The organism is Vibrio sp. 1288, from assembly GCF_033344475.1.
Genome location: NZ_JAWPOX010000013.1, coordinates 57,672 through 115,342, shown reverse-complemented (window position 1 = coordinate 115,342; position 57,671 = coordinate 57,672). Strand labels below are relative to the sequence as shown.

The following is a 57,671-nucleotide window of genomic DNA, read 5'->3' as shown; positions in this document are numbered from 1 at the left end:
ACGCCTTGCTCACGACCAACTTGAAGCTGGTAAGTATCCCAGTCTTGGTTGTTGAAGTTACGACCGCCGTCGCGACCACCTTCACGGCGCTCTTTACGACGTTGCTTGTCACGCTCAATTGCTTCAACCATTGGGTCTTCGCCAATGTAGAACAGAGGACGTTTGCCTTGCTGACGCTTAAGAAGCATAGCAGCAAGTGTTGCTGGGTCGATGTCTAGAGAAGTTTGTAGTTTCTCTACCAGCTCAGCAAATTTGTCTAGTGCTTTGTGCTCTTTCTCTGCTTCAAGCTCAGCGCCTAGCTTAGCTAGACGAGCTTCAGCAACTTGGTCACGTAGAGGAAGTTGGATTTCTTCCATAGATGACTTAGTTACACGCTCGATAGTGCGAAGCATACGAATTTGGTTAGTGCGAACTAGAAGGATCGCTTTACCCTTACGTCCAGCACGGCCAGTACGACCGATACGGTGGATGTATGACTCAACATCAAATGGGATGTCGTAGTTAAATACGTGCGTAATACGTGGAACGTCAAGACCACGAGCTACAACATCAGTTGCAACTAGGATGTCAATAACACCTTGTTTGATGTGATCAACAGTACGTTCACGTAGAGACTGAGGAATGTCACCGTGCAGTGCAGCTGCTTTGAAGCCACGTGCAGATAGCCAGTCAGCCAGACGCTCAGTATCTTGACGAGTACGTACGAATACGATTGACGCGTCAGTTTCTTCAGTTTCAAGAAGACGAGACATCGCTTCATCTTTCTCTACACCTTTCACTACCCAGAACTGTTGTTGAACTTTGTCTACAGTGTGGTTTTTACCAGCAACGTCAACCGTTACAGGGTCACGAAGGAAGCGTTCAACGATCTTCTTCAGCATTGGAGGCATAGTTGCAGAAAACAGAACGCGTTGTGCTGACTCTGGAGCGTGCTCCATGATCGCAGTTACGTCATCTACGAAACCCATGTTTAGCATTTCGTCTGCTTCATCAAGAACGAAAGTACTAACTTCGTCTAGGTGTAGACGTTCGCGATTGATAAGATCTTGAACACGGCCTGGAGTACCGACAACTACATGAGCGCCACTTTTAAGAGCACGCATTTGGTCGACAATAGATGCGCCACCGTAAATCTCTAGAACTTTCAAACCTTTGATATTTTTACCAAGGTTTTTCATTTCCGCTGCAACCTGAATTGCCAGCTCACGAGTCGGAGCAAGTACAATCGCTTGCGGTTTGCGTTGGTTTAGATCGAGTTTGTTGAGAAGAGGCAGAGAGAACGCTGCTGTTTTACCTGTACCTGTTTGAGCTTTACCCAGCGCGTCAGCACCTTCCAATAGGTGTGGGATTGCCGCAGCCTGAATTGGAGTTGGTGACACGAAACCCATTCCGTCTAGAGCAGAAAGGATAGAATCATTCAGAGATAAATCACTGAATTGAATAACAGAATCTTGCATTGGGATCCTACTTAATTAAACAAAAAAACAGTCCCATATGCTCTTCCAATTCGATACTGATCCATCCAGATACTGATTCCATTCAGACGGGAACACAGCACAGTACACAACCGCGATAAGCCATTAGGGACGACTAAGGGAGGCGGATTATTCCTTAAAAGCATAAAAAAATCCAGAAAAAATTGAATTACATCACAATTTATTCTCAACAATGGTATTTTTAGCATATTTTTCCACCAGCCCTACCATTCCCCGTAGATTCGCGTAGCTCACAGATGAGAATTTCATCAATATTTAAGCCAATTTCTCGTGGTTAAATTGGCAAAATTCACGGCGAAATTACGCTCCACAGGTAGTAATAATAGCTCGCAATGATTATAGTGTGCCCAACTCCATAGGTAATTTAAGAAAAGATGTTTCAAGATAACCCACTACTCGCTCAGCTTAAGCAGCAAATCCAAGAAAACCTGCCTAAAAAAGAAGGCTCAATAAAAGCCACAGATAAAGGCTTTGGCTTTTTGGAAGTGGACAGTAAGACTAGCTTCTTCATCCCGCCTGCGTACATGAAAAAGTGCATGCACGGTGACAAAGTCGTCGCCATTATCCGCACCGAAAATGAACGCGAAGTTGCAGAGCCACAAGAGCTGCTGGAACAAGCCGTGACTCGCTTTATTGGTCGCGTAAAACTGTTTAAAGGTAAGCTTAACGTAGCACCTGATCACCCACAGCTTAAAAAGCTATCTCTTAAAGCGAAACTAAAGAAAGGTCTAAAACCTGACGAGTTCGCCGAAGGTGATTGGGTTGTCGCACATCTTATTCGCCATCCTCTAAAAGGTGATAACTCTTTCTTCGTAGAAATTTCTGAAAAAATCACTGACGCGAATGATAAAATTGCGCCTTGGTGGGTAACGCTTGCTCAAAACGATCTACCAAACTCTGAGCCAGCAGGCATCGATAACTGGGAACTGAAAGACGACGCGGAGCTAGAACGCGTAGACATGACTCATGTTCCATTCGTCACTATCGACGGTGAATCGACTAAAGATATGGACGATGCGCTGTACGCGAAGAAAACCGTATCTGGCGATTTCGAACTCACCATCGCTATTGCGGACCCAACCGCCTACATCACACCTGAAGATGAAATGGATAAAGTAGCACGTGAGCGTGGCTATACTATTTATCTTCCAGGCCGCAACATCCCGATGTTACCTCGTGATTTAGCGGACAACCTATGCTCTCTGATTGAAGGTGAAACCCGCCCTGCTATTTGCTGTACCGTAACGGTAAGTAAAGATGGTGTAATTGGCGACGATATTAAATTCTTCGCAGCAAACATCAAATCACATGCACGCCTAGCATACGATCACGTGTCTGATTGGTTAGAAAACGGCAGCTCTGAAGCATGGACGCCATCTGAAGAGATCGCGACCATCGTTCGTGATCTTTATGAGTTCTCTCTTGCTCGCGCTGAATGGCGTGAGAAAAACGCAGTGGTCTTCCCTGATCGTCCTGACTACCGTTTTGAGCTCAGTGAAGATAACGATGTAATCGCTATCCACGCAGACATGCGCCGCAGTGCAAACCGTCTTGTTGAAGAATCCATGATTACCGCAAACATCTGTGCAGGTCGTACATTACGCGATAAATTTGAAACAGGTGTCTTCAATACGCATGCAGGTATCAAGAACGAGAAGATTGAAGAAGTGGTTCAACTTGTCAATCCAGAAGGCCAGTTGGAGTTCACAGCGGAGTCTATTGCTACGCTAGAAGGCTTTGCTGCGTTGCGCCGCTGGTTAGCTGCTCAAGAAACGTCTTATCTAGATAACCGTATTCGTAAGTTCCAAGCATACAGCGAAGTGGGTAATCAGCCTCTGCCTCATTATGCAATGGGTTTAGACATCTATGCAACTTGGACATCACCAATTCGTAAATACGGTGATATGATCAACCACCGTATGTTGAAGGCCGTCATCCTTGGTAAAGAACCTGTACAAAAACCAGATGACCAAGTAGGCGAAGAGCTAGCTCTACATCGTAAACATCATAAAATCGCTGAGCGAAATGTCTCAGATTGGCTATATGCACGCACGCTTGCTGATGAGCCGAGCAAGAAAACTTGTTTCACAGGTGAGATTTTCGATATTAATCGTGCAGGCGCACGTGTCCGACTTCTCGAAAATGGCGCAGCAGCCTTTATTCCTGGTGCACTAATTCTTGATAATAAAGAAAGAATTGAGTGCAATGGCGACAACGGTACCATCTCTATCGATAAAGAGGTCGTATACAAACTTGGGGATACATTGGAAATTGTCCTTACGGACGTAAACCAAGAAAACCGCAGTTTAGTTGCAAAGCCAACCCAGGTATTCGCTGAACAACCAGCAGCACAAACAGAACAGACTGTAAGTGAATAATACCGAATGAAGTTAAAAGGCGCTCTATTGAGCGCCTTTTTTATTTGTTATGTAAAACGATAAGAACGAGTATGCCGAACATTGAGATCATTCGCTTTAATCACTTCACTGCGCGCAAAAGTGAGCGTTACACTGCAACACATAATGGGTTATATATTGTTGAAGAAGGTGCCCTATTAGTTCATCAACCTAATGGTGAGCAATTTGAACTTAAAGCCGGAGATTTCACACTCTATAACTCCGCAGATCTGAGCAATGCAGAAGCCGTCTCTAGTGACGGAGGCTTTAAAGCACTGGCTTTAGTCTTCAATCCAAATATATTCTGTGACTTTAAGAAAGCGCACCCGATGCTACGTTCCAAAACGGAAGAAAGGCGCTTCTATCCTTTTTCAACGCAATCCAGTAGCGAAGTAGCACAATTGAAGGACATGTTGGTTAAGTTAGCGAGTCGCAATGCTCCAGACTACACACAAAGCCATATCGCAATGGCATTGCTGTCGTTGATGGTTGAGGTAGAGCCAAACATCCTATCTATCATAGATGATGCAAGTAGCCTGAGCGACTCTCAAAAAGCCATTAAGTACATTGAGGGTAATATTGAAAAAGACATCACGCTAGAAGGCTTAGCGGCTCATATGAGCATGTCCATCGCAACCTTAAAACGTCGCCTCGCCGCAGATGATCTTTCGTTTTCTCAGATATTAAAGGTGAAACGGATAAACTTCGCAGCAACCCAACTGCGCAAGTCAGAAAAATCAATAACAGAAATAGCGTTTGAGTCTGGTTTTAAAAGTGCAGCGCATTTCAGTACAGCATTTAAATCCGTTTACAACATGACCCCCAAAGACTTTAGAAACCAAGTTGTTAGGCCTAAAGTATAAATCATGTCGGCATTCGCATCCGTTGGGCTCACCCTATTCCCAAAAACACGCTTGAGGATCGCGCTCCAACTCGTTGAGTAAGTCCTCAAGCATTCGGCTAAATGGAAGTGGCTTATAAGGCACCCACCTTAACAGCTCGTTGTGATATGTGGGAACATAGAAATACCAAAGTTGGTTGTCCTCATCAAACATGATCTTCGCGACGGGAGAAGTATACTCGCTATGCTGGGAGTCGAGGAGAAAATGCGCCCGATGAAGCTCAACGCCATTTTCTACTAGCTCATAGAGGCACTTGCCCTGTTCGACAGGCAAGTTAGCATTACGCGCAGAGCAGAGCGATTGAACTGATTTGTATAAACGACTTGTCGCCATTTGGGACACTGACATCAACGTTCTCCCGATGGATGATAGTTAGAGCTGTCGATCCTAGTATATAGCCTTTACATCATCACCGATGGTAGTTATCTACCTAACTCAAGTATAAGATAGCTATATTATCATTTGCCCAGATTATCATCTCAATCCACTTGGAAACGCTAGCTCCATCACCTCTTGACTAGAAACAATTCCCCTGTTTAGCGCTAACAGTTCACAAAAGTGTAACCTGACCGCAATATCATAAACTCTGCTTTATCCCGTATATGGAGTTTAATATGTTACGTTTTACTGTGGCGACGTTATTGGCCATAGCAGTCTCCCTCCCTACCATTGCAAAAGAAATCAACATCTCGGGTTCAACTTCGGTTGCTCGTGTGATGGATGTACTTGCTGAGGAATACAACAAAACACACCCAGACGATTACGTTGCTGTTCAGGGCATTGGTTCGAGTGCTGGTATCACCATGGTCAATAAAGGAGTAGCCGAAATAGGCATGAGCTCTCGCTATCTGACTGAAAGCGAAAAAGGTGAAGATCTCAATGTATACCCTATCGCTTATGATGGCCTCGCTGTTGTTGTAAACCGTACCAACTCTGTAGAAAACCTTTCTCAGCAACAGCTGTTTGATATTTACAAAGGTAAGATTAAGAATTGGAAAGAGGTCGGGGGCACAGATCAGCCTATCGCGGTGGTTACTAGAGAAGCGTCTTCAGGTTCACGTTACAGCTTCGAAAGCTTGCTGGGACTGACCAAAATCGTTAATGATCGCCTTGTCTCGGATATCAGCCCAAACAACTTGGTTGTAAACAGCAACAGCATGGTAAAAACCATTGTTAACCATAACACTCGCGCCATTGGTTTTATCTCTGTAGGGTCAGTAGATCGCTCGATCAAGGCGATTCAGTTAGATGGTATTGACCCAACGTCGACAAACATTAGCAATCATAAGTACAAGTTGGCGCGACCATTCCTAGTGCTATACAAAGTAGATAAGATTAGCGATGCAGGTAAAGGTTTTATCGCTTTCCTTCGTTCAGAGCAGGGACAAAAAGCGATTGCAGATTACGGTTATACGCCAGTAAAAAACTTTAATCAGTAAAAATAAAAAAGAGAGCACCTTGATGCTCTCTTTTCCTATGTAGTGTTCTCTCCGGTTTCGGAATTAGAAATGCAGTTGAATTACAGAGACCACAACCGCACCAGGTCGACGAATACCTTCAATTTCCACTTTAATTTCGCGCTCAATCTCCAAACCTTTTTTGATTGGCGTTACTTTTGTTAACGTGCTGACTGCACGAACATTATTGCCTGCTTTGACAGGGTAAGGGAAACGAACTTGGTTTAAACCCAAATTAACTACCATTTTAGCTGTTGGGAACATTGGCTTTTCTGGATCGACTGAATCCGTCAGTTTAGGCAGCAATGCTAATGTTAAAAAGCCATGAGCGATAGTTGTCTTAAATGGAGATTCAGTTGAAGCACGCTCTGGATCAGTATGAATCCATTGCATGTCTTCCGTTACCGCACCAAATTGGTTAATACGTTCTTGAGACACATGAACCCAATCACCAGTGTGAATAACTTCGCCAATTTTTTCACTTAACTCGTCATAAAGCTTTTGAGCCTCAGGTGCCATTACGATCGGTGCAGGTTGAGGTGCAACTTCTTCGTTGACGGCTGGCTGCTGGTGATCACGAACTTTTGAGAAAAGAAAGCTATTTTGAGCTTTCCCCAAAAAGTCACTCCAATAATCGCGTAACGTTGGAGACATCCAATTCATAAACTCGGATTGATGAGCAGAAATCGCATCAACTTTGTCTTTAAATAGATTTGTGACCTTCATAAACACCCTTAAGAATTCTAAGCACAACTGGCTATACCAGTTAATTTTGAATTAGTTCACAAAGTCTTGCAAATACTTTCGGGCGAACACATGTACCCTAAAAGCATGTTATGTCTTATATATCAGCAAGATAACAATAAAACACCATTTTATTGACGTGCGCCAATATAAAGTAAAAACTCTACAAATTGGTACTTTTTGTCCCTTTTTCACTCCGTTTTCAAACTGTCCAACATCACATCAGTGATCATAAAACAAGCAAACAGTACTTCTATTATAATTCAGCACTTTACAAGTTGGACTATGCTCCTTATTATACCGCCCACAACGGAGAGATGGCTGAGTGGTTGAAAGCACCGGTCTTGAAAACCGGCATACGTTAATAGCGTATCTAGGGTTCAAATCCCTATCTCTCCGCCACTTATTTAGAGAGCTCGCATTTATTGCGAGCTTTCGTCATTTTAGCTCTTAAAAAACGAGATTTAGAAATCCTCGCTCGTAAACGAATCCGGCACTTCACTATATTCCAGTTAAAAGCCCGCTAATGTTTAGCGGGCTTTTAACTTCGATTTTCTAAAGTTTAAGCAAACTTCTTAATCATTTCAGACAGGTCATTGGTGCAATTTTGCACTTTGGTGTTCATATGATTCGTTTCAGTCATCAGTTCATACGATTCACTGTACTTTAAATTAAGCGACTGGATGTTTTCATTTATTTCATCCGTTACATAAACCTGCTCTTCTATCGCGACCGCAATTTGTTGGTTTCGTTCGACGACGTCCTGAACAAGGGATTCCAATTGTTGAATGCTATCCAAAGCAGTACCTAACAATGTTACCGTTCCGGTCGACATTTCGTTACCTTTCTCTAACGCAGAAACCGCTGATTTGCTCCCATTTTGAATCCCTTCAATGGCCGATTTAATCTCTGTTGTCGATTCCTGAGTTCTTTTAGCTAAGGTTCTCACTTCATCTGCTACAACGGCAAACCCTCTGCCTTGTTCGCCTGCCCTCGCGGCTTCAATAGCAGCGTTCAACGCTAATAAATTAGTTTGTTCGGCAATACCATTGATGACTTCAACAACAGTTCCAATTTGCTCGGTTTGTTGGTTCAAACGTATGACCACTTTAGATATTTCGCCGAGCTCACCCACCAACTCTAAAACCGATTGGTTAACATTATCGATAACGCTACGGCTGTCTATCATCGTATTTTGCGCTTCTAACGTAGCCTCGGCGGTCGCTTGAGCATTATTTGATATCTCAGATGAAGAGGCTTGCATCTCGTTGACCGCTGTTGCGACCGAGTCAATCTCCACTTTCTGTGCGCTTAAGTTCTCCGTCACTTGCTGGCTATTTGTCGCAGCACTGTTAGCACTTGCGCGCGTTTCTTCGCAAGAGTCTTTTACAGACACGCCAACGCGCCCCAATAGCGCATTTGCAAATTGCTTACGCATCTTCATACCCAGCTCAATCTCAGCCAGATCGTTGATTCTTCCGCAATAAATATATTCCATGAGTGGATTATTGAAGTCTTGCCTAGCCTGTTTAGCGAGCTTCTCAACTGGTCTGGTTAATACATAAATAGAGAAAACGGAAAGTAACGCAACAACGCCAAACGCTATCACTGGTGATTGATTCATTTGTAGAATGAGTAAGCCAAGAAGGTTTGAAATTAAAAGGAAGAAGGCCGATCTCATCCACAAACGTGTACGAGGAAGATACATTTTCCACGGCTTACGATTATTTCGAAGCTTCGAATACGCTTTTTCCGCTCGCTGGATGTGTATACGCTCAGGTTTAAATCTCACTGATTGGTATTCCACAACTTCACCATTAGATTTTATAGGAGAAGCAAACGCGTCAACCCAATAATAGCCGCCGTTTTTACGTCGATTTTTGACCATTCCCATCCAGTGTTTGCCAGTTTTCAGGTGAGTCCATAAATCTTTAAAAGCCTGTTTTGGCATATCAGGATGACGCACAACATTGTGGGGTTTACCAATAAGCTCCCCTTCATCAAACCCCGCTACTTCATTAAAGTTTTCACTGGCATATTTGATGTAACTGGAGGTATCGGTAATGGAAACTAGGCTGTAACTCGAGGGGTAATCGTATTCCGTTTCACTCATAAACATGTGTCCTTACATTGATTAATTAACAAACGGCAAATATGAACTTATCGGCATAACATTCACATGCATAATGATAGGTTGATTCAAAAATAAAACAAAATTATTGACAAGCTTACTTGTTACTTAATGACTCTAGTCGCATTTTTATCCTCTAATACAAGGCTTCGTTAATATGTACAAGACTGAGCACTGTTCAAAATTAATACACAAAAGCGCTTCCGTACTGAGTTCGTAAATTGTTATAAGTAATCCACTAAAGCGAAAACAAGGAAGACAAACACAATGACTATTCACTTTCGTCAGCTTGCAGCTAAGAGAAACACGACACACTTGTTTATTGACGATTGGAAAATTAACACTCAGCAGTCTTGGGGGATATTCAGCGCGGATGGAGATATTGGCTCTCTGCTTGGAGACCTTATTTGTGATGAAATATCACCAAATAGTGGGGAAATTGAGCTAAATGGGCTGTCCGTTGCGCAAGTGTCGTTATCAGAGCAACAGCGATTACTGGAAAGAGAATTAGAAAAAGATGATACGGATTTTCTTGATCGTATCGACCAAGGAAGCACTGTTTATTCATTAATCCTAGAACAGAGCCAAGACACTAACTTAACTGAACAGCTAGTTAATGATCTCGACCTAAGTCATCTTAGAGATAGTGGCTTCCGTGTTCTCTCTACCGGAGAAACCAGAAGAGTAACGCTCGCCCGAGCTTTAGCCACACAACCTGACTTAGTATTACTCGATAATCCATTTACTGGCTTAGATATTGCGCACCGAGCTGCTCTCGCTCGCTATTTACACTCGCTTTCTCAAAATGTGCAACTACTCATAACCTTCTCTCGCGAATCTGACATGCCTGAGTGGATCAATAGCATCGCGCTTTTCAGTGCAGGAAAGCTTGATAGTACAATGGATAAGTCCAGTTGGGATAATCATCCAATCATTGGACAAATAAAATCTCAGTCAGAGCAACAGAGTGAAGAAATGATAAGCTTGATACGTCAGCGTCAGCACTCGACGCCATTCAACAACCCAATATTTGAACTAAAGAATGGGGCTGTCGAATACACCGATAAGAAGATTTTTACTGACTTGAACTGGCGCATAGACAAGGGCCAACATTGGCAGGTCAAAGGTCCAAATGGTTGTGGAAAGAGTACCTTACTTGGATTGATCTTTGGCGATCATCCGCAATGCTACAGCAATGACATTGATATTTTTGGTAAAAAGCGTGGTACTGGCGAGACAATCTGGGAAATTAAGCAGCATATCGGCATGGTGTCTTCAGCGCTACACCTCCAATATCGAGTCAATTGCAGCGCATTAGAAGTCATTTTGTCAGGATTTTACGATTCGATTGGGTTGTATAACCAGCCAACTCGCAAAGAGATGAATATTGCAAACGAGTGGCTCGATATCTTACATATGAGCCAGTACAAAAAAACCTCATTCAAGCAATTAGAGTACGGTCAGCAGCGACTATTACTGATTGCAAGAGCCATCGTGAAACAACCCACATTATTGATTTTGGACGAGCCGTATCAAGGGTTAGATTTTTTGGGTAGACGGTTAGTTAAGAACACACTTGAACTCATCGCTAGAGAGAATTTAAGCCAACTATTGTATGTGTCTCACTACCAAGAAGACCGCTTAGATAGCATCAAAAATGAGTTAGAGTTTGTGTTTGATGAAAATGCTCAGTGTTATAGAGCTAACGTCTACCAATCATAATGATTTCGCTGCGCAAGCTGCTCATAAGGTAATGGTTTGGAGTACAGGTATCCCTGATGATATCTCACTCCCATCTGCTTTAAGTGTTCAGCTTGCGCTATGGTTTCCACGCCTTCAGCGATCAATTGTACTTGTAACTCTTCCGCGAAATGAACCATCGCTTTTAAGACAGAAGCACTAAGGCTAGGAATACCAATGGTTTCGACAAAGCACTTATCGATTTTTAAGTAATCTATGCGCATGTGCTGTAGAAATGCTAACGAGGTTTGGCCAGTTCCAAAATCATCGATCAGCACATCAATACCATGCACTCGCAGCGCTGCAATGCATTTTCTCGCCTCTGAATCAATGAGCTGACTCTCCGTTATCTCAACCCCTAATGAGACTTTGTTTCGGCTCAACTGTCTGTCGAGCAATTGAATTTTTCTGATCGCGTTTGGTCCGACTAAATAACCAGGCGGCACGTTAATACCAAGGTGGACAGGCTGATCAAAGCCTAATTTACTGAAGTCCTCTGCCGCTTTATCCAGAACGAAATCAGTAAGTAAAAAAACCAATCCACTTTGCTCTGCCGCAGGGACAAACTCATCCGGAGAAATGAACCCCTTACTTTGATGCTCCCATCGCACTAGCGCTTCAAACCCGAATAACTGGCCGGTATCAACGTTAACTTGCGGTTGGTAATACAGGGTCAACTCTCCTCTTTTTATCGCTCTTTTAAGATCCAGTATCAAATTGTGATGAGGATCAATAAACTTATTCAACGCATACAAGCAAAGGTAGATCACGAAAATAATTGGAATTGAGTACAAAAAATAGGAAAGTGTTCTCTGTTTGACGAAAAGATCGCTGGCTTCACTCAAAGCTTCATACTCAAACATTTGCGACGATTTGATACCGATAGGATTACTTCCCGCTCTTAATGCTCCTTCTGGTGAAACTTGATCATGGATAAACAGCGCAGAGCGTTTTAGGCGTAAATCGTTGTTAAACCCTATTGTCGCATTAAAGTAGTCATGATCGATAATCGTTACGGCTTGGTAACCCCGCTCTCCTTCCGTTACCACTAGCAAGAACTGATCGTACAAGCTATCAACACTACCAAGCGCTAGCGTTTGTCCCTTGGGAAAGGCGATGTGCTCAGCTAACGGTTTAGAGATACTTCCCAATTTCGAAGAACAAGTAATGACTCCCTCTTTCACAATGAGCATTTCTTCAATATCTCGTTCAAACATTAAGCTTTGCTGGAGCTCTTCACATCGTTCAGGGTGTAGCAACGCCGTGCGGTTTTCTGTCTCTATTTGGAATAAAATTTCATCTGCAATTTGCACATTTTTTTCTAATAAATGATTGAGATTGTTTTGCACGCTTTCACGAGCTAAATACAAAACCTCTCCAATAACCAAGGGAATAGGCAGAAGAAAAATGATGGCTTTTTTAAAAATCGCCTTATTCAGCATATAAAAGTAACCTTTTATAAAACCGATTTACTGAGATGGTACCTCGATTCCGATACCCGCTAGCAACTCACGTTTTTTAACATTATTTGTTTGGATTAACTCAGTATGCGAAACGCTGAGTAATACCGCAAACTAAACAATGTCTTATTCACTCCTGTTCCAATTTAGTATCAAGCGCCTCAAACCTGAGACTTTAATTCGACACCATGTTATGTCTATCGGTACTTGCGAAAGTCTTTACCTGTCTGTTTCTCATCATGTAAGAATTACCCATTAAAATTATTTTTCTTTTCTCAGTGATTAAGAATTATATTTGTCGTAACTCCTACAACACGTTACAACACTCTCATGACGACAAACAAAGCTAATGCTAACCAGGTAAACGAAAAATCACTGCAGTTGTTAATGCAAGTTGCAGTTAGTCCGTTCCCAGTTTCTGCGAAAACGCTAAGCGAGCAATTGAACGTTCCTTTAAGCAGCCTTTACCGACACTTAAAACTGCTTAAAGAATGGAACTTGATCGAAGAAAGCGTTCAAGACAAGACATTTGTCGTTGGTCCGGCGGCATTATTACTCATGCACAGCTATGAGACCGCGCAACATGGACTCGACATGGTCGAAACCATACTGGCTAGGTTGGTACAACAAACCGGGGAAATGGCCGCTTATATGGTACCAGCGGGTTATCGTGCGCTTTGTGTCAGACAGAAAGAAAGTATGCAGGCGCTGCGTTGCAGCTTCGTCCAGGGTCAAAGTCAACCTCTGCTGCGCGGTGCCTCATCTAAAGTGATGCTCGCTTTTATGCCTCAAAGTCGATGCGAGAAAATCTTGAGATACTTTAATCAAGATCACCGACGCGACGAGTGGGAAAAAGAGCTCACAACCATCCGTAAACACGGATATGCCGTCAGTACTTCTGAGATTGACCCTGGTGTTTCAGGTATTAGCGCACCGGTAATGAAAGGAAGCAAACTGATTGGCGCAGTCTCGGTGATGGCTCCGGCCCACCGAGTCGAAAAGGATAAGCAGCGCATTATTTTACATGTACTGCAAGCGGCAAGGGCACTACCACCAGAAAGGTAATTCATCATGTTAAGCTTTTTCAAACGCTATAAACTCCATCACACAGTGAAACAGCCGCAACATTACCCTTTTTCTTTTATGACAGTGTGCGAGTATTTACCTCCTATGTCGAAGGGTGCGTTTGAATTAGCTGACCAAAATTTGGAAAATGCTAGTGATTGGCTTTACCAACAACATGATCATGAAACCGCTGAAAACTATGGGCACTTCAACCACGACAAACTGGAGAATGGCGAGTTTCAAGAAGCGTTAAGCCTTTCGCTTTCTCGCCACTCAATTCCTGTTTTAGTAACTAACTGTACCGAGGCAATCTTGTCCATGTTACCTGTGGTCGTGTCCTATCGAGACGAAGTGGGTGTGGTAAATATTGGACATGACATGAACTTGAAACCAACACTTGAACCACGTTTAGGCTCGGCATTCCATTTTGCTCTTTCTCGCTATCAAAACGTGCGATTATTTTTTGCTGGTGTTAGCGAACAAGATACAAAGCAAGAAACGTGGGAATACGCGGAGGATCAAGGTTGTGACTGGGTAACCGATAAAGAGTTTTCTTTTCGTCATCGCAATAATGTTAAGCAACAGATCGGCAATTACCTAGACCACTGCGACCAAATAATCATTAGTATCGACCTTGGATCTCTAAAAACCAAAAACAGCCTTGATGGCGCGTCAGAAATTGATATCCAAATGGTTCTACGCACGATTAGGCAATGTTTGGTTGCAGGTAAAGTGAGAGCAATTCAGCTCGTTGGAGATCGAGATTGTCTGGTGTATTCGAGACAAACGAAAGCCATACTAGAAGAGTTATATCAGATGGCTCCACTCATCGTTCACGCTGCCTAGCGTTGTAAACGTTCAGAATCAGGATCGCGTCCTTCCTGATTCTGAACCAACATGCTTACTTATTATCCTTAACTAACAAATAGTTACACATATAAATCGACACACATCACACTTGCCTCTTGAACTAACCTGACACTTACGTTGTAATAAGGCCGCTAAACTTTGGTATGACATACGAAATAAAAAATAACCAAAGTTCAATAACTAAGCGGCTTCAGAACAAAAAAGTACCGCAGCTATTCCAATTTCAGTGAGCATTTGCTCACGCTCGCTTGATGCCATCTTGTTCCACTCATTAGGACATTTGATGATGCGTCTTTGCAGTATTTTCACTGCGGTTCTTTTTTTACCGCTAACCTCACACGCCACCACTTATGACGTAAAAGATCTATCTGAGTTAGGTCAACTTTGCTCACACAAGAGTTTTAGTATCGAAAGCGATGGCACGACTTATCTCTGTACAGGGAAACTAGTCCTACCCGCTGGTGATAAAATTGTCTCCTCATTACCGGAAAAAGAGATAACATTAAAAGCAGATTATGGAATTGTGTTAGAGGGGAATAATACAATTGGTGAACCCAATAAACGTATCTCTCTACACGCCCTCGCTACCGGATTAACGGTTAACAATGAGAAAGCATCAAACCTCGACGATTACCAAAACAAGCACACTGTTATCTATGGTGATCTTCTATCGGCTTATCCAACAAAGCTGCATAACGTTCTCATCGATGGGGATATAGAGCTAACAGGTGAGGCCCTTCATATTAATGGTGAGTACAACACCATTATTGGTGACATTTTGACTCACAGCACGACCAATATATTTAATACAAACATCTGTGGTAAGGTCGAATCACAAGGCGAAACACTACACCTAAAAACAAACCATCCTTTACAAGACCATTTTGTCGTCGGTGATGTTTCTGCGCACAAATCTCTGATTATAAAAGATATGTCGATCTATGGTACGGCTGAATCTGTAGGATCGTCAGCTACATTAAGTGGCTCATTCTATAGTTCCACCGCAGCAATTAAATACTTCCAAACATTGAACTTCAACAACGCTCCAAATCAGCCTAGTCAAGTTTGTGGTGAAATCCAACAAACGCCAGGAAGTGCACAAACGAAAGCACAAGACAACAAATACACGCAATACTGTGGATTGGGCGAGGCTGATTGTCACTACTCTTCCCAAGTCTGTCCAATCACCCCTCAAGATGTTCCGAATTGCAGCATGCAGCCTCCATCGGAGAACGACTTAAACCTCAGCGTCACACCATCGGACGACATGGCACTGATGTGCGGCGACGATCTTCCGCAATTTACAGCAACAACAACCAATAATGGAGAAGTTGTAAGCGCAGAAGTCAGTGCTGTCCTATCACACCCTGACTTGTTCACTTTAGAGGTGGTTAAAGGTCAGCAGACATTAGGAGCCAACCAATTTATATCTGACGAGAATGGTGAACTTGTTGTTCGAGTGGTTCCGAATAATATTGATACGATCTCGTTAGATACCAACTACACACTAACTTTCACTATGGCGAAAGACACGAGCAAGCATCAAACTGTTCGCTTTATGTTTACGCCATTTATGTTTGAGGCCTACTCAAAGACGAAAAGCGCAACTTTAAATGAAATACGCGTTATTGCAGGTAAACCAGAAAACGTGCATACGCGATTGCTTGCTTGTGCCTCCACCGGCGAACCTGTAGTGGCAAGCAACTACAATGGTACGCCTAAGGTTTTTCATCCATTGGTTCAACCATTAGGAGGAAGTGAAGGAAACTTTAGCTATTCAGCGGAATTTAAAGACGGCTTGTCTGAACATGGTCTTATCACGAACGAGTCCGGCATATTTGAAGTGACATTGTCCGATCATTTTGAATGTGAGGGATTTGAAGAGTGTCCAGAAGAAGGCAAAGTGGAAGTGAAAGGGACATTTAATGTGCACTCGCGACCATGGACACTCGCTATTTGTGACGACCAACGTGCTTTGCCTTCTGGCACCTCTGAACAAGGAGAAGGGTTTCTTGCTGCCGGAGAACTTTTCTCTCTAACGGTGAAACCAATCATTTGGCAACCTGACGGCTCTGTGAGTGGGTCTGTTGAATCAGCACGCTATTGTGATGCTTCTATCACCCGTAATTTTACGCTTGATGACGCTCCAGCAGCATCCGTTGTCTTGTCGAGTGAGCAACATACGCCATCAGAGACAGCGAACCAAACCTCAAAATTGCTAAAAAGTAGTGACTCGCTAGCTCAGGCGCATAATTCAGCCAAGAATGATCAATTCGTCTTTAATGGATTATATTGGGAAGAAGTCGGGAGCTTGAGAGTAAAAGCAAACCTAGAAAGTAAATATCTAGGTATGACTGTGAACGAAGGCTATCGTTACGTTGGTCGTTTTTACCCAAAATATTTTCAAGTGCAAGACCAAGAATGGCACTACCCACATGGCCAAACTTTTGCTTACATGAATCAACCTTTTGAGAAAGTCACTTACGATATTGTCGCACTCAATGCGAATAAGGAAAACGTGAAGAATTACGTCCACTTTTCGTCTAACCTTCAACAACATTTCGATTTAGGCGAGCTAAGCTCATACTCCGATCGGTTTTTGCCGCCTAAGCCTAAGAAGGTAGACTGGAAACTACTGGGTAGCGCGAGTGTTGGAACGTTTGTTATAGAGAAGCCCTCGACCAATGCGACTTGTAACAATAGCCCATGCTGGAAAAAGAACACGACAGATAAGCAATATCCTGATGGCCCATTTAATAAAGGGACTAACAGTGACAGCAGCAAAATAGGTATAGTCACGACTAAAGCCGTTGATGAGGTAAATTTCTTTGATAACAGCGAAATGCTCACTCAACAACCGGACATTCGATTCGGTCGTTTGAACTTTCAAGATGTAGGTGGCAACCAAGGCATGGTGATCAAAGTGCCACTTGCTGTAGAAACTTGGCAAAACGGTCGATTTACGACTAACTTCGATGACAGCTCAACAACGGCGAGTGGTGAATATTACTTCAGCACGCCAATTTGGTCTCATGCGCCAGCAAACAACGCCCTGCTTTCTGGCGTTGGAACGATGAGTATTGGCAGAATGACCGATATCGTTGCAAGCCAAATTGACTCAGCACGCGAGCAAATACAATTCCACCTGGATTTAGACGGCTCAGGTAATCGCATCCCTTGGCTGAAATACGACTGGGATAGCTCTACAAGTGAAGAGGAAAATCCACCTGTTACAGTTACGTTTGGTATTCACCGAGGAAACGATCGCATTATTTATCGTGGTGAACCCAATATGCTTGGCCTAAATTAACGCGAAACGGCAAACAAAAAGAGCCCCTCAATTGAGGGGCTCTTTTCACACAGACTGTGTAATTTACTTTGCGCCACGACGCGCTTTCAGGCGCTTCACCATAGCAAGACGACGCTCTGCCGACCCTTGGTCTGTTGCCGACTGGTTCGGATTATTACGACGACCTTGACGATTCTTGAATGCTGGTTTTGAGTGCAGCTTTTCAATGTAAGATTCACGCTGTTTTGGTTCATAGCCAGCAAGCTCAATACGCCGAATTCGCTGCTGGATTAGATTTTCAACCTGAACAACCGTGAGTTCTTCATCTCGATTTACAAATGAAACGGCATGACCTTGTTTACCTGCACGGCCTGTACGACCAATTCGGTGAACGTAATCTTCCGCTAGGAAAGGCATGTCATAGTTCACAACGTGAGGTAAATCTTCAATATCTAGACCTCGAGCAGCGACATCGGTAGCCACCATGACACGTGCTTTACCGGACTTGAACTCTTCTAACGCACGACGACGAGCACTTTGAGCACGGTCACCATGACAAACCACCGCTTTGATACCATCAAGTTTCAGCTCTTTTACTACTTCGTTTGCGGTCTCTTTGTAGTTCACAAATACCAACACTTGTTTCCAGTTCTTACGACCAATCAGCTCCGAAAGCAGTTCCGTTTTTCGCTCTTGATCAACTGGATATAACACGTGAGCAACTGTCTGTGCTGTCGTATTCGCTCGCTCAACTTCAATACGCTTAGGCTTACGCAGGATATCTTTTGCTAACAGATTTAGTTGGCTCGAAGTCGTTGCTGAAAACATCATAATTTGCGGATCAGTATCCACATCTAGCATGATCTTACGTACTGCGTGAATAAAGCCCATGTCCAAGATACGGTCTGCTTCATCAAACACTAAAAACTCTAAGTGTGCGACCGAGACATTACCTTGTTCAATGTGCTCTTCCAATCGACCTGGTGTAGCCACTAGGATATCTACACCGTTTTCTAATGCCGTTACTTGAGAAGACATTTTACGGCCACCGAAAATCGCAGCCACCGACAGATTCGTGTACTTCGTGTAAGCTTTGATGTTGTCAGCAATTTGTTCAGCAAGCTCACGAGTTGGAGCCAAGATAAGTGCGCGAGCAGTCTTACGAGAAGCGCTACGGTTACTGTCTAGCAGCTGCTGAATCATAGGCAGAGAAAACGCAGCCGTTTTACCAGTACCTGTTTGTGCTGTAGCGAAAATATCATGGCCTTTGCGAGCCATTGGAATCGCCTTCTGTTGAATTGGCGTTAACTTTTCATAACCGCATTCTGCCAGTGCTTTAACCACTTCTGGCGCAAAACCTTGAGATGAAAATGACATTGAGCGTATTCCTTAAACAAACCACTAAAAATAGCTTTAAAAAATTTAGCCGTGCACTATACCCGAATTTGAGTGATTTATCTCACTTTTCTCATTGAAATCCTACAAAAGAAAAAACGGTGAGCACAGATATATTAATGGTTCACCGTTTTCGTTTAACCTTTGCGCGATTTAATGCTTGATGCCAGATAACTGAAGGAGAATGCGCTCAAGCTCATTCCATGGCAACAGCTGAGAATCTATCACTTCTAATCGAGATTCAAAGCCTTCTAAGCTGATTTCATTCACCGAAACGACTCGGTTGGCAACATTAAACGCGTAACAACCTTGATCCGTATTGACCACTGCTTTAACACGCTCTGCGGTCAAGTCCGAAAGCATAGAGAAAAGCTTTTCAAAATCAAACTTATACTCTGCCCCAAACAACCACCCACAACTAAAATAACCCTGCCCTTTGTTCTCTTTGCGCACAAAGGCTTCACCAGGCGCCAATTGGAATTGAGGCTCTTGATGAGCGTGGTCATGATGATGTGACTCGATATGGGAAGAAGCGCTGCCGTAAACCCGCTCAATATCCAAGACTTCTATCGGTAACTCACCGTCATGAATAAGCTTACTGAATACTTTTGAGGGAGATTGGTCCGTCACCCAGCCATTAAACACATCAATGTCGTGACTGGTACAAAGGTCAACCTTACTGCCTATAACCACATCTGCGCTGTCTAACTGGTCCACGAAATTTTGGTTAGAAAGATATTTTTCATCACTTAAGTTACGCGGATCAACCAAGGCAATCGTCGCTTTAAGATCAACGTAAGGTTCATACTGCTGTGAGGTAAGCGTCGCGATAACCTGTTTGGGATGACCAAGGCCTGTCGGCTCAATCAATAAACGGTCCGGTTTTTGACGCAATAATGCGGTGATACCTACCGACATCGGCACACCCGCAGTGCAGCACATACAACCACCCGGCACTTCTTTAATCAGCGCTCCTTGGTCGGTCATCAATGCACCGTCGATGCCAATCTCACCAAATTCATTGACCAAAACCGCCCAGTTTTCTTTTTCCGGTTTGTTCTTCAGTAGATTTAAAATCGTGGTCGTTTTACCGACACCCAAAAATCCGGTCAGTATGTTGGTTGGTACTCGATTTGACATGCTTATCTCCGACACGTTAGTGCATTAATGCTCCAGAAAAGTATACGGAGAATGTGACTCGCTTCAACGCTTTTTATCGCACTCATCAAGCTCATTGCGTGATGCGTTGGCACACATTTTTCGAGCTTGTTTGGGTTGACTTATCAACTCTGAACGCTTCATATCGGACAAGTACCTACCGGTATAAATAACGCAAGTAAAAAACGCGATAATAGCGACTACGATGGGAAGAACTCCGAGCGTGTTTTCGAATTTAAGCGCAGCAATAGCCAACGCGAAAACAACGACAGAGATAAGTGCGATTGACTTACTTTTGTTGCTTTTCATAATAACTCGCCTTTCGTAAAGTTAGCCCCTAACACCTCCTGTACTAGAGGAATGCCAGTTTGAACAACATCCAACCTGACTATTCAATGCTACTCCTTTCGCTACTTGTGAAATTTGACAAAGCTAACATTTACTACAACATCAAACGACGAGCTTATTGTTATCTTTCAAACACTTACTGGATTTTAAAACACTTACTAGCAAATCGTTCCACCGCTTACCAGGATATCGCTATCATTGGCAATACAAACTTGCGCCACCAGCTTTAGTCCTTCGACTATCATGTCCAAAGACATAGAAGGCTGACTGCCATCTGCTGCTTGTTCTGGCAATAATGGAATATGAACAAACCCGTGACGAATCGGATTGTCTTTCAAGTAATGTTGGATCCCATAAAAGAGATGGTTACATACAAATGTTCCAGCACTGTTGGAAATCTGGCTAGGTATACCCTGCGTTTGCAATGCTTGCACAACACGCTTTATCGGTAGTGTCGAGAAGTAAGCATCAGGCCCATCAGCCACAACGGGTTCATCAATCGGTTGATGACCAGCGTTATCTGGAATACGAAAATCATCAACATTAATTGCGACACGCTCTGGGGTTATCGCGCTACGCCCGGCCGCTTGCCCTACAGTAATCACACAGTCTGGCTGGTGCGCTTCTATTGCTTCAATAACGACTTTCACCGAGTCATATCGAACTACGGGGACTGGGCAAGTAACTATCACACCGCCTTTTATGGCCACAGCCTCTAATTGCTTGACCGCTTCTAAGGCGGGGTTAATGGCGTCACCACCAAAAGGTTCAAAACCGGTAATCAGGACTTTCTTCATAACAGCCTTTAGGAAAAGAGTTTTACAAATTATTGCACTCCCCTTCACCCCATCCAATAGCAAAAGTATTGATGAGATAAACCAGACAACATTATGTGACTCATGTCTAACCAGCGAGGGTTTTCACTTTATTGAATCTAGACAAGTTCCGGACTATCGAGACTAACTATCGATGATTAGTGGCAGGGCAAGGTTCTCTCATTACATGACGCACGTAGAAGCTTGGTTTCCACGCTTAACTTAGGTAGAGTACGCGACCGCAATGCAATTCGAAGAGATTGAATACAATGAATATTGATAACCATGTAATCGAAACGATTGAAGAGTTGGAGGCATTTCTGCATTTAGTAGAAAGCGGCGCTCTAGGCCTTGAAGGTGTCACTGGCGTTGCGCTAGCCACCTCTAATACCGATGGCCGTCCATTTGTTGCCCTATTAGGAGAAAAGCACCAATTGCTCCTTGGCCGCTGGGTTTCGCAGCACGTATATGACAATGGTAAAGACATCGTTCGTAACGGCCCAACCAGAAAACACTAAGCGCTCGACGCCACCTATAACATCACGCCGTCTTATACACCAAGCGTATGCTTTGAAAGCAATGCGCTTGGTGTACTCAAAAAATAAAAAAGAAAAGGCTAGCCTTTATTAATTTTGTCGGTATACTGCACATCAGCTCTTACGGAAAGAGCTATTAATGTAATTAAAGATCAAAGTTTCTCTCAGTTCCACATCGAATTCCTCGTTTACGTTCCTGCGACAAAATAGTTATCTCTAAAATCATATAGTAGCACTTGATATTAGCTAAAAATTCAATATTTAAAACAATCAAATATAGAGGTATCTATGTCTAATAAATTAACTGGTTCAGTAAAATGGTTCAACGAAACTAAAGGTTTTGGTTTTATTTCTCAAGACAATGGCGGTGATGACGTATTCGTTCACTTCCGTTCTATTGTTTCTGAAGGCTTCAAAACTCTTACTGAAGGCCAAAAAGTATCGTTCGTTGTTGAACAAGGTAACAAAGGTTTACAAGCAGCTGAAGTAACTGCACTGTAATTCTTTGTGTGGCATCAATGTTGTTGGTGCCACAATCCCCTTCCACTTGTTACTGCCCTTACTATTCTCTATCTAAGTTTATATAGCCAAATCACTTACCTCTCCCACACCATCATTAATCACTTTCAATAAAGTCACTTTGGTATACATCTTTAGGTAATCACACAACCTACCTTGCAATTCCAGTTTGGAACTAAATTAATCTCATTTATATCTGAATCACTTCGCCTCATGCTTTGCTCATAAAAATAAAGTTTATAAAATAAAAGCGATTGGCGAATATAAGAGAAAAAATGAAATTAAATATATCTGCTCAATCAATAAATTCTAATAACTACGAGCACATAATCCCTAGCTAAGAGGTTGAGTCAGCACTGAAATGTCATTACATGAAGCCATTTATCGGACAACACTTCATAGGGACAGCGTCTGGAGTCACATACTTCGCGGGATTTGTTGAGTTAGAGGAACCGAATCGAAGGTCTCATTCCTTTATCAAGTTTCCAAAATGGTGAGTTCGAATTTGATGTAGTCAAACAAAAAATTTCCAGCCAGAGCGCCACGTTTACTTTAGGGACCAAAGTGCACGTGTTGGTTAAAGACGCCGATTCGAGACAAAGAAAGATCATGTTCAACTTAAAAGACGCGGAACACTCGGTAGGTTAGCCTGTTTTAGGTTACTTTCTAATCCATTAATCAAAAATAAAAAATAAGCTTTTAATACCGCAATCAACTTGTGACATTTCGCTGACATCGACTCATTCTAAAACCCTAACATCTGACAAAGGAGACGAATCTAATTTTTGTTTCCAGACACCATCGCAGAGTGTATTTCCAGCACTCTGTTTGCCTCGAGAGGTTCTTATGACAGCCTAGGATCTCTCGAGGCTTTTTTGCACCTATTCAAACCACCTGATTCTACATCCCAACTATTATCCCCTACCCAAGCTGTACTTTTTAACTAGTTCACTAGATCTACAATTGTTATTTAAGCAACTGATCACACAACCTCTTCCAAATTTTGGGTATAAAGTATCAATACTTTCGTTAACTAGGATGTAAATAATGAAAAACTCGTTTGATCTCACTATGCCCAACGAAGAAGGATACTTTGGTGAATACGGTGGTAGCTTTGTTCCACCTGAGCTTGAACAAATCATGCATGACATCAACGCAGCTTATGAGGAATGCAGCAAAGATCCTGAATTTAAAGCGGAACTCGCTCGCCTATATAAGCACTTTGTTGGACGACCTAGCCCAATCTTCCATGCGGAAAACTTGTCTAAAAAATACGGAGCAGACATCTACCTAAAGCGCGAAGACTTAAACCATACAGGCGCACATAAAATTAACCACTGCTTAGGGGAAGCCATTCTCGCTAAAAAGATGGGTAAGAAGAAACTGATTGCTGAAACTGGCGCAGGGCAACACGGTGTTGCGCTTGCTACAGCCGCGGCATTGGTTGGCTTGAAATGCGATATTTACATGGGTGAAGTTGATATCGCCAAAGAGCATCCGAATGTCGTCCGCATGAGAATCCTTGGTGCTAATGTCATTCCTGCCACTCATGGGCGCAAAACCCTCAAAGAAGCGGTAGATTCTGCATTCGAAGCTTATCTGAAAGATCCTGATACACAACTTTATGCGATAGGCTCTGTCGTTGGCCCTCACCCATTCCCTAAAATGGTACGAGATTTCCAATCAATTATCGGTAACGAAGCACGAGTTCAATTCAAAGAAATGACCGGCAAGTTACCCAATAATCTCGTCGCATGCGTTGGAGGTGGTTCTAACGCGATGGGGCTATTTACTGCTTTCTTAGAGGATGAACAAGTCGCCATTCACGGCGTTGAACCTGCGGGCCGCTCTTTGCAAAAGGTTGGCGAGCATGCTGCAACACTCACACTCGGTGAGCCAGGTATCATGCACGGATTTAAGTCTTACATGCTTAAAGATGCGCAAGGCGAACCTCAGGAAGTGTACTCTGTAGCAAGTGGCTTGGATTACCCATCGGTTGGGCCTCAGCATAGTTACTTAAAAGACATTGGCCGTGTCAATTACGGCTCAATCAGTGATGACGAAGCGATTGATGCCTTCTTTGAGCTGTCTCGTGAAGAGGGAATAATCCCTGCTATTGAATCCTCACACGCTGTCGCTTACGCAATTAAACTCGCACAGCAAGGAGAAACCGGCTCGATTTTGATCAACTTATCAGGCCGTGGTGACAAAGACATTGATTTTGTCGTTGAACACTACGGCGCAAAATACGGCATTGAATCACTCATATAGCCTAACTCCGTAGCCTAACCCTACATGCAAAAAGCTACCTGGTACTAGGTAGCTTTTTGTTTTTGTCTACTATTTTAAGAAGCAAGTCCCTTTACTCACTGCTCTCACTATACCTTTAGAGCATAATTCGATTAACCGATAAGAGCTGGAATGCCTGGAAGCTGACCAACAATAGCAAGGGAGCCTGCACAAACGATAAACGCAGTGCCAGGAATCAGATATTTATCTTTGCGCGATAGTTCGTTAGCACGCTCATGGTCGCCGATAAGCCCGAGGTTATCCAACAGCATCGTGATTGCCCAACCGAAGACTGGATTAACGAATGCACAGGCAAAAATACAGATACCTGCACTGAGTGAATCTTTATGCTTATGGATCATCTGCATACCCGCTTCAAGGAGTGGTAAGAATACACCCACAATCAAAGCAACGCGCAGAACAGGTTCCCACATTGCTAGATCCATTGGGTAGCCAATTACCGCCGCCGCAATACACATGAACCCCGTCAACAGAGCGCCACCTGGAATAGGACGCTTGGCAATTGCGGCAGGAATCATGTACGTTCCCCAAGAAGAAGCTAGGTTTCCGCCCCCTAAGAGTGAACCAACCCCCTGACGAACAGATGCTCCGACCATCGTGTCGTCGACATCCATGAGTACACCTTTCGCTTCTTTTGGGTAGTTAAGTTCTTGAAACACACGATGGCCGAGATAATCAGGGGACCACATAGCGACTGCCAGTAGAGCAAATGGAGTCACGGCAATAAAGTGCTCTAGGGTTGGCCAGCCTAGCTGCCAGCCTGTATCTTCACCCCACCAGTAGAATGGACTGAAATTAGGCAGGCCCGGCTCTGTGGTAAAGGCAAACTCAGCGCCCATCAAATAAGCAACAATACCCGCGAGTGCAGAGCACAATGGGATAGCGAGCCAACGTTTATTGATCTTGGCTAAGTAAGCGTAAACCATAACGGTTAGGCCTATGACCACAAACGAAATGTAACCTTGGTCCGTACTTGCAGCCCACGCTTCCGTCTTATTAATTTGCCCGAGCAACCCAACGGCACCAAGGTAGATCAACAACCCTCCTCGAACCCCGATACCAGTCAGAGTCATGAGTTTAGAGCCACCTTTGGTTAAGGCGAGAATTAACCCAAAAACACATACCATCAAACCTAGCGCGAGAGGGTGCCCTCCTGCAGCTGCAATCATAGGAATCAGCGGTATCATTGGGCCATGGGTTCCCGCTAAGTTTGCATTCGGGTTTAGGATGGCAGAAAACAGGATGACGAACAGGGCTCCAGCGATAAGTAATTCGTAACGCACGTTTTCTGCAATGAATTCCGGAGATAAACCAAACTGAGCAGCAAAAGCGGAAACCATGGCAGTGACCATAACCACTTTACCAATGGTTGCTGCTAATGCCGGTACCCAGTCTTCGATTTCAATACTGTAATCACGTGAGGGCAAATGAATTCCCCAGCGACGGAAACTCATGACGGTTAAATCATGATTTAGAAAGTCTTCTCGGTTTTCAAATTCATGCGGTTTTTTGCGCACATCCCTGTAAAAAGTCTTACTTTTGTCAGACATTGAGTCATCCTTTTATGTTTCAACGTTGAACTACGTCAACTAGAGTTTCGCTTGGTAGACAGACCTTCGACCAATACGAGACAACACCCACATCAAACTTCTAGGCCATACTAAGAAAGCGGCATGAACCAATTTTGATTTTGAGCTTATTAAGCATGTGTTGCTATGGGTAGGAATATTAGACATTAGTAAAAGAACAACAAAAATCTCACTTATTACACAATAATTTAACATCGAGCTGGAACGCTTGAACTTTTAAGAGTCATTTTTGAGCAGAGAGCCAAGTAGAGCGGCCAATTCCGATTTATACTTTCAAGGTAGAGAGCACTGTGCTCGCATCCATCGCAAAGTAACTATCGATATCTCTACATTGTATACTTTGTTAAACTCCGCCCTTTAATGAGTAAGGCCCTTAAAAATGATGACTGACGAAGAGAGAATCGAGCTGCAACAGAACAATCCACTGCACGGATTAAAGCTAGAGACTATGTTGCAAGAGTTAGTGGATTTTTACGGCTGGGACATTCTAGATACAGCAATGCGTTTTAATTGCTTTAACACTAAGCCTTCGATTGCAAGTAGCGTGAAGTATTTAAAGAAAACCGAATGGGCGAGAGAAAAATTAGAAAACTTTTACCTTTATCGCTTTAAGCGCATGCCACGCGCGAGCGAAGAAGAATACAACTTACCACCAAGAGCTCGTACCTTCCCTCATGGCCTTGAACCTAAAGAGCCAATGCCGCTAACCGTTGACTCTATTCTTAAGTCACAAGCCAAAGCAGCGTCTGCATTTAAAAAGCGTTCACCTCGCGGACGCCCTGCTCGTCGCCAATAACACTATCTTGAAAAGCAATAGAGCCCTACTGGTAGCTCCAGCAGGGCTCTATTGTTCTTTAAAGGAATGGCTAGAAGCGAAGACTCAAGCTAGTGAGCATTCCCTTTCTCCAGCAACTCCCGTAAGTAAACTCACATGTAGTTTACGTTTTCTATTGATTGCGCTTTTTCTTCTTTTTACCCGTACCTGCTGGCTTCGCTCGCGGCTTCATTGGTAAAAAGTAGGCTTCACTCTGATCGTCTTCCACTTCAAAACCGACTACCTGCTCGCGTTCAAGTTGGAACTTATTTTTCTTTTCTATCACTTTGAAATGGTGGTAGTCGTCGTAATCGATAAGAGATAACCCTAAACCTACTTCACCAGCACGACCACTACGACCGATTCGATGCATATAATCAGCAGGGCTACGCGGAAGATCGAAGTTAATCACCACTGGAAGTTTTTCAATATCAAGGCCGCGTGCTGCGATATCGGTGGCAATAAGAACTTGAATCTCGCCAGACTTAAAACCGTCAAGGACACGAGTACGAGCGCCCTGCCCTTTATCACCATGGAAAACTTCAGCGGTAATACCGCGTTTTGACAACTTTTGAGCTAAATGGTTACAGGCATTCTTAGCGTTCACAAAAATCAGAGTCTGTCGCCACTGATGCTGTTTGATTAAGTGCGCGAGTACCGCCGTCTTCTCACCTTTATTTACACTAAACACGCGCTGCACCAAAGTGCTGGCTTCTGCGCTCTGCAACTGAACTTCAACAGGGTCGCGGAGCAACTGCTGAGCCAACGTCGTCACTTTATCAGGGAAAGTTGCAGAAAATAACAGCGTCTGTTTCTTCTCTGGGAGTAACGCAAGAATCTTATTCAGTTCTTCGGTAAATCCGAGGCTCAACATACGGTCGGCTTCGTCAAGAACAAGCGTTTTTACTTGGTCCAACTTAATCGCGTTACTGGATACCAGATCAAGTAATCGACCCGGCGTTGCAACAATGATGTCACAGCCACCACGAAGCGCCAGCATTTGTGGGTTCACCGATACACCACCAAATACGGCAACCGTTTTGATCTTATCTCTGAGATGGTATGAGTAAGATTTGACGTTATATGCCACCTGTGATGCCAACTCACGAGTTGGTACTAAAATCAGGTGGGAAACGAAGTTGCCACGGCGATTGTTTGATTCGTCTTGCTGAACAATTTTTTGCAAGATTGGCAGCGAAAAAGCAGCGGTTTTACCAGACCCCGTATTGGCACCACCAATAATATCTTTCCCTTCAAGGATATCAGGAATAGAACGGGATTGAATGGGCGTCGGTTGGCTGTATTCCAACGCTTCTAGTCGCTCGACTAATGTTGGAATCAGGCCAAGATCGGCAAATGTCGCTTGCTGTGTTTTATCTGTCATTACAATGAGTGGCTCAGTGCTAGTAAAGGCCGTGTATCTTATGCTATTTCGCGTCTGGATGTTAGAGATAATGGCCCAAACAGAAGATTGGTGAAAGAAGCACTATAGGGTTCAGGAACTTCCTTTCACTAACATGAGTTAATGGTTTCGATAACCAATACTCTACGACCAAGATGGTAGCGTTCGCGACAAGCAAAGGGAAAAGGAGCCAGGCACTCTGACTCCTGTAAAGCAAAACACATTGTATTTTGGGGAAAGAGATTACAAAGGCAGGCCACACCCGAATCAAAGGCTTAACCACACTATTTAAGCTCTGCGGTTTTGAGAGCTTAATATAGCTTGAGAAAACTCCGGGTCACTAATGTCCATCGTTGTCTATTTAACTAATGTAGTGGACTCGGTTGTATAGATTACTTTCTCCCAATACCACGGTTCTTCTTAGGGCAAATTTGACTGCTATAGCCACAATCGTTACTGATGTCGTATATGGAAATACCTGTTGTCAGAAAGGTAACGCGCCAAGATGAGTAATGTTGCATATCATCCTCGTAAGCCCAATTCCTTCACGAGGTAGTAATGGAAAAAATTAATTTATCCCGATATCTGATATGTAGCTTCGCCTTTGTGTTGCTTTATCCTACGGCAATAGATCTCTACTTGGTTGCTTTACCACAAATCGCCCATGACCTGTCTGCCAGCGAATCACAACTTCATATTGCTTTTTCTATTTACCTCGCTGGTCTAGCATCGACTATGGTTTTTGTTGGGCGAACTGCTGATTGTTTAGGACGCAAACCTGTTGCCATTTGCGGTGCAGTGATTTTTACCCTTGCATCAATGTTCGCGGGCTCTGCTGAGACCAGTAATAGCTTCCTAATAATGCGCTTTTTCCAAGGCGTAGGTGCCGCATGTTGCTATGTAGTGGCCTTTGCCATTTTGCGTGACACCCTAGGGGACCCAGAGCGAGCTAAGGTTCTATCGATGCTCAATGGAAATATCTGCTCTATTCCAGTACTTGCCCCCGTGATCGGCAATCTGATTATGATCAAGTTTCTGTGGCCCGTGTTATTCACTGCCATGGCGATAATGGGTGTTGTGATAGGTTTAATTGCTTGCTTTGTCTTGAAAGAAACCTTGCCTAAAACCAAGCGCACAACTTTAAATGTGAGTGAAGCTTCCGACGAATCACTATCTAACCGCTTTTTCATATCGCGCGTTATTTATACATCTTTAGGCGTCACAGCTATTCTCTCTTATGTAAATACGTCACCAATGATAATAATGGATTCAATTGGTTTTACTCGAGGCGAATATTCAACAACGATAGCACTACTCGCGATGGTAGGTATGACGACATCGTTTTCAGTTCCATTTGCTCTTTCTTGCTTCAAACAAACCACATTGATGTTCGCTGCACAAATGACCAATTTTCTGTCGGCTATCGTTATTCTCGCGGCTCACTTGAATAGCGATAGTCCGACACTTTATATGGTAGGATTCACTCTGCTCAGCATGAGTTTTCCAATGGGGTTTGGTGTGGCGATGAGCCAAGCGTTAAGCCAGTTCTCACGCAAAGCTGGACTTGCAAGCTCTATGCTTGGCATAGGTCAGGTTTCTTGGTCTGCACTTTACATTTGGTTGATGGCGACGTTAGGTGTGTCGGCTGTGATGATGTTAATGATAGCGTTGGTTGCTAGTAGCGTTATTGGACTCTCCATAATATTATTATTTCCAAATCAGAACGTTAGTGAGCCTCATGAAGAAATCTCTTGCCCGACTTGATCTTAATTTACTGCTCACTCTGCAATTGCTACTGCAAGAGCAGAGTGTTACTAAAACGGCGAAAAAACTTAATGTAACTCCCTCAACCGTGAGTAAGTCTTTAGGCAAATTGCGCGCTTGGTTTGATGACCCGCTTTTTGTGAATACGCCGCAAGGCCTAAAGCCAACAAATCTCGCGACAAACGTGCAAGTGCTTTTGTCAGACTGGATGCAGATCGGTAACCAGATTGTTTCACTCAGAGGTGATGATGTTCCAAGCGGAGTTAAATTTCATCTTGGAGTAGAGTCGCCATTGTCACTCATCATGGTCGACGAACTGACCAAACGAATCCATGACTTTTACCCAGACTCAACGGTAAAGTACCATAACTGGGATGAGGACTCATTAGATGCCATCACTAGCGGTGAAGTGGATATTGGTTTTACTGGCCGCGAAAGCCATCCTCGCTCCAAAGAGTCGTTAGAACTGCTACCGTATTTCATTAACTTCGAAGTGTTGTTCTCAGATTTACCTATGGTGTATGTCCGCAAAGATCATCCTGCGCTCAAGCAAGAGTGGAATTTGGATACTTTCTTAAGCTATGCCCATATCAATGTAGCATGGGAGAAAAATGACAGTTGGGTGTTGGATGAGATCTTGGCTGAGCAGGGACACACTCGAAACGTTAGCCTAACGATGGCGAGTTTCGAGCAAGCTTTATTTGTTGCAGAAAAGCCCGACCATCAAATGTTAACCACAGCACCAAAATATTGTCAGCGATACTGCGAACAGCTTCACCCCAACTTAATAGCGTTGCCTATCCCCGTTGCTGAAGATTATCAGCACAAGCTACTGATTCCATTTACTATGATTTGGCACAAGCGCAATAACCAGAACCCTAAAATCGTGTGGTTGAGGGAGACGATAAAGAGCCTGTATGGCACAAGTTGAACGGTTAATGTTTAAGTACATTTAAAGCAAAGGAATAGACATTCTCCCCCCCCCCCTTATGTTGTCAATAACCGTAGGAGTATGGTCTTGCCTTCCATTAGATTAAATATTTTAAAATCTTGAACTCTATTATCCACTTCGAAATTGATTTCAGCTCATTTGAGGCAGAAAGAAGCTAGAAGCACTTGCTTATGTTGGGTGAGTAAATGTATGTAAAAGCCTCAGTACATAAAAACGAACCTAATTTAGGTAAGCTCTTGGCAACTATATGCCACGACTCGAAAAGTAACGCGTGGGTGAATCGCCATAGACCCGACGAAACATCGCAATAAAGTTACTGGGCGTCGAATAACCTAAAGCATGTGCAATATCTCCCACCGATTCCCCTCGAGCTATCATTTCTAATGAATGTATTAGCAGTACTTGTTGCTGCCATTCACTAAAACTCATGTTTAACTCACTTCGAATCAATCGTCTTAACGTCCGAGATGAGACTGCCCCAATATTGGCCCAATGCTCTACAGAATGCTTGCTGTTTGGGTCTATTAAAATTGCTTGAGTAACTTTTTGCAGTCTCGGATCTCTGGGCAGCGGGATGTGGAGTGACTCATGAGGGCTATTGACGATTTCATCGGATATTACGGCAAGAATACGTAAAGACTGTATGGATAGATCGTCTGTTTTGCTCCATATCGATGCTCTAACCGATAGGGCTTTCAACACATCGCTCATTTGGATAACACAAGGTCTCATTGGAAACCGCTCACAACTCTCTGGAGTAAACAGTAATGAACGACCTTTCAGAGAACCACAAAAATAAACACTGTGCATCGCACCCGGGGGGATCCAACCAGCTCGGTGAGGTGGTAGTATCCACGTTCCTTCATCGGTTTTGACCTGAATTAGCCCTTCATCTATACACAGTAACTGGCCTCGATGATGACTGTGCCAATTATGTGGCCGTTGATCCAAATGGTTGAAGTCGCTCCTTTCATGCTGCCACTCCTTAACGATCAGTGCGGCGCCATTTTTCCATTCGCTGTAATCAGAGTTTGTCACTTTATTTACTCAATTCCATTTTGGCCATTATTCATTATTTTCTGTCCTCTTAACGTTACCATAGCAAGTTAGCGTTCGAGTAACATTTTAGCAACGACCATTTTATCGAAGGCAGAACCATCATGAACGAACCTATCTTTATTATCTATTACATTACAGCAGGCTTGGGCATTGGCTTTCTCGCTGGACTCGTTGGTGTGGGTGGTGGTGGAATGGCCGTCCCTATTTTTGCGTTTCTATTTTCACTACAGGGAATAGCTGATACGGAAGTAGTGCATCTTGCGTTAGGGACATCAATGGCTTCGATGATTATTACAACATTGGGCAGCATGCGCGCTCACTACAAAAAAGAGAATGTAGACTCGACAATGGTAGTAAAAATGTTGAGCGGAGTTCTAGTCGGAACATTTTGCGCCACATTCGTAGCATCGTATCTACAAGGAGTCTATCTGGCAGGCTTTTTCAGCGTATTCATGTTGTATGTTGCTTATAAGATGTTTCTCAACACTGAAAATGAGTACAACCCTAACCCACATGGGGCTATCGGTAATATCACTGTAGGCTCGGTGATTGGCTCTGTATCAGCACTTGTCTCTATAAGCGGTGCGGGGTTGATCATCCCCTATCTTGTCCAGCAAAATTTTGAGGTAAAACGTGCTATTGGTACCTCTGCTGCGATAGGTTTCCCTATCGCGCTGTCAGGAAGCCTCGGTTACATGTTAAACGGATGGGGAAACACAGATTGGAACAACTTAGTATTAGGATACATATACCTTCCTGCAATGCTCAGCTTCTCCATTAGTAGCTACTTAACTACTAGCCTCGGCGTGCGTTGTGCAGAGTATTTCCCAAATAAAGTTCTTAAGAAAATCGTTGGTATTTTGTGTGTTCTTCTAAGTTTCAAAATGTTGGTACAAGTACTTAGTTAGAGCAAATAACACGGTCACTAGTAGGCCTTGCACTATGGTGAAAGGATAAGCCTGCAAAAACTTACTTCTCGCTTTGCTGGTCCAAGCACACAATGTGTAAGAAAGCTCCTCATTGTTGCACTCTTATGACTTTGTTAACCTGGCCAGAATTACATCCAAAATGTGCTGATGATTGTCCTTTCTGGAAACCTCATCACGCTCCTGGCAAAGTGCTTCCTCCCCTTCTGATGCGAGAATTTTAATGCCACGCTCAGTACATTCTGCGAACGCACTAAACTGACTCGCACTAGGAATCTCTTGAAACGTCACATTGGGAAGATCAACAAGTGATTCGGCTGGTGTCAGTGCGGGATGTAGCCGATCAGAAAGCATCACCACGGTGATAGCATTGTTCATCAAGGCCAGAGTTTCAGGGACAAAAGTTTTCGTTAACTCAGGGTTGATAACGACGACCGATTTCAGTTTGTTTTCAGACTGAAATCGGGGGAATTTTTTATCCGGGATGCTGGTAATATCAACGTTATTTTCACGTAACCAATGACAGTCTACATTGGTGGCGTTGTGACACGATGTTCGGTATTTCTCCGGGCTTATTTGCGCTCCGGAGAGCATCAGCATAGATGTGCCGCCCAGAAAAAAGCCGACCCCCTGCACTTCATCAGTATCTACACCTCCGGACAGTATCCCGGCCGAACTTAATTCGTTCAGTCCAAGCACCAAATCACTGGTTCTGAATGTGATTTCATCAGCAGCCATTTCTGCATTGATTTCGTTCGGTGCAGGAGGCTTTGGTACCACAACGACATAACCTTGTTGCGCCAGGCTCGAGGCTATCCAACCACTGTGGGAAAACGCTGACCGTGTTCCGCCCTGCGACAAAAGCACAACGGGAAATTTTCCACTTGCTAAAGGGGCATCTAACTGCGTTTCGACTGATTTAAAAATGTTCCCCCTACCAAACGAGAAGTTGTTTTTTTCGTTCGTTGTGGGATACCAATAATAGACTTCCACAGGCTTGTCTCTGTCTTCACTGAATCCCGTTTTGACTGTTAGCGCAGAATGGTATTTCGGCTCATTCGTACTGGCGCTGACACTGACACACAATGTAGCGAGTAGAAAAGACATTATTATTTTGGTTTTCATTTTTCCCTCAGCCGGCAAACACATTCTTCTGCACGGCATCTAGAAAAATAACGCGCAGGAGATTCTCCATATATTTTGCGAAACATAGCAATAAAGTGACTCGGAGTCGAGTAACCCAAAGCAAGTGCCTACTTTGAACTGCGCCAGCACTCTCTTGGACAAAAGCGTGTTAGTACTTATGTTTAATTCGATATATTTCGCATTATCTTACGTATAGTAAAACCTCTTATTGAAGGACCAATTCAACTCATCCACTACACCCATACTAATCCATCAAATGATAGGGTATAGAATAGACACGTCATTCTTTGTTGCTTCTCCAACGACTGATGTGTTATCCCCAGCACACACCAAATAGTCAATATCCGAAACATCCATCAAACGATAAGGTGCAGATGTCTGATCTTTCTCCTCTGTAAATATCACTGTTAACGCTCCACCTTGTTTGAACAATTGCTGCTTAAAATTCGCGTCAGAATAATTTAGGGCTGTAAAACCACTTTCTTTTGACCAGCCACAAACTCCAATAAATACCATATCAAAGTTAAAAGCTTGGATTTCTGATACCGCTTTTGCATCTACTACAGCTCCAAGTGAACAGTCAACCTGTCCTCCAATCAAAATGACATTTTTTTGCCCAGAATTGAACAGGCTCATAGCGATATGAACAGAATTGGTCACAATGGTGAGTTCAAGATCAGTAGGTACCCTATCCGCAAAAACCATATTTGAGCTGCTCGCATCTATAAAAATAAGTTGACCTTTTTTAAGGAGAGAGATGGCTACTTCCGCTAGTTTCTGTTTTTCATCAACGTGTTGACTACATCGCTCATTAACACTCCCAGAAGCAGGCGTATTGAGTATTGCTCCGCCGTGAGTTCGCTTACAAAGCCCCATTTCTGCAAGCTTATTCAGGTCTCTTCGAATAGTGATGCCGGTTGTCTCCAATCGTTGCGCAACATCGCTAGCATTCAAACTTCCTTCTTTGGCTAATATGTCTAACAACAACCTTTGTCGCTGTTCAGCGATACACTTTTTCATATACCCACCTCAAAAAATAAGTATTGACACTATATCGTAATGATCAAAAATGAACAGACCAATGAGCATTAATGAACACAAAAATTGACTTCAACAAATAGAGGTATATGTAAATGATTGAATTTGAGAGAATGACGGCAGGGCTTTTGTACGACCCTGCTAACAAAGAGCTCGTTGCATTGAGAGAGTCAACGAAACATAAGCTTGAACGATTTAATTATGCACTTTCAACAAATGAGGCTGCGCAAAAACAGGCGGTTAAAGAACTTTTTGGAAAGGTTGGAGAGCAGGTTTCACTCAATCGTAACTTTTGGTGTGACTACGGTATAAACATCAAAGTAGGTGACAACTTTTATGCAAACCATGATTGCGTTATTTTGGATTGCGCAGAGGTAAATATCGGCGACAATTGTTTAATTGGCCCTCAAGTGGGTATTTATACCGCTTGCCACCCTCTGGATCCAATTGAACGCAGATCTGGAAAAGAATTTGCGAAACCGATAACAATTGGCAATGACTGCTGGATTGGTGGGAATGCAACTATAAATCCTGGTGTCACACTTGGAAACAATGTGGTCGTAGCCTCAGGTTCAATTGTAACGAAGAGCTTTGGCGATAATGTCATCATTGCTGGGAACCCAGCACGTATCATCAAGCACATTGAATAGGATCAAAGTTTAAACTGCTCAGTACTGCAAACACCTGACATTACGAGCATCCCCCCTTGGTTAGCACGACTACACATATTCCATTTCGAAGCTAGAGGCTCCGCTTTTAAAGGCCTTTAAGTGAACATGAGTTCGTGCTTGCCATTAATAACCTTTAATGAGTAAATTGACTAACAAGATTAAAAATGTAAGGCAATATGCGATGAATTAGTGACAAAAAGCATTTGGCCTAAGAAGAAAAGGGGCATTAGTTAGTTCTATTGCCGAAGCGACGAGATCAGAAGCGGGTTGGAGCAGAGGTGATTTACGAAACAACCTGTTTCGCAATTATGCAAGACCCTCTTGCATAATTGGTTACTAGAGTTTGTCCAACAACCTGTTGGACAATTGGGAAACAGCTTGTTTCACAAATAAATCTCATGACGGCTTCTTGCGCTCTAAACACATCTTGGGGCATAAATGAGCCAGCACAGCTCTAGCTGGCTCGAAGATGGACAGAAACGTGCCAGTGACTTTGCTAAATTAGCTAACCACGAATTACCTCAAGTATGGGAAAGTCCTTTCCGTAACTAAATATGTAAAGCCAATACACACCAAACTATGACTCATTATCATAGGATAAATGCCCCTCTTTTCCTCCTGCACACTTTGATATTAAATGCACGCCACATCATTTTTTGTTCAATCACAAACTTAAAAGTCAAAGTTATGTCTTCAGAAAACATCAGCGAACTGGATATTGCCTCTCCAGTATCGTCGTCAAAAAAGCTACTTATAGTTTTAGCTCCTTGGATATTTGTTTTCCTATGGAGTACCGGATTTGTTGGGGCCAAATTTACGGTTCAATACAGTGAACCTTTTCATCTACTTTTTCTACGCGGGCTTTTTTCTTGCTTGGCGTTTTTTATATTAGCTTTATTGTTTAAAGCCAAATTTCCTTCAGTCAAAGGAATCGCGAAACAGCTCGTCGTTGGGCTGTTCTTACACGCCCTTTTCCTTGGTGGCTGCTTTTACTCAATGCACTTGGGTATACCATCAGGCATCGTAGCATTGATCACCGGACTTCAACCGATACTGACAGCGATTGTAGTGTCGACCCTGCACAGACAGAGCTTAAGCATTGGTAAGTGGATAGGAATCATCATCGGATTTTTTGGTGTGTATTTTGTTTTATCGCCAGGACAACAAGATTTTCACCTCAATGCGTTAGGTCTTTTATGCGCTATCGCTGGACTTGTTGGTGTTACCGTCGGAGCACTGTATCAAAAGAGTTCCAACAGTGACGGTCATGTGTTGAGTGCTACATTTTTCCAATATGTTTCACTGACCGTTGTCATGGGTATTATGAGTGTTCTGTTTGAGCACACTCCTGTCCATTGGAATATCCCATTTGCTTTGGGTCTGACCTGGTTAGTTCTTGGTGTATCAGTGACTGCGGTTCTGTTACTGATTTTTATGATCCAAAGTGGCGAATCCACCAAAGTCGCTACCTATTTTTATCTTGTTCCGGTCCTTACAGCCGCAGAAGCCTGGGCGCTTTTTGGTGAACCAATCACGACCTCGATGTTGATTGGGATGGCAATGTCCATCATTGGCCTACTTCTTGTGATTCGCAAGTAACCCTGCATCTTATTTAAACGAGTTAATACAATGATGAAAAAACATTTATATCAAGCGCCTGCGGTCAACAAGAAACGTTATGGCGACACAGTTGTCACGATGCTGAGTGATGGATACTTAGATGCATCTTTTGAACTATTAAATGGCATAGAAGCTTCTCAAGCAGAGGCTGCTCTTGAACAAAAGGGGGTAGAGCCTCTTCCAAGAATGAATATCAATGCCTATGTTGTCGAGACATCAAATCGAACCATACTGATTGATAGCGGTGCAGGTGGAATTAACGGTTGGGGTGGCAGACTCCCCGCTGCTTTAAGAGCGGCTGGTTTCGATCCACTCGATATTGATACCGTTCTTTTGACGCATGCTCATCCTGACCACGTTGGTGGGTTGGCGGGTCCATTAGCGACTCTTTTTTTGCAAATGTTCAAGAGCTTTACGTTCATGAACAAGAACTCGCATTTTGGAGAAATGATACCATTATGTCTTCGGCACCAGATGGGTTTAAACCATTCTTTAACGTAGCAAGAAATGCTTTTGATGCCTACAAAGATAAGTTAGTGCCATTTAATCAAGAGTCATTATTGACTGATATCCAGACTGTACCTTTATTCGGGCATACACTTGGACACAGCGGCTTTTTAGTCGGTAGTGGTAATGAATCACTACTAATATGGGGTGATATTGTTCATTTCCCTCATATTCAGACCTCAAATCCAGATGTGTCTATTGCCTTTGACAACAATCCAGAGGAAGCCGCAAAGATGCGTAAAACCCTTTTAGATAGAGTCTCTACAGATCATATTTCTGTGAGTGGTATGCATTTCAACTTGCCTGCCTCTGGTAAAATTAAGCGAGAAAACAACCAGTACACATTAAATTATGACCTTTGGTCTCCAGTTGTCTGAGTCGGTCATGGACGTGTTATAACGAAAGGCCACGCAGTTTTTATCTACGTAGCCTTTTCGTGATACATCGCTGATGTCGATTATTTACGCATAAAATAAAGAATCTGCACATTCCTATGCTGGTGGGATCATTCTATTTCTGCATAAAAAATAAGGAAAGCGTCAGACATACTTTCTGGCTTCAATGCAGTGTAAGAATAATGTCTCAGGTTCCCAGAATAATCGATGATCGATTTTTTCCCTTTTCTGGTCTTCTTTACATCATATTCCTGCCACATCCGTTTAAATTCTTCACTTCGTAGCAGCAGGTCGTTAATCACGGTTTCAAATCGAGGCTTATTGCTGCTTAAAGCATAGTATGAGCGAAAAGAGGCGATGGTACTCTGGGCGGCGGCAGACCAGTCAGGAATGCGTTCTTTGTATTCTGGGTTCAGGAACATCAATTTCAGTGAGTTTCTGTCCAAGTCATCAACACTCGACCAGTTAAAGATTTTTTGCTCTGAGGCTTTATTCCAATAAAGAATGTCCATATTCTCACTACGAACAAACGCTGGGTGAGGGTCAAGAGCCTTTATCATTTGTTTTAGCTCGTCTTGTAGCTGTATATCACTGTGAGCTGAATATGATGTCCCAAAAACCGTCGCTTCGAAATACTCTTGCTCATCAGAACTGAGCTTTAATACTTTCCCAATTCGTTTGATGGCTTCAATCGAGATACTTATATCACGACCTTGTTCTAGCCATGTGTACCAACTTACGCTGACGGCGGCCAGTTGTGCCACTTCTTCACGGCGTAGCCCTTTGACTCTGCGATGGTAGGTCGAAAAACCATAATCGGTAGGATCCAACTTTCCCCTGTGCTTGAGTAAAAACTGGTTTAAATCATAGTTTCTTTCCGAACCATTCTTACTCTTCACTGTGTTAAGACTCATACACGGAGCACTCAATCAGATTTCCATCAGGATCTCGAAAGTAGAAGGAAGTGATCGGCCCCAGCGCTCCAGTACGATTAACCGGGCCTTCTATAATTTTAACTTTTTGAGCCTGAACATGTTGCATTGCGCTTTCTAAATCCCCGTCAATGATAAAACAGAGATCGGCACTACCCGCTTGTACATGTCGTGCCTTAGGCTCAAACTCACTGCCTAGCTGGTGCAAATTGATCTTTTGCTGGCCATATTCCAAGGCGACTCGCCCTTCTCCGAAGGTGACCGCATTCATACCCATCACCGATTGAAAGAAAGCCACCGATGTCGGAATATCAGCCACGGTTAAAACAAAATGGTCGAGGCGCTTAATGTTCAAATTCCTTTCTCCTTTGAAGTTATGACGTGATTAAACGGATGAACTCCATACTAAGTAGACAGCCAACAATATAAACAAGATAGCATTGATCTTATTCAACCAGTGTCGATGTTCGCCCAGAAAGAGTGTTTTGGCCTTATAGGCGAGTAACGCATAGGTTGAATGCGCACAGATAAATGCCAGACTGAATATCCCTACCAACACCGAAAACTGTACAACATAGCTTTCATCTGGCTTGATAAAGTGAGGGAAAACAGAAAAGAAGAACAGGATAGCATTCGGGTTACTAAATTGTAACAGGACACCTTCCCCAAACACTTGCCTCTTTTTGAAAACCACGTCCGTAGAAATAACTTGAGCCTTGCGGCTGCTAAACCACAGTTTAAGTCCCAAATAAAATAAGTAGGCGGATCCGCAATAAGAAACCACTTTAAAAGCCATAGGAGAGGACACCAACAGCAGCCCCAGACTTGTAGCAGAGAACAGAGCGACAGAACAAACGCCCAGCGTTAAACCTGATATCCCAACGACCGAACCTTGAAAACCAAAGTTAATCGCGTTCGTGATGGATTTTAAAGTACCTGGGCCAGGCATATATACGACGGCTAATGCAATTGCAGCAAAACTGAAATAGGTATCCAAGATGACACTCGTTATAGTAAAGAAAGAAGTACTATTGTCAGTCGTTCTTGAATTAGTGAAAAATACTATTTAACTAATAGTTTGATACGTTTTTCTTATCAGTGACATGTTCTTTCAACCACTTAACACCGTATTCGACTAAAGGGTGTCCTCGCTTAGGATCCCATACTAACGCGGCGGTCACGATGGATATCAGCTCTTCAAGCGGGACAAGCTTTACATTACTGGGGATCATGCTGACCATGCTCATAGGTACTAAAGCAACCCCCTGGCCACAACTCACATAGGCAATCTGAGCAGTAACCGAACGAACTTCGTAGAGTATGCGTGGGTTAAACCCATGATTTCTACAGGCTGAAGTTAATAGATCGAAATACGTTGGATTAACCCGTCTGGAAGACATAACAAATGCTTCCTCTTTTAGATCTCTCGGCGAGATACACATCGCTTCCCCCATTGGATGATTCAGTGGTAACGCAACGCCGAGCTTATCTTCTGTTAAAGGAAACGTGCTTAATCCCATACCGACCTCACCTTCCACCCGAACAAACGCCAGATCCAATTCACCAGAAGATAACGATGTGATTGCTTCAGCGCTGTCAATTTCATCGACAAAAACCGTGACATTTGGGTAACGTTGTTTGAAGTGTTCTAGAAAAGCTGGCACAACTTCAAACATAGCAGATGTGATGGCACCAATATGAATGACACCAGATTGTCCGTGCGCCACCTCTCGAACGGTCTTTTCCAGAGATGACATTTGAACAACAAACTTTTGCACATGAGGAAGAATAGCTTTTCCCGACGCGCTAAGTTTAGTACCGCGTCGAGAGCGTTCAAACAAAGTGAGCTTCAACGACTGCTCAAGTATTTTGATTTGCTCCGTTAAAGGAGGCTGAGACATTCCCAGTCGCTTTGCCGCACGACCAAAGTTCTCTTCTTCGGCAACTGCCAGAAAAAGATAAAGCTGTTTTATCAACCTGTAATCGATTTTACTCATCAATAGTCCCTAACGACGCAATAATGAAGTACGTTAAAATGCCCAATGCTATACTGCTAATTCTATTTTCGTATCACATAGATACTAATATTAGAATTCAACTATCAATCAAAAGCTGTACATTGGCAACATCAACAACAGATGTGAGTATTGTATGGAGCTATTTTCAAGCCAACGTTTCCCTTTTTTAATCGAAGGTGTACACCTTAGCGTTTCCGCGATAACCAGATCGGGCGAAAAAGCTCCGATTGTCTTTCTCCATGGATTTGGTTCCACCAAAGAAGATTACGCCGACATCGTTTACTATGCAGAGTTTAACGGTCATCCTTTTCTTGCCTACGACGCACCAGGATGCGGCGAAACACAATGTAGCGACCCCACATCCGTGACGATCCCTTTTCTGCTGAAAACAGCCATTGCGATACTGGATCAAGTTGGGTTCAAACGGTTTCATCTTGTGGGACATTCCATGGGAGGGTTAACCGCGTTAATGCTGGCACATCAGTACCCAAACCGCGTTCTCAGCTTCACCGATATTGAAGGGAACATAGCACCAGAAGATTGTTTTCTGAGCCGCCAGATTATCAATTATCCATCGGACAACGCAGCAGAATTTTTTGATGAATTTATTATGCGAACTCGCCATGCACCACACTACGCAAGTGCCTTGTATTCCGCTAGTTTGCGCCACAAAGTACGAGCAGATGCCGTTAAACCTATCTTTACGTCTATGGTTGAACTGTCTGATGATGGTGAATTGATGGATAAGTTTCTTAACTTACCTTGCCCTAAGATGTTCATGTATGGGGAGCAGAATCAAGATCTGTCCTACTTATCTCATATTGAGAGCCAAGGCGTAAAACTGGCAGAAATACCGTACTGCGGGCATTTCCCTATGTACTCAAACCCTGTCAGTATGTGGAGCCATATTGCTCAAAATATTATACGTTCATCTTAACGTATTCTTTTGGTGTCACTCCCATGATTCGTTTAAACATAGCGATAAACGCAGACGAACTGGAATAACCCAGCTCAAGGGCGATAACTTCAACACTATCGCCCGACTCCAATCGATTCATGGCTTTCAGTACTTTAAGCTTTTGCTTCCACTCCGTGAGCGGCATCCCCAATTCTTTGTTGCTTTTTCTCATGAGAGTACGCTCTGTAACGTAAAAATGAGAAGCCAGCGTTTTAAGAGGAATGTCTTGATCAAGATGATTTTCGATATGGTCAAGTACCCGCGATAACGTTGCATCATCAGTCGAAGGTAAAAAACTCTCGATAGAATTAGTCTGCTTAAGTTGATCGTAAATAACCCGAATTAGGCGAGTTTGCTCGGCCGAATAAGGCGACACTGGTAAAAATTGTTTTAAATGTTCAAGCGCGGAGCGAACCAATGGGGTGACTTGTAAAGCACATACTCTGTTTGGCAATGCGTTAGCATAAGACGGCTCAATATATAACGAACAATGTGTTGCCTCATATTGATTGAAACCTTGATGTTCGATTCCCGGTGGAAGCCAAATCCCATACTGAGACGGAGCCAAGTAGGAGCGTCTACCGATCCTCACTTCCATAACGCCATTGTAAGAATAGACAAATTCTCCCCAAGGATGACTGTGGTTAGGATAACTCGAATCGGCAGGAATTTCCGCGACGCGAAAATACATCGGCTCAGGGATGTGGTTTTGAAATGGAACTAAACTGCAATTTTTTTTCATAACCCAAAGTGTCACTTCTGCGCGGTTGCATGTCAGTTTTAAACTATATGTTTTGAATGCGTCACAGGCAATATAAATATTAACAACAATCACCAGAAGATAAACAATCATGCAACAACGACAAGCTATCGATGTCACCTCCTTCTCTCTGATGGTCATCTTTTGTATGATCATGGGAGGGCAGCAAGTCGCCATTAAAGCCGTCAGTACTGACATGGCTCCAATCGTCCAACTTGCTTTACGCTCATTATTTGCAGCCGTTTTGATCCTAACGTACATGCGTTTTAAAAAAGAACGTTTTGTCTCTGAATCCGGTGCAATAAAATATGGAATTCTTGCGGGAATCTTCTTTGCATTGGAATTTTTCTTATTGGGAGAAGCTCTAACCCGAACGACCGCAGCTCACGCCGTTGTGTTTCTATATAGTTCTCCCATCTTTACCGCTTTAATCCTTCATTTATTTGTTCCATCAGAAAGAATGTCGTTACTTCAATGGGGTGGGATTCTGATTGCGTTTTCCGGTATCGGCATCATTTTCTGGGAACCGAGTTCAATGGATGCCTCAGGTACGTTCATCGGAGATATTCTTGCTTTTCTGGCTGCCTTAGCCTGGTCATTGACAACGGTGATTGTGCGATGTACTTCCCTTTCGAAAGTACCAGCAAAACAAGTGGTCTTCTATCAACTCATTGTTGGATTTGTTTTACTGGCGATGACCTCTACCGTAACTCAACAGTGGCATTTTAATTCGACACCTATGGTGTGGGTTAATCTAATATTTCAATCAGTAATCGTGTCGTTTCTGGCCTTTTTAGTCTGGTTTTGGCTGCTGGGCCGTTATCAAGCGTCACAAATTGGCATTCTCTCATTTATGACACCATTGTTTGGTGTGGTCTTTGGTTACATCTTGCTGGGAGAACACCTCGATAAGCAATTCCTGATAGGCTCAGTTTTCATCCTTTCTGGTATCTTTGTCGTCAATAGTTCTAGCTGGGTGTTAAGAAAAATTCATCGCTTGCAACAAGCTAAGAATAAAGCATCAGAGTTAAAGGTAGGCTCATCAAGCATTAGAAAAAGTAGCCCAAAGTGAATAGCTCAGTATGTGGGGTTGTAGAATGCTGAAACACATTGGGGCACTTTTGCGTTGGAAAGTACTCAACGTGAAGGTTCTCGACAAAGATGAATCAACTCGATGCTGCCCAAAAGACGTCTAAGCGAGTTTCAGATTTCAAGTAACTTTTGAGACTTTGAGCACAACTTCGAGCACTTTATGTATATCGGTGTGTTCAATCCTAATAGAGCATTGAATAGTTAGATATTGAGCAATCCATGTGAACTATGAAACTTAAGTTAACCGTTTGATTTGCTCTCTTACGATATCTAAAGCTGATTGCAATTGTAATCGGCTTAATGGACCTGCAAGTGATATCCTCACTGCTGCCGGCACTTCATACCGACCCACAGCAAACATTTCCGCTTCCCTCACTCTGACACCATGTTTCAACAACGACTGGTTAAAGTGATATCCTGTTAATGGCTCAGGCAAAGGTAGCCACACATTGTAACCAGGAACACCAATCTGGATTTCGGGAAATACTGCCTTCCAGATCCGATGACGTGCACTGAGTTCCATCGCTATCTCTTTGTCCACGGCTTGCATAGCTCCGCTAGTTAACCAACGACAAACAAGGTCGATTATCAAAGGGCTAACATACATACAACTGGCTCGTAGCGCACGTTGCAGTAAATCTTTGAACGACAAAGGCAGAATGATGAAACCCAGCCGCAATCCACCTGCAAAGTACTTAGAAAAACTGCCCACGTATAAGGTAATATCTGGAGCGATAGCAACTAAGGGACTCTTTCGATGAGACGGTGGGCAGTAGAGAACATCGTCCTCAATAATCAACACATTGTAACGACGACATATCTCTATGATTTTTAGTCTTCGGCTATCCGTTAACTGAGCTCCGGTCGGGTTCTGTATTCCCGGCGTAAGATAAAGCAGTTTTGGGCGATGCCTCTTACAGTGCAAAGCCAGATCTTCTGGATCTAATCCATGTTCATCGACTTTTACTGGCACTAGCTTTCGTTCGGATTGCTGACATGCATAGATGAACTCTGGATAACACAGCCCTTCAGCAAGAATTGTATCTTTAAGGCGGCTTAGAGATTGAATAATCAACGATATCCCGTGTTGCCCTCCATGAGTCCACACTAGACGCCGTGCATCAATATCGATATTGAATTTGGTCATCAGCCATTGTCGAAGAGTCTCGTTATGACCCCGAATGCCATCAGCGGAGTAGTAATCCAGCACGGCTGCCTGCGCAATTTCCTCGTGTGATAGCTCTTTCAACGCATTCGCAAGAAATTTCGGCTGCGATAATAGCAAAGGTCGGCAACGTGCCAGATCAATGCCTTTTTCTTCCAATACCGGATGATAAAAGTGGTTCAGTTCAGTTTCTCTGTTACGTACATAAGTACCGCTTCCTACTTTTGGTTCCGTTAAGCCCCTCCGCTCTAGCTCCCTATATGCCCTCGTCACCGTTCCAACCGTCACACCTAAGCGATAAGATAAAATACGCTGAGGAGGTAATTTAGTGTCTGGTTCGAGTTCACCACTCTCTATCACCTCTGCAATCGCTTCAGCCAGTGCCATAAACTTAGGTCCGGAACGACCCGATATATCAGGGACTAACATTGTCTCTCTCCGAAGGGGTACAATTAACTCTTGTATTCAGGATAAATAAGGCCTGACGAAAATGAAATCAAAGAATTGTCACCATGACGCATTAACTGTAGGTCTCTCTCACTTCATCCCTTTATTCTTGGCTTATCAGCACTAATTTGAGAAGAAAAGAAATGACAACATTATGGGACCTAACTCCAGCGATGAGTTTATTTGCGTTTGTCACCGCCATAACACCCGGCCCAAATAACTTATTGCTCGCCAACTCAGGGGCACAATTTGGTATAAGGAAATCATGGCGACACCTAATTGGTATCCGTATTGGCGTAATAGGGTTAATTCTGCTTTGTGCATGTGGTGTCGGTGTTGCCCTACAAACTCATCCAAGTTGGTATCTCGCTATAAAATACATCGGTCTGGTTTACATGTTCTGGCTGATGATTAAGCTGCTATGTACTAACCATTTCGCAGGCAAACCCACTAAAAGCAAACCAATCAACGTAACTCAGGCTACGTTGTTTCAACTGGGTAATATGAAGGCTTGGATGGCATCACTTGCTTTGGTCACAAGTTATAGTCTCCCTTCTAACTATTGGTTCTCTGTTACATTGATTACTTTCGTGTTTACGACATTCGGACTGTTTGCAAATATTACTTGGGTCTGGGTTGGTAAAAAAATTCGTATTTATCTCAATACCGTATTAAGACAGCGCGTGTTCAACATCAGCCTAGCGACGATAACATTCATATCATTGTTACCAGTTTTGGGGCACTCTGCCTGAATGGCAAAGAGCAGAGTTTTGTATGTATAAAATTGCCAATTATCTAAATTCGCATTTCGAGGCGTAACACACTTTGGGGCCAAAAAGAGTCAGCCTAACGGTCTGGCTCTTTTGAATGAAAAAATAGTCTGGTGGGAGAACTTGTAAGGCTGTGGCAGGTTACACTCACTTACTCCTTAGGCAGGTGACCAGTTTCCTTCGCAAGCTTTTGCATCGCCTCGGCAAACGTTGTTGTCCCGCCTTTAGCTTTAAGCTGTATTACCTTATATCCCAACTTTTCCAACGCTTGGCGCTCTGCCAAAACAGCTTTGTCATTGTGTTGGCTACCTTGAGCTGGCTGATGAATGTAACATCCCTCTAGTTTACCATCTTCGACCAATTGGTGATGTTTCAGTGCATCGATATCAAAATTCATAATAAGTCTTTTCATTAAGAGTGGGAGTTTCTGTGGCTAGTTACATACGCTTCAAAGGCTTCACGACACTATCTAAGCCTTCAATTTTGAGCGCTAAACATAGCTTGAGCAAATCCCCTAGCTCGCCGCTTGGCCAGCCCTTTTTATCAAACCACAGTAAGTATTCTTCAGGCAGGTCGATTAACACTCGCCCTGCATATTTCCCAAATGGCATTTGCATTCTAGCGAGTTTAATGAGGTTTTCTTTTTCTAACATAAGTGACAGAGAGTTAAGGTAACTCGTCCAAGGGTAACACTGGTTCTCCCTCCTCACCAGCAAATCGCAGTCACGTTTATTTTTGGCGGCCTTGACTCGCTTTGTGCTAGAGTACGCGGCATAAAAAATGAGAACGAGAAAGCAATGAAGTCACCTTGTCGAGCTGCATGTAAAAATAACGCCGGAATATGCTCTGGTTGTCACCGGACGATGGATGAAATCATCCAATGGAAAGACAAAACCGATCTCCAACGAGATGCGATTATCGAACAAATCGCAGGAGAAGATTCAACACACAGTTGTCCTGAATGCGGGACTCAAGCCCATTGTGATATCGCCGCAGGCAAAGAGACATGCTGGTGCTTTACTATTGAAACCCGTGATTTACCCAAGCCAAGCGCCAACCAGCTGTGTTTGTGCCGAAAATGTCTAGAAAAAAAGCCAGTCCCGTAATGCGACTGGCTTACTGATCATCGTTTTCTGACTGGTGTTTATTTAGCGGTTAAAGCGGACGCTTCAAACTTAATGCCTTCCCACCCTGTCACCATAAAATTACGGATATTCTGGTGATCGCTGTTCTCTGGATGCTGCAATACATCTTCACGATAAAAACGGCCAAAGCAGGCTAGCGTCGCTTCTTTGTCTAGGTTGTTTAGCAAACCGAAAGCGAAGATCTTACACGAACCGTTGTTCTCGCCTGCATTGTTTTGTGTCTCACCATTTACAAAAGCGGTTGGCTCAAACGTATAGTTATCTTCGATCACCGCCATCGTTGCTTCAAATTCGACCTGCTCTGGTGACGCTGCCAATAAATCTAAAAACGATTTTAATTCCATTATTCCTCTATCCCTACTTCATCATATTGATGACACATTAGTTTCATAAAAAGCCAATATAAGAGTCATCAATCATACATATATTCAGAGCCTTACCAAATCAAACGTCATTCAGCGCTCTATCATTCCAATTGCGGAAATGGACAGCAGCATAAAACCCATGCTGATTGACAACCTATCGGATTGATAAGGAGATATCATGATCACCCCTTTAAAGGCAATCGGTGTACTCGCATTGTCATCACTTGCCATCGCGTGTTCATCACAACCCGAAGATACCGTGGCTTCATTCGCTACACAATGCAAACCTACCACTGCACCCGTTACTGGGGAAACGTCAATTCAAGGTTTAACGTTTATCGGAACATCCGTTGCTGATGCTCCATTCGACACATCGGCAGCTGAAATCGTGAGTTATGACGCCTGTACAGATAAGCTCTATGTGGTGAATGCTCAAGCAAAACGTATCGATGTACTTTCTATGGATGACAACGGCGTACCAACGCAAAGCGCATTCATTGATCTCAACAGCGCTGGCGAAGCAGCGGGCATTGAAATTGGCGCAGCAAACAGTGTCGCTGTATTCAATGGTTTGGTAGCTGTTGCGATTGAAAACAGTAATAAACAAGCGAATGGTATTGTTGGCTTGTACCGCTCCGACGATTTGTCATTAGTCATGACGTTTCCAACAGGCGCATTGCCAGACATGGTTGGCTTCTCTAAAGATGGCCGATACATCGCAACCGCTAATGAAGGAGAACCAAACAGCGATTACAGCATTGACCCTGAAGGTAGTATCACTTTGATCGATCTGAGCCTTGGTGTTACTCAAGCAGAAGTGTCACAAATTGGCTTTAACGAATTTGATGATTCACGAAAAGCAGAGCTTCCAAAGAATGTGCGTATTTCGGGGGCAAACGCCACCATCGCACAAGATCTAGAGCCGGAATACCTCACTTTTGCAGATAACGGCAAAATCTATGTCGCGCTACAAGAAAATAACGCCATGGCAATCGTCAATCCAGAGAGCAAATCAGTAGAGCGAATTGTTGGCTTGGGTGAGAAGTCTTGGTCGGGCGCTAAACTCGATGCATCCAACAAAGACAAAATCATTGGGAACTTGAAAAGCTACCCACAACTGGTTGGCTTATTTATGCCTGACACTATCGACAGCTACTCAGTGAATGGGAGTACTTACATCGTATCGGCAAATGAAGGCGACGGGCGTGAGTACGGATTCAAAACCACTCAAGAACTGTGCGACAAAGCTGGCTTTATGTGGGATGAAGACGATTACCTCGGTACAGATGAATACACATCTGAGCAAGGAACCTGTTTAAGCCATATTGATGAAGTGCGCGGTAAGAAGCTGAAAGTAGCAGCAGAACACCCATTGGCAGAGGCACTAAAAGACAACAAGCAACTCGCGCGTTTAAAAGTGATTAAGCCGGAACAAACGCTTTCTGCACAAGAGAATGTTCAATCATTTGGCGCGCGTTCATTCTCGATTTGGGATGAAAACGGCAAGTTGGTCTTCGATAGTGGTGACGATTTCGCGACTATCGCGCTGCTGAATGAAGGCAAGAACTTCAACAGCACCAACGATAACAATAATAGTGGCGATGACCGAAGTGATGATAAAGGTATTGAGCCAGAGGCGATTGAAGTAGCACAAATTAACGGTCGTCATTACGCGTTTATCGGCTTGGAGCGTCAAGGCGGTATCATGATTTATGACATCACAGACCCGAAACAAGCGCAGTTTATGCATTACGTCAACCGCCGTGATTACAATCAGCCAGTGTGTACACAAGTGGAAGATGGCGAATGCATGAACGACACATACAATCCAAAAGCAGGCGATTTAGGCCCAGAATCCATTAATTACTTTACCCGTAATGGTGGTCATTTTATCGCCGTTGGCAATGAGGTATCGGGCACGACATCCGTCTTCCGAATCAATCTATAAAGTAATGTAAAAGTCATTTAGAACCAAAACGCCCGACGTAAGCCGGGCGTTTTTTTGTATGAGGTTATGTCCTACTCTGCCGATGCTAGCGCGTCACACTTTGATGCGCAGATAAAATCGTTTTTATGCAGACCTTTGATAGAGTGACTCCACCACGTTACGGTAACCTTACCCCATTCCAACAAAATAGAAGGATGGTGGAACTCATCTTCTGCCAGTTCCGCGATTTTGTTACTGAAAGCCCATGCTTGTTTGAAGTTCTTAAATTTATACACCTTTTCTAGTTGAGGTATGTCTTCTCTTTCAATGATCTGCCAATCAGACAATTGCAGCAGCAGAGATTGTTGTTCTTCTTTGCTTAGTGCAATGGCATCGATACTACAAGCTTCGCATTTTTGTTCATTCAACATGAGCAGGTTCCTTTGGTTCAAAAAGTGGAGGAAGCAGTCCAGCTTCAATCGCTAGATCGGCTTGTTTCAATAAATTTAACTGACTGATTTTAAAAAGCAGAGAAAAGTCATCAATCACGTAATACTTCGGTTGCATGATGTCGATACGATAAGGCGTTCTCAGCACTGTTTGTAATTCAAATGGGTCACGAATTGCTGCATCACTCTCTAATGCGTAGAGGGTTTCGCCAGGAGATGAAAGAATACCACCACCGTAAATTTTGGTTTTGTCCCCTTCTTTCACCAAACCAAACTCTACAGTAAACCAGTAGAGACGAGCGAGATAGGCTCTTTGTTTTGGGGTAGCGGCTTGCCCTAGTTGACCATAATGCTCGGTAAATGCAGCAAAGTCTGGGTTGGTTAACATCGCGCAATGACCAAATATTTCGTGGAAGAAATCTGGCTCCTGTAAGTAATCGAACTCATCTCTTGTACGCAAGAATGTGGCGACTGGAAAGCGCTTATTACCGAGTAGATTAAAAAATCGGTCGAAATCAATAAGCGCGGGAACGGGCTCCACTTGCCAACCTGTTGTCTCCATCAAGACACGATTAATTTCTGGCAACTGAGGAACGCGGTCTTGAGGTAAATCAAGCAGCGTCAAACCGTGTAAATAAGCCTCACAAGCTCTGTTTTGGATCACACCCATTTGTCGTGTTACCAAATCTCGCCAAATGGCGTCTTCTTCACGGCTCCATTCAACCCTGCCTTCCTGGTTTACGGGTTTAGAACGATACTGGGTCATGGCTCACCTCCATTAACAAATCCTTTACATTAAGCCTATCTGTAGTCTTAAGAGCTTCCAATCCCTGCACGATTTTCTCAGCATTATCCTGATGTAACATATTGTTTACAATCCATCGTAACTGCATGATTTTTATGACACGATATAATATCTGGCTTGTTTGACTTTATCCTGTATTCCTCTCACACTAAAACCTGTTATCACTTTGTTATAGAGGGGCCTATGCGCGAGAGCAGCAAAGTATGGCAACCGAGCGAAAGTCGTATCGAAGAAGCCAACATTACACAGTTTATTGAACACATTAATCGACAAGGAAATACCCTTGAAAGCTTCGCTGATCTGCATCAATGGTCACTCGATCATGTAGAAAAATTTTGGCAGGAAGTTTGGCTATTCTGCGACGTCATTGGCACTCAGGGAGAGACCATAAAAGAGCGAGCAGAAAGTCGCTGGCAGCAACCTGTTGAAAATAGGGATATAAAATGGTTCCCAAACGCGCAAATTAACTACGCCGAAAATTTGCTAACCTACGCGTGTCACCAACCCGATGATCTCGCGATTTGGTTTGAAAATGAACGTGAAGAAAAACAGACCTACACCTGGAAACAATTGTGCGAAGAAGTTTCGAGTGTGCAGCAATGGTTGAAAGAATGTGGAATTAAGCAAGGTGATGTCGTCGCTGGTTATTTACCTCACCTACCTCAAACGGTAATAGCTATGCTAGCAACCACCAGTTTAGGGGCGACCTGGACTTCCACCTCACCTGATTTTGGCGTCGAAAGCGTTTTGGAGCGCTTTGGTCAAGTGAAACCCAAAATCCTGTTTACTTGTGATGGCTATACATTCAATGGCAAAACTTTCGATATGTCTAAGAAAAACCAGCATATTGCGGATCATCTTGATGGTCTTAAACAAGTTTGCCAAATTAGCTACCTTAAACCACACATTTTTGAATGCGATGTCTGCACCCAAGATTGGCAAAATGTCCTGAATCAATACACCCCCGAAGCGCTGACTTTTACTCGTGTGAATTTTAACGATCCGCTATTTGTGCTCTATTCTTCAGGCACAACAGGCAAACCGAAATGCATCGTTCATTCCGTCGGCGGAACGGTGCTTAATCACTTGAAAGAGCATCAACTGCATTGCGATATCCAACCGAACGACCGAGTGTTTTATTACACGACCTGCGGTTGGATGATGTGGAACTGGCACGTTTCTTCACTCGCGAGCGGTGCATGTTTGGTGATTTTTGATGGTAGCCCTGTTTACCCCACTCATAATGTGCTCTGGGACCTCGCAGAACAAGCCGAAGTGACGCTGTTTGGAGCCTCAGCAAAATACCTAGAGGCGCTGGAAAAAGCATCTTTTTCTCCGCAGAAAAGTGATGCATTTCCAAGTCTGAAAACTATTTGCTCAACGGGCTCTGTTCTGTATCCAGAACAGTTTGATTATGTCTATCAGCACATTAAAGAAGATGTACACCTCGCCTCGATTTCTGGCGGAACAGACATTTGTGGCTGCTTTATATTAGGCAACCCTATTTCTCCCGTTTATCGAGGAGAGTGCCAATCAGCAGGGTTAGGGGTCGATGTCCGAGTCTTTAACCCACAAGGTAATAGCGTAATAGGAGAGCGCGGTGAGTTGGTTTGTGCCAATTCATTACCCAACTTCCCTGCTGGCTTTTGGAACGACACCGGTGAGAGATATCATCGCGCTTATTGGGATAAGTTCGACAATATTTGGCACCACGGCGATGATGTTGAACAGACTCGCGTTGGGGGATACGTGTTTTATGGTCGAAGTGATACCACGTTGAATCCCGGTGGCGTAAGAATCGGCACGGCCGAAATCTATCAGCAAGTGAACTGTATAGACGGTATTCTAGATTCGATCGCAGTAGGAAAAGAAGTCGATCGCAACGAACAAATATGGCTGTTTGTCCAATTAGTCAAAGGGGTAGAGCTCAATGACGAGATGATCGCTTCCATCAAAGCACAGCTAAAGTCTGCATGTTCTCCAAGGCATGTACCTAGTGCGATTTACGCAATAAGCGATATACCTAAGACACGCTCAGGAAAGCTGGTCGAGTTAGCCGTTAAGCAAGTCGTTAACAACCGAAACGTCGAAAATTTAGGCGCAATAGCCAACCCTGAAGTGCTGGAGGAGATACGCAGGATAATCGTCTAAAAATAACCTCCGAAGACTTAGTTGTTCGAGTATGTCCTTGCCTGCACCACGACGACTTGTTTAGAACAAGTAAAGTTACACATACCCTCAGCAGATAAGAAAAAAGCGAGCTTGTTAGCTCGCTTTTGTCAATTTTTGTTCTTTATTCAGCGGTATTAGCGACGGCCAAGCCCCATTAATACCGACATTGTTTTACCATCAGACGTAATGTCAAAAACGTGTTGCGATTCAACTTCAGTAAAACCCGCTTCTTTCAGTGCACGCTCAGACTTCGCAAGGGTAAAACCGTCTTGTTCACATTCTGCAATCCAATCAAAATGAACAAAATAACCGCCGTGGTTAAGTAGAGAATGCGAGATCGTTAATGACGCGTCTAAGTCTTCCACGAACGCTAAAACTGATGATGCAACCACCAAGTCGAACTGTCCACGAAACGCAGGGTGCTGAGCGACCAAGCCGCGAGATAATGCATCTACCACAGGTTCTACATTGACGAGCTCTTTTTTATCGAGTTCCTCAATCATGGCTTCCGATGCGTCTAATGCTACGATGTCTTTAACCATCGGTGACAATCGTTGACTTAACTGCCCTGTTCCGCATCCAAAATCTAGTACTTTAATGCCATCAAGCTGAGTTAGCTGTTGTAACTGCTCAAACACCGACTGCGCAAATTGCTCTGTTGCTGGATTTGATTCCCAGTTTTTTGCTAAGCCGTCCCAATCTTGTGCCATCGTGGCCTCCATGTTCACTTTTTGTAACCCACATAGATTACCGCAAAACCGTTAAAAGACCATAGACTTATCTAGCGGATTCGCGTTTTTTTCGATAATCTTTCATGGCTTTGGGAGCGCATCTGCATAATACCCAAATTATTTGAATTCATTTATTGGTTGTGTCAAATCATGAACTTAACTCAAGTAGAAGCCTTCTGCACCATCGCTGAGTGTGGTTCTGTTTCTGAAGCGGCAAGGCAACTCGACTGCAATCGTACCAAACTCAGTATGTCGATTAAGGCATTAGAGAAAGATCTCGACGTTGAATTGTTTAACCGAACTGGCAACCAGCTCACCCTCTCTGAAGCTGGGAAAGCCATTTACAAAGATTGCGAACACCTACTTATCATCGCACAACGGGTCAGAAAGACCTGCGCTCAAATCTCGGAAGGGTTTAACGCGGAAGTTTGGGTAGCACGTGACGACTCCTTACCTGATGATCTCTGGCAAGAATTATCTCATACATTGAATAACCGCTTTCCTTCAACAACCTTCAACTTAATCTTGGCATCCAGTGGCGACTTAGCCAACTTGGTCAGTACCCACCAAGTAGATTTTGCTTTCGGCGTTGATTATGAGCGAGTAGACGATCCTCGTATCGTATATAACCCATTAGGCAAGATACGTATGATGTCAGTATGCAGTGTAGCACACCGCCTAAGTAAGATGCGCCGTGTCTCAGACGAAGATCTACGTAGTCAAATGCAAGCACTAATGGTGTACCTAAATGAGAAAGACAACCCTGAACTGCAACCTTTCTCGACTCGATATATTGGTTTTTCGAGTTTTGACTACATGCTGAACACCATCTTAGAAGAAGACGCTTGGGGCGTGCTTCCAGAACCATTAATCCGCCATTACCTTCGTCAGCAGAAGCTCGCCGTTATCAAACACACATACGGATTGACGCAAGAAGACTACTGTATGTTTTCACCTAACGGCCATGCTGAGCACCCTGCAATGACGTGGTTAGCAGATAAATTGAGCGAGTATTTATTTGACTTCTAAACATTTTATCAGTGAGCGTCAATTTTACTGACACCAAAAAACCACAGTAAGCCGTTGTTTTATAAGAACATAAATAAAAGCGCAATTTTTTAGATTAGTTACTGGTCACTTTGTGGTTGCCTAAATTACCTTATGAGCGAAGAATAGTAAGGTATTAAAATTCAAAGGCATCTTTTATGTGTGACAGGACAAGCAAAAACGAAAACCGTATTCTAACCATTTCAGCCCTTTTGGCATCTGGGTTCGCTGCTGGTGGTATGGTACTTGGCTTGCTTGTAGGCTCAATTGTCATCGTTTTTGACGGTGTTTACTCTTTGGTCAGCTTACTGTTAACTTTATTGTCACTGGCCGCTTCTTACTATATTAACAAGCCTTCAAAATCTGTATTCCCATTTGGAAAAGCGGTCTTAGAACCAATCGTTATTGCGATAAAAGCAGCCGTCATTTTAGTGGTTGTAAGCTTCTCTCTCTACTCTGCGATATCAGCATTGATGTCTGGAGGTCGCGAGGTCGATGCTTCTATTGCGACCTTATTCGGCATCGTGAATGTTATCGGTTGTGGTTACGCTTGGTGGTTTATGGCGAAACGCAGCCGCCGCTTCTCATCAGGCTTGATTGAAGCGGAGAAAAAACAGTGGCAAATGGATACTTTGTTGAGTGTGGCGGTGACCGTAGGATTTATCTCGGCTTGGGCTGTTTCACTAACGCCATTCTCTGAGTATGCGGTATATGCCGACCCCATGATGATGGTTTTAATGGGCTTTTACTTCCTCAAAGTACCGTTCGATATGCTAGTAGGTGCCTTACGTGAACTACTAATGATGGCACCAAGCAAAGAGCTGTGTCAGAGCGTTGGCAAAGATGTTCTTGAGATTGAAAAAGTAACTGAGCATCAATTGAAACTGGCTGGCGTAACGAAGGTTGGCCAAGAGCTACGAGTAAATGTGGACGTACATATTGATGACGACACATTGGAGCTTGATACACTAGAGCACACTCGTAAGCAGCTTATCAAGCGACTGTCGAAGCACAGATTCAAGCTTCAACTACACTTGAACGTCGCTTATTAGAGTGCCACCAAAGAGCCGTTAAAACTCAATAAAAAGCTCCCAATCTCGGGAGCTTTTTTAATTTTTTCGATTTAGTTTCTTCGTATTCGAATACAGCTCGCAAGGGAGATCTGTTCGTTGCTCACTTAAATTCTCTGATCTCGTTGGTAACTTACCCAGCCGCTTCGCGCTTCTCTTTGGTGACTAACCAACACATCAGCGAGCCCACCGTTACCATCACAACGCCCTGCCAAAAGCTATGGCTCAGAGTTACGCCAAGAATAATGGAAGAAAATAAAGCGGAAAAAATGGGTGTGAAGTAAGACAAGGTGGCGAGAAAAACCATATTGCCGCCAACGATCGCGATATTCCATAAACCATAACCACCAGCCATTAAAGCCGCAGAGGCCACTAAGTACCCCATCGCTTCCCAACTGAATGTCATTGGTGGCTCATCCGTAAACGCGTATTTGACCCAAAGCGAAACAGCTGTTGCAATAAAAAACAGGGTAATCGCATTATGTTTAGATTGCTGCCTTTGGGTTAAGTTGCAATAAAAAGCCCATATAACCGCGCCAGCGAAAGCCATAAAATACACCAGAGGGTTACTACTAACATTGGACATGATCTGAGTTATGGATAAGCCATTCTCACCGCTCACAGTCCAAGCAACCCCAACAAACGCCAGCGTAACTGCGGGATAAAGCAACCAGTTTGTTTTTTTATTGCTGCCAAGGACCGCAAATAAAACCGTCAGTGCGGGCCAAAGGTAATTGACAATCGACACCTCAATTGCCTGCGCGCGCGAGTTGGAATATCCCAAAGATAGAGCGAGAAATATTTCATAACAGACGAACATCGCACCACCAAGCGCAAGATACTTGGGAGAAAAGTAAGACAACTTTGGAATACCGACCACGATAAGAAGGAAAACAGAGCTAAGAGAGTACAACATGGCTGCCCCGCCTACAGGACCTAAACTCTCCGTAACCAACCTCGCGATGCCAAGCAGACAACTCCAAGAGAGAATCGCGATACAACCATAAAGTGTGAAACGAAATTGCACTGATTTCATGTGACCTACCACTCACGAATGCCAAAGGAAACGTCAGCTTAACTCAAAAATGATCAGGTTCAACGTACTGTTTTATAAAAATCAGTATAAAAATCATTCTATTAAGCCGTTGGAGTCGATATGAAACATTTTCTGCCCTCTAGTGTTATGCTTACACCCTTTGTTGTGCGCTACTATGATGAAGATGACAACGAGAGTGAAAACGTTAAAACACATTCGGAAACGCATGGTCTAGATAGCGAAGAGCAATCTAAGGAACGTTCAGAGT

At 43.5% G+C, this 57,671-nt stretch carries 54 protein-coding genes, 1 tRNA gene and 1 pseudogene (2 of these 56 cut by a window edge); 29 read left to right on the top strand and 27 right to left on the bottom strand.

Annotation, left to right across the window (positions count from 1 at the left end; genetic code table 11):
• Positions 1-1,457 carry the 5' portion of a DEAD/DEAH box helicase gene (locus R8O11_RS12040; protein ID WP_005375680.1) on the bottom strand. It extends 475 nt beyond the left edge of the window, so only the first 1,457 of its 1,932 coding nucleotides appear in the window; its start codon is at positions 1,455-1,457; the stop codon falls past the left edge of the window.
• Between the two features lie 413 nt (positions 1,458-1,870).
• Between R8O11_RS12040 and rnb the strand changes: the two genes are divergently transcribed.
• A complete protein-coding gene (rnb, locus tag R8O11_RS12035; protein ID WP_318194183.1) occupies positions 1,871-3,874 on the top strand; it encodes an exoribonuclease II in 2,004 nt (667 codons plus the stop codon).
• A gap of 71 nt (positions 3,875-3,945) precedes the next feature.
• Positions 3,946-4,755, top strand: a complete 810-nt coding sequence (locus R8O11_RS12030) for an AraC family transcriptional regulator (RefSeq protein ID WP_053303736.1) — start codon at positions 3,946-3,948, stop codon at positions 4,753-4,755.
• Positions 4,756-4,788: 33 nt separating this feature from the next.
• Here the strand turns inward: R8O11_RS12030 and R8O11_RS12025 are convergent, their stop codons facing one another.
• On the bottom strand, positions 4,789-5,142 hold the full coding sequence (locus R8O11_RS12025) for a DUF3024 domain-containing protein (protein ID WP_017635751.1): 354 nt from the start codon (positions 5,140-5,142) through the stop codon (positions 4,789-4,791).
• Between the two features lie 266 nt (positions 5,143-5,408).
• On the opposite strand from R8O11_RS12025, the gene R8O11_RS12020 reads away from it, so the two are divergent.
• Complete coding sequence (locus tag R8O11_RS12020; RefSeq protein ID WP_158155297.1) at positions 5,409-6,233, top strand: phosphate ABC transporter substrate-binding protein; 825 nt, start codon at positions 5,409-5,411, stop codon at positions 6,231-6,233.
• Positions 6,234-6,296: 63 nt separating this feature from the next.
• Here R8O11_RS12020 and R8O11_RS12015 read toward each other — a convergent pair whose 3' ends face one another.
• Complete coding sequence (locus R8O11_RS12015; protein WP_005386198.1) at positions 6,297-6,977, bottom strand: MaoC family dehydratase; 681 nt, start codon at positions 6,975-6,977, stop codon at positions 6,297-6,299.
• Positions 6,978-7,306: 329 nt separating this feature from the next.
• Between R8O11_RS12015 and R8O11_RS12010 the strand changes: the two genes are divergently transcribed.
• Positions 7,307-7,397, top strand: a tRNA-Ser gene (locus R8O11_RS12010).
• 160 nt (positions 7,398-7,557) lie between these two features.
• Here the strand turns inward: R8O11_RS12010 and R8O11_RS12005 are convergent.
• Positions 7,558-9,108, bottom strand: a complete 1,551-nt coding sequence (locus tag R8O11_RS12005; protein WP_033907145.1) for a PAS domain-containing methyl-accepting chemotaxis protein — start codon at positions 9,106-9,108, stop codon at positions 7,558-7,560.
• A gap of 285 nt (positions 9,109-9,393) precedes the next feature.
• On the opposite strand from R8O11_RS12005, the gene modF reads away from it, so the two are divergent.
• Entirely contained in the window at positions 9,394-10,848 is a 1,455-nt protein-coding gene (gene modF, locus R8O11_RS12000; RefSeq protein ID WP_318194182.1) for a molybdate ABC transporter ATP-binding protein ModF, read from the top strand.
• Here modF and R8O11_RS11995 read toward each other — a convergent pair.
• Positions 10,836-12,308, bottom strand: coding sequence for an EAL domain-containing protein (locus R8O11_RS11995; RefSeq protein WP_318194181.1), 1,473 nt, complete (start codon positions 12,306-12,308; stop codon positions 10,836-10,838). The genes modF and R8O11_RS11995 overlap by 13 nt on opposite strands.
• 348 nt (positions 12,309-12,656) lie before the next feature.
• Between R8O11_RS11995 and R8O11_RS11990 the strand changes: the two genes are divergently transcribed.
• From R8O11_RS11990 to R8O11_RS11980, 3 genes are all read left to right on the top strand, one after another.
• On the top strand, positions 12,657-13,391 hold the full coding sequence (locus R8O11_RS11990) for an IclR family transcriptional regulator (protein ID WP_318194180.1): 735 nt from the start codon (positions 12,657-12,659) through the stop codon (positions 13,389-13,391).
• Between the two features lie 6 nt (positions 13,392-13,397).
• On the top strand, positions 13,398-14,237 hold the full coding sequence (locus tag R8O11_RS11985) for an arginase family protein (RefSeq protein WP_213960757.1): 840 nt from the start codon (positions 13,398-13,400) through the stop codon (positions 14,235-14,237).
• A 307-nt stretch (positions 14,238-14,544) separates the two neighbouring features.
• Positions 14,545-17,571, top strand: a complete 3,027-nt coding sequence (locus R8O11_RS11980; protein ID WP_318194179.1) for a DUF6701 domain-containing protein — start codon at positions 14,545-14,547, stop codon at positions 17,569-17,571.
• Between the two features lie 63 nt (positions 17,572-17,634).
• Here the strand turns inward: R8O11_RS11980 and R8O11_RS11975 are convergent, their stop codons facing one another.
• The 4 genes from R8O11_RS11975 to pcp all read right to left on the bottom strand — a co-directional run bounded on the left by R8O11_RS11975 (position 17,635) and on the right by pcp (position 21,248).
• Positions 17,635-18,927, bottom strand: a complete 1,293-nt coding sequence (locus R8O11_RS11975) for a DEAD/DEAH box helicase (RefSeq protein WP_005375652.1) — start codon at positions 18,925-18,927, stop codon at positions 17,635-17,637.
• Between the two features lie 171 nt (positions 18,928-19,098).
• Positions 19,099-20,085, bottom strand: coding sequence for a CobW family GTP-binding protein (locus R8O11_RS11970; protein WP_215810434.1), 987 nt, complete (start codon positions 20,083-20,085; stop codon positions 19,099-19,101).
• A 63-nt stretch (positions 20,086-20,148) separates the two neighbouring features.
• The gene (locus R8O11_RS11965; protein WP_053303741.1) at positions 20,149-20,412 is read right to left on the bottom strand and encodes a hypothetical protein; all 264 of its coding nucleotides are present in this window, start codon (positions 20,410-20,412) and stop codon (positions 20,149-20,151) included.
• A gap of 197 nt (positions 20,413-20,609) precedes the next feature.
• Entirely contained in the window at positions 20,610-21,248 is a 639-nt protein-coding gene (pcp, locus tag R8O11_RS11960; protein WP_213879528.1) for a pyroglutamyl-peptidase I, read from the bottom strand.
• A gap of 287 nt (positions 21,249-21,535) precedes the next feature.
• Here pcp and R8O11_RS11955 point away from each other — a divergent pair, with 287 nt between their 5' ends.
• From R8O11_RS11955 to trpB, 4 genes and pseudogenes are all read left to right on the top strand, one after another.
• Complete coding sequence (locus tag R8O11_RS11955) at positions 21,536-21,784, top strand: hypothetical protein (protein WP_213879526.1); 249 nt, start codon at positions 21,536-21,538, stop codon at positions 21,782-21,784.
• 306 nt (positions 21,785-22,090) lie between these two features.
• Positions 22,091-22,303, top strand: coding sequence for a cold-shock protein (locus R8O11_RS11950; RefSeq protein ID WP_005375644.1), 213 nt, complete (start codon positions 22,091-22,093; stop codon positions 22,301-22,303).
• 359 nt (positions 22,304-22,662) lie between these two features.
• Positions 22,663-22,969, top strand: a pseudogene (locus tag R8O11_RS11945) (S1 RNA-binding domain-containing protein); the annotation flags it as partial.
• 399 nt (positions 22,970-23,368) lie between these two features.
• A complete protein-coding gene (trpB, locus tag R8O11_RS11940; RefSeq protein WP_005375643.1) occupies positions 23,369-24,592 on the top strand; it encodes a tryptophan synthase subunit beta in 1,224 nt (407 codons plus the stop codon).
• Between the two features lie 131 nt (positions 24,593-24,723).
• Here the strand turns inward: trpB and R8O11_RS11935 are convergent, their stop codons facing one another.
• The gene (locus R8O11_RS11935) at positions 24,724-26,181 is read right to left on the bottom strand and encodes a DUF3360 domain-containing protein (protein ID WP_005375642.1); all 1,458 of its coding nucleotides are present in this window, start codon (positions 26,179-26,181) and stop codon (positions 24,724-24,726) included.
• 418 nt (positions 26,182-26,599) lie between these two features.
• On the opposite strand from R8O11_RS11935, the gene R8O11_RS11930 reads away from it, so the two are divergent.
• Positions 26,600-27,016, top strand: coding sequence for a VF530 family DNA-binding protein (locus tag R8O11_RS11930; RefSeq protein WP_005375544.1), 417 nt, complete (start codon positions 26,600-26,602; stop codon positions 27,014-27,016).
• Between the two features lie 151 nt (positions 27,017-27,167).
• Here R8O11_RS11930 and R8O11_RS11925 read toward each other — a convergent pair whose 3' ends face one another.
• Complete coding sequence (locus R8O11_RS11925; RefSeq protein ID WP_005375545.1) at positions 27,168-28,418, bottom strand: DEAD/DEAH box helicase; 1,251 nt, start codon at positions 28,416-28,418, stop codon at positions 27,168-27,170.
• Positions 28,419-28,994: 576 nt separating this feature from the next.
• Here R8O11_RS11925 and R8O11_RS11920 point away from each other — a divergent pair.
• Entirely contained in the window at positions 28,995-30,200 is a 1,206-nt protein-coding gene (locus tag R8O11_RS11920; protein WP_262647021.1) for an MFS transporter, read from the top strand.
• Positions 30,175-31,131, top strand: coding sequence for an HTH-type transcriptional regulator YidZ (gene yidZ, locus R8O11_RS11915; RefSeq protein WP_033907131.1), 957 nt, complete (start codon positions 30,175-30,177; stop codon positions 31,129-31,131). The genes R8O11_RS11920 and yidZ overlap by 26 nt, the downstream gene beginning before the upstream one ends.
• Positions 31,132-31,395: 264 nt before the next feature.
• Here yidZ and R8O11_RS11910 read toward each other — a convergent pair whose 3' ends face one another.
• A complete protein-coding gene (locus R8O11_RS11910; protein WP_318194178.1) occupies positions 31,396-32,190 on the bottom strand; it encodes a helix-turn-helix transcriptional regulator in 795 nt (264 codons plus the stop codon).
• Positions 32,191-32,312: 122 nt separating this feature from the next.
• Here R8O11_RS11910 and R8O11_RS11905 point away from each other — a divergent pair, with 122 nt between their 5' ends.
• Positions 32,313-33,119: a sulfite exporter TauE/SafE family protein gene (locus R8O11_RS11905; RefSeq protein ID WP_033907508.1), complete on the top strand. Its 807-nt coding sequence runs from the start codon at positions 32,313-32,315 to the stop codon at positions 33,117-33,119.
• 123 nt (positions 33,120-33,242) lie between these two features.
• Here R8O11_RS11905 and R8O11_RS11900 read toward each other — a convergent pair whose 3' ends face one another.
• Both R8O11_RS11900 and R8O11_RS11890 read right to left on the bottom strand, forming a co-directional pair.
• A complete protein-coding gene (locus tag R8O11_RS11900; protein WP_318194177.1) occupies positions 33,243-34,262 on the bottom strand; it encodes a hypothetical protein in 1,020 nt (339 codons plus the stop codon).
• 273 nt (positions 34,263-34,535) lie between these two features.
• Complete coding sequence (locus R8O11_RS11890) at positions 34,536-35,303, bottom strand: DeoR/GlpR family DNA-binding transcription regulator (protein ID WP_033906850.1); 768 nt, start codon at positions 35,301-35,303, stop codon at positions 34,536-34,538.
• A 113-nt stretch (positions 35,304-35,416) separates the two neighbouring features.
• Between R8O11_RS11890 and R8O11_RS11885 the strand changes: the two genes are divergently transcribed.
• The 4 genes from R8O11_RS11885 (at position 35,417) to R8O11_RS11870 (ending at position 38,496) form a co-directional block, all read left to right on the top strand.
• Complete coding sequence (locus R8O11_RS11885) at positions 35,417-35,971, top strand: sugar O-acetyltransferase (RefSeq protein ID WP_033906849.1); 555 nt, start codon at positions 35,417-35,419, stop codon at positions 35,969-35,971.
• A 708-nt stretch (positions 35,972-36,679) separates the two neighbouring features.
• Positions 36,680-37,591, top strand: a complete 912-nt coding sequence (locus R8O11_RS11880) for a DMT family transporter (RefSeq protein WP_050550106.1) — start codon at positions 36,680-36,682, stop codon at positions 37,589-37,591.
• Between the two features lie 30 nt (positions 37,592-37,621).
• Entirely contained in the window at positions 37,622-38,113 is a 492-nt protein-coding gene (locus tag R8O11_RS11875) for an MBL fold metallo-hydrolase (protein ID WP_201785723.1), read from the top strand.
• A complete protein-coding gene (locus R8O11_RS11870) occupies positions 38,071-38,496 on the top strand; it encodes a hypothetical protein (protein WP_201785724.1) in 426 nt (141 codons plus the stop codon). Before R8O11_RS11875 ends, R8O11_RS11870 begins: the two co-directional genes overlap by 43 nt.
• 128 nt (positions 38,497-38,624) lie before the next feature.
• Here R8O11_RS11870 and R8O11_RS11865 read toward each other — a convergent pair whose 3' ends face one another.
• From R8O11_RS11865 to R8O11_RS11850, 4 genes are all read right to left on the bottom strand, one after another.
• On the bottom strand, positions 38,625-39,413 hold the full coding sequence (locus R8O11_RS11865) for a helix-turn-helix transcriptional regulator (RefSeq protein ID WP_201785725.1): 789 nt from the start codon (positions 39,411-39,413) through the stop codon (positions 38,625-38,627).
• Positions 39,414-39,417: 4 nt separating this feature from the next.
• Positions 39,418-39,801, bottom strand: a complete 384-nt coding sequence (locus R8O11_RS11860; RefSeq protein ID WP_033906847.1) for a VOC family protein — start codon at positions 39,799-39,801, stop codon at positions 39,418-39,420.
• Between the two features lie 30 nt (positions 39,802-39,831).
• Positions 39,832-40,443, bottom strand: a complete 612-nt coding sequence (locus R8O11_RS11855) for a LysE family translocator (RefSeq protein ID WP_050550104.1) — start codon at positions 40,441-40,443, stop codon at positions 39,832-39,834.
• Positions 40,444-40,516: 73 nt separating this feature from the next.
• Entirely contained in the window at positions 40,517-41,443 is a 927-nt protein-coding gene (locus tag R8O11_RS11850) for a LysR substrate-binding domain-containing protein (RefSeq protein WP_318194176.1), read from the bottom strand.
• A 154-nt stretch (positions 41,444-41,597) separates the two neighbouring features.
• Between R8O11_RS11850 and R8O11_RS11845 the strand changes: the two genes are divergently transcribed.
• Positions 41,598-42,401 carry an alpha/beta fold hydrolase gene (locus tag R8O11_RS11845; protein ID WP_033906845.1) on the top strand — a complete coding sequence of 268 codons (804 nt, stop codon included), beginning with the start codon at positions 41,598-41,600 and terminating at the stop codon, positions 42,399-42,401.
• Here the strand turns inward: R8O11_RS11845 and R8O11_RS11840 are convergent.
• Positions 42,385-43,275: an AraC family transcriptional regulator gene (locus tag R8O11_RS11840; protein ID WP_081886426.1), complete on the bottom strand. Its 891-nt coding sequence runs from the start codon at positions 43,273-43,275 to the stop codon at positions 42,385-42,387. The two genes, R8O11_RS11845 and R8O11_RS11840, sit on opposite strands and share 17 nt — an antisense overlap.
• Between R8O11_RS11840 and R8O11_RS11835 the strand changes: the two genes are divergently transcribed.
• Positions 43,274-44,254, top strand: coding sequence for a DMT family transporter (locus R8O11_RS11835; protein ID WP_050550103.1), 981 nt, complete (start codon positions 43,274-43,276; stop codon positions 44,252-44,254). The two genes, R8O11_RS11840 and R8O11_RS11835, sit on opposite strands and share 2 nt — an antisense overlap.
• Positions 44,255-44,509: 255 nt before the next feature.
• Here R8O11_RS11835 and R8O11_RS11830 read toward each other — a convergent pair whose 3' ends face one another.
• Complete coding sequence (locus tag R8O11_RS11830; RefSeq protein WP_033906844.1) at positions 44,510-45,868, bottom strand: PLP-dependent aminotransferase family protein; 1,359 nt, start codon at positions 45,866-45,868, stop codon at positions 44,510-44,512.
• A 161-nt stretch (positions 45,869-46,029) separates the two neighbouring features.
• Between R8O11_RS11830 and R8O11_RS11825 the strand changes: the two genes are divergently transcribed.
• Positions 46,030-46,638, top strand: a complete 609-nt coding sequence (locus tag R8O11_RS11825; protein WP_033906843.1) for a LysE family translocator — start codon at positions 46,030-46,032, stop codon at positions 46,636-46,638.
• Between the two features lie 169 nt (positions 46,639-46,807).
• On the opposite strand, the gene R8O11_RS11820 is transcribed toward R8O11_RS11825, so the two are convergent.
• Together R8O11_RS11820 and R8O11_RS11815 are read right to left on the bottom strand one after the other, a co-directional pair.
• Positions 46,808-47,053, bottom strand: coding sequence for a hypothetical protein (locus tag R8O11_RS11820; protein ID WP_033906842.1), 246 nt, complete (start codon positions 47,051-47,053; stop codon positions 46,808-46,810).
• 40 nt (positions 47,054-47,093) lie between these two features.
• Positions 47,094-47,309, bottom strand: coding sequence for a DUF3820 family protein (locus R8O11_RS11815; protein WP_005375557.1), 216 nt, complete (start codon positions 47,307-47,309; stop codon positions 47,094-47,096).
• Positions 47,310-47,453: 144 nt separating this feature from the next.
• On the opposite strand from R8O11_RS11815, the gene R8O11_RS11810 reads away from it, so the two are divergent.
• The gene (locus R8O11_RS11810) at positions 47,454-47,762 is read left to right on the top strand and encodes a cysteine-rich CWC family protein (protein ID WP_318194175.1); all 309 of its coding nucleotides are present in this window, start codon (positions 47,454-47,456) and stop codon (positions 47,760-47,762) included.
• Positions 47,763-47,800: 38 nt separating this feature from the next.
• On the opposite strand, the gene R8O11_RS11805 is transcribed toward R8O11_RS11810, so the two are convergent.
• Positions 47,801-48,145 carry a HopJ type III effector protein gene (locus tag R8O11_RS11805; protein ID WP_005375560.1) on the bottom strand — a complete coding sequence of 115 codons (345 nt, stop codon included), beginning with the start codon at positions 48,143-48,145 and terminating at the stop codon, positions 47,801-47,803.
• 199 nt (positions 48,146-48,344) lie between these two features.
• On the opposite strand from R8O11_RS11805, the gene R8O11_RS11800 reads away from it, so the two are divergent.
• Positions 48,345-50,114 carry a choice-of-anchor I family protein gene (locus tag R8O11_RS11800; RefSeq protein ID WP_318194174.1) on the top strand — a complete coding sequence of 590 codons (1,770 nt, stop codon included), beginning with the start codon at positions 48,345-48,347 and terminating at the stop codon, positions 50,112-50,114.
• Between the two features lie 71 nt (positions 50,115-50,185).
• Here R8O11_RS11800 and R8O11_RS11795 read toward each other — a convergent pair whose 3' ends face one another.
• Both R8O11_RS11795 and phhA read right to left on the bottom strand, forming a co-directional pair.
• Complete coding sequence (locus R8O11_RS11795) at positions 50,186-50,524, bottom strand: 4a-hydroxytetrahydrobiopterin dehydratase (protein WP_005375563.1); 339 nt, start codon at positions 50,522-50,524, stop codon at positions 50,186-50,188.
• Positions 50,514-51,308, bottom strand: coding sequence for a phenylalanine 4-monooxygenase (gene phhA / locus R8O11_RS11790; protein WP_318194173.1), 795 nt, complete (start codon positions 51,306-51,308; stop codon positions 50,514-50,516). Before phhA ends, R8O11_RS11795 begins: the two co-directional genes overlap by 11 nt.
• A 222-nt stretch (positions 51,309-51,530) precedes the next feature.
• On the opposite strand from phhA, the gene R8O11_RS11785 reads away from it, so the two are divergent.
• Complete coding sequence (locus tag R8O11_RS11785; protein WP_318194172.1) at positions 51,531-53,498, top strand: acetoacetate--CoA ligase; 1,968 nt, start codon at positions 51,531-51,533, stop codon at positions 53,496-53,498.
• A gap of 155 nt (positions 53,499-53,653) precedes the next feature.
• Here the strand turns inward: R8O11_RS11785 and R8O11_RS11780 are convergent, their stop codons facing one another.
• Entirely contained in the window at positions 53,654-54,229 is a 576-nt protein-coding gene (locus R8O11_RS11780; RefSeq protein ID WP_017821100.1) for a class I SAM-dependent DNA methyltransferase, read from the bottom strand.
• 171 nt (positions 54,230-54,400) lie between these two features.
• Here R8O11_RS11780 and R8O11_RS11775 point away from each other — a divergent pair, with 171 nt between their 5' ends.
• Positions 54,401-55,279, top strand: coding sequence for a LysR family transcriptional regulator (locus tag R8O11_RS11775; protein ID WP_115386719.1), 879 nt, complete (start codon positions 54,401-54,403; stop codon positions 55,277-55,279).
• A 176-nt stretch (positions 55,280-55,455) separates the two neighbouring features.
• Positions 55,456-56,349 (top strand): cation diffusion facilitator family transporter, encoded by an 894-nt coding sequence (locus R8O11_RS11770; protein WP_053303754.1) that lies wholly within the window; start codon positions 55,456-55,458, stop codon positions 56,347-56,349.
• Positions 56,350-56,500: 151 nt separating this feature from the next.
• Here the strand turns inward: R8O11_RS11770 and yddG are convergent, their stop codons facing one another.
• A complete protein-coding gene (yddG, locus tag R8O11_RS11765) occupies positions 56,501-57,403 on the bottom strand; it encodes an aromatic amino acid DMT transporter YddG (protein ID WP_005389394.1) in 903 nt (300 codons plus the stop codon).
• 120 nt (positions 57,404-57,523) lie between these two features.
• Between yddG and R8O11_RS11760 the strand changes: the two genes are divergently transcribed.
• Positions 57,524-57,671: the 5' portion of a hypothetical protein gene (locus tag R8O11_RS11760; RefSeq protein ID WP_017634379.1), read on the top strand. It continues 2 nt past the right edge of the window; only the first 148 of its 150 coding nucleotides appear in the window; the start codon lies at positions 57,524-57,526; only part of the stop codon is in view: it crosses the right edge, with 1 base visible at position 57,671.

Coding starts and splice junctions, on each gene's coding strand:
- rnb (WP_318194183.1), top strand. CDS start 1,871: ATGTTTCAAGATAACCCACTACTCGCTCAGCTTAAGCAGCAAATCCAA.
- R8O11_RS12030 (WP_053303736.1), top strand. CDS start 3,946: ATGCCGAACATTGAGATCATTCGCTTTAATCACTTCACTGCGCGCAAA.
- R8O11_RS12025 (WP_017635751.1), bottom strand. CDS start 5,142: ATGTCAGTGTCCCAAATGGCGACAAGTCGTTTATACAAATCAGTTCAA.
- R8O11_RS12020 (WP_158155297.1), top strand. CDS start 5,409: ATGTTACGTTTTACTGTGGCGACGTTATTGGCCATAGCAGTCTCCCTC.
- R8O11_RS12015 (WP_005386198.1), bottom strand. CDS start 6,977: ATGAAGGTCACAAATCTATTTAAAGACAAAGTTGATGCGATTTCTGCT.
- R8O11_RS12005 (WP_033907145.1), bottom strand. CDS start 9,108: ATGAGTGAAACGGAATACGATTACCCCTCGAGTTACAGCCTAGTTTCC.
- modF (WP_318194182.1), top strand. CDS start 9,394: ATGACTATTCACTTTCGTCAGCTTGCAGCTAAGAGAAACACGACACAC.
- R8O11_RS11995 (WP_318194181.1), bottom strand. CDS start 12,308: ATGCTGAATAAGGCGATTTTTAAAAAAGCCATCATTTTTCTTCTGCCT.
- R8O11_RS11990 (WP_318194180.1), top strand. CDS start 12,657: ATGACGACAAACAAAGCTAATGCTAACCAGGTAAACGAAAAATCACTG.
- R8O11_RS11985 (WP_213960757.1), top strand. CDS start 13,398: ATGTTAAGCTTTTTCAAACGCTATAAACTCCATCACACAGTGAAACAG.
- R8O11_RS11980 (WP_318194179.1), top strand. CDS start 14,545: ATGATGCGTCTTTGCAGTATTTTCACTGCGGTTCTTTTTTTACCGCTA.
- R8O11_RS11975 (WP_005375652.1), bottom strand. CDS start 18,927: ATGTCATTTTCATCTCAAGGTTTTGCGCCAGAAGTGGTTAAAGCACTG.
- R8O11_RS11970 (WP_215810434.1), bottom strand. CDS start 20,085: ATGTCAAATCGAGTACCAACCAACATACTGACCGGATTTTTGGGTGTC.
- R8O11_RS11965 (WP_053303741.1), bottom strand. CDS start 20,412: ATGAAAAGCAACAAAAGTAAGTCAATCGCACTTATCTCTGTCGTTGTT.
- pcp (WP_213879528.1), bottom strand. CDS start 21,248: ATGAAGAAAGTCCTGATTACCGGTTTTGAACCTTTTGGTGGTGACGCC.
- R8O11_RS11955 (WP_213879526.1), top strand. CDS start 21,536: ATGAATATTGATAACCATGTAATCGAAACGATTGAAGAGTTGGAGGCA.
- R8O11_RS11950 (WP_005375644.1), top strand. CDS start 22,091: ATGTCTAATAAATTAACTGGTTCAGTAAAATGGTTCAACGAAACTAAA.
- trpB (WP_005375643.1), top strand. CDS start 23,369: ATGAAAAACTCGTTTGATCTCACTATGCCCAACGAAGAAGGATACTTT.
- R8O11_RS11935 (WP_005375642.1), bottom strand. CDS start 26,181: ATGTCTGACAAAAGTAAGACTTTTTACAGGGATGTGCGCAAAAAACCG.
- R8O11_RS11930 (WP_005375544.1), top strand. CDS start 26,600: ATGATGACTGACGAAGAGAGAATCGAGCTGCAACAGAACAATCCACTG.
- R8O11_RS11925 (WP_005375545.1), bottom strand. CDS start 28,418: ATGACAGATAAAACACAGCAAGCGACATTTGCCGATCTTGGCCTGATT.
- R8O11_RS11920 (WP_262647021.1), top strand. CDS start 28,995: ATGGAAAAAATTAATTTATCCCGATATCTGATATGTAGCTTCGCCTTT.
- yidZ (WP_033907131.1), top strand. CDS start 30,175: ATGAAGAAATCTCTTGCCCGACTTGATCTTAATTTACTGCTCACTCTG.
- R8O11_RS11905 (WP_033907508.1), top strand. CDS start 32,313: ATGAACGAACCTATCTTTATTATCTATTACATTACAGCAGGCTTGGGC.
- R8O11_RS11900 (WP_318194177.1), bottom strand. CDS start 34,262: ATGAAAACCAAAATAATAATGTCTTTTCTACTCGCTACATTGTGTGTC.
- R8O11_RS11890 (WP_033906850.1), bottom strand. CDS start 35,303: ATGAAAAAGTGTATCGCTGAACAGCGACAAAGGTTGTTGTTAGACATA.
- R8O11_RS11885 (WP_033906849.1), top strand. CDS start 35,417: ATGATTGAATTTGAGAGAATGACGGCAGGGCTTTTGTACGACCCTGCT.
- R8O11_RS11880 (WP_050550106.1), top strand. CDS start 36,680: ATGTCTTCAGAAAACATCAGCGAACTGGATATTGCCTCTCCAGTATCG.
- R8O11_RS11875 (WP_201785723.1), top strand. CDS start 37,622: ATGATGAAAAAACATTTATATCAAGCGCCTGCGGTCAACAAGAAACGT.
- R8O11_RS11870 (WP_201785724.1), top strand. CDS start 38,071: ATGTCTTCGGCACCAGATGGGTTTAAACCATTCTTTAACGTAGCAAGA.
- R8O11_RS11850 (WP_318194176.1), bottom strand. CDS start 41,443: ATGAGTAAAATCGATTACAGGTTGATAAAACAGCTTTATCTTTTTCTG.
- R8O11_RS11845 (WP_033906845.1), top strand. CDS start 41,598: ATGGAGCTATTTTCAAGCCAACGTTTCCCTTTTTTAATCGAAGGTGTA.
- R8O11_RS11835 (WP_050550103.1), top strand. CDS start 43,274: ATGCAACAACGACAAGCTATCGATGTCACCTCCTTCTCTCTGATGGTC.
- R8O11_RS11840 (WP_081886426.1), bottom strand. CDS start 43,275: ATGATTGTTTATCTTCTGGTGATTGTTGTTAATATTTATATTGCCTGT.
- R8O11_RS11830 (WP_033906844.1), bottom strand. CDS start 45,868: ATGTTAGTCCCTGATATATCGGGTCGTTCCGGACCTAAGTTTATGGCA.
- R8O11_RS11825 (WP_033906843.1), top strand. CDS start 46,030: ATGACAACATTATGGGACCTAACTCCAGCGATGAGTTTATTTGCGTTT.
- R8O11_RS11820 (WP_033906842.1), bottom strand. CDS start 47,053: ATGAATTTTGATATCGATGCACTGAAACATCACCAATTGGTCGAAGAT.
- R8O11_RS11815 (WP_005375557.1), bottom strand. CDS start 47,309: ATGTTAGAAAAAGAAAACCTCATTAAACTCGCTAGAATGCAAATGCCA.
- R8O11_RS11810 (WP_318194175.1), top strand. CDS start 47,454: ATGAAGTCACCTTGTCGAGCTGCATGTAAAAATAACGCCGGAATATGC.
- R8O11_RS11805 (WP_005375560.1), bottom strand. CDS start 48,145: ATGGAATTAAAATCGTTTTTAGATTTATTGGCAGCGTCACCAGAGCAG.
- R8O11_RS11800 (WP_318194174.1), top strand. CDS start 48,345: ATGATCACCCCTTTAAAGGCAATCGGTGTACTCGCATTGTCATCACTT.
- R8O11_RS11795 (WP_005375563.1), bottom strand. CDS start 50,524: ATGTTGAATGAACAAAAATGCGAAGCTTGTAGTATCGATGCCATTGCA.
- phhA (WP_318194173.1), bottom strand. CDS start 51,308: ATGACCCAGTATCGTTCTAAACCCGTAAACCAGGAAGGCAGGGTTGAA.
- R8O11_RS11785 (WP_318194172.1), top strand. CDS start 51,531: ATGCGCGAGAGCAGCAAAGTATGGCAACCGAGCGAAAGTCGTATCGAA.
- R8O11_RS11780 (WP_017821100.1), bottom strand. CDS start 54,229: ATGGCACAAGATTGGGACGGCTTAGCAAAAAACTGGGAATCAAATCCA.
- R8O11_RS11775 (WP_115386719.1), top strand. CDS start 54,401: ATGAACTTAACTCAAGTAGAAGCCTTCTGCACCATCGCTGAGTGTGGT.
- R8O11_RS11770 (WP_053303754.1), top strand. CDS start 55,456: ATGTGTGACAGGACAAGCAAAAACGAAAACCGTATTCTAACCATTTCA.
- yddG (WP_005389394.1), bottom strand. CDS start 57,403: ATGAAATCAGTGCAATTTCGTTTCACACTTTATGGTTGTATCGCGATT.